This is a genomic window from Nevskia sp. (assembly GCF_021732705.1).
In the GTDB taxonomy this organism is placed as follows: domain Bacteria; phylum Pseudomonadota; class Gammaproteobacteria; order Nevskiales; family Nevskiaceae; genus Nevskia.
In genome coordinates, this window is record NZ_JAKFUM010000026.1 from 1 (window position 1) to 54,043 (window position 54,043).

General features: G+C 67.3%; 48 protein-coding genes. 21 read left to right on the top strand and 27 right to left on the bottom strand.

Features of this window, described 5'->3' with window-relative positions:
- Positions 1–296: 296 nt before the first annotated feature.
- The 10 genes from mnmA to gspG all read right to left on the bottom strand — a co-directional run bounded on the left by mnmA (position 297) and on the right by gspG (position 7,746).
- Positions 297–1,388, bottom strand: coding sequence for a tRNA 2-thiouridine(34) synthase MnmA (gene mnmA, locus QZ951_RS19945; protein ID WP_293003829.1), 1,092 nt, complete (start codon positions 1,386–1,388; stop codon positions 297–299).
- Positions 1,389–1,395: 7 nt separating this feature from the next.
- The gene (locus QZ951_RS19950; protein ID WP_293003831.1) at positions 1,396–1,902 is read right to left on the bottom strand and encodes an NUDIX hydrolase; all 507 of its coding nucleotides are present in this window, start codon (positions 1,900–1,902) and stop codon (positions 1,396–1,398) included.
- Complete coding sequence (gspN, locus tag QZ951_RS19955) at positions 1,902–2,654, bottom strand: type II secretion system protein N (RefSeq protein WP_293003833.1); 753 nt, start codon at positions 2,652–2,654, stop codon at positions 1,902–1,904. The genes QZ951_RS19950 and gspN overlap by 1 nt, the downstream gene beginning before the upstream one ends.
- Complete coding sequence (locus tag QZ951_RS19960; protein WP_293003835.1) at positions 2,651–3,211, bottom strand: type II secretion system protein M; 561 nt, start codon at positions 3,209–3,211, stop codon at positions 2,651–2,653. The genes gspN and QZ951_RS19960 overlap by 4 nt, the downstream gene beginning before the upstream one ends.
- The gene (gspL, locus tag QZ951_RS19965) at positions 3,211–4,440 is read right to left on the bottom strand and encodes a type II secretion system protein GspL (protein WP_293003837.1); all 1,230 of its coding nucleotides are present in this window, start codon (positions 4,438–4,440) and stop codon (positions 3,211–3,213) included. The genes QZ951_RS19960 and gspL overlap by 1 nt, the downstream gene beginning before the upstream one ends.
- 67 nt (positions 4,441–4,507) lie before the next feature.
- Positions 4,508–5,488: a type II secretion system minor pseudopilin GspK gene (gene gspK / locus QZ951_RS19970; RefSeq protein ID WP_293003839.1), complete on the bottom strand. Its 981-nt coding sequence runs from the start codon at positions 5,486–5,488 to the stop codon at positions 4,508–4,510.
- Complete coding sequence (gene gspJ / locus QZ951_RS19975) at positions 5,488–6,309, bottom strand: type II secretion system minor pseudopilin GspJ (RefSeq protein WP_293003841.1); 822 nt, start codon at positions 6,307–6,309, stop codon at positions 5,488–5,490. The genes gspK and gspJ overlap by 1 nt, the downstream gene beginning before the upstream one ends.
- Positions 6,306–6,707, bottom strand: a complete 402-nt coding sequence (gene gspI / locus QZ951_RS19980) for a type II secretion system minor pseudopilin GspI (RefSeq protein WP_293003843.1) — start codon at positions 6,705–6,707, stop codon at positions 6,306–6,308. The genes gspJ and gspI overlap by 4 nt, the downstream gene beginning before the upstream one ends.
- Positions 6,704–7,273, bottom strand: a complete 570-nt coding sequence (gene gspH, locus QZ951_RS19985; protein ID WP_293003845.1) for a type II secretion system minor pseudopilin GspH — start codon at positions 7,271–7,273, stop codon at positions 6,704–6,706. The genes gspI and gspH overlap by 4 nt, the downstream gene beginning before the upstream one ends.
- A gap of 80 nt (positions 7,274–7,353) precedes the next feature.
- Positions 7,354–7,746, bottom strand: coding sequence for a type II secretion system major pseudopilin GspG (gspG, locus tag QZ951_RS19990; RefSeq protein ID WP_293003847.1), 393 nt, complete (start codon positions 7,744–7,746; stop codon positions 7,354–7,356).
- On the opposite strand from gspG, the gene rrtA reads away from it, so the two are divergent.
- The 11 genes from rrtA to QZ951_RS20045 all read left to right on the top strand — a co-directional run bounded on the left by rrtA (position 7,727) and on the right by QZ951_RS20045 (position 17,291).
- Positions 7,727–8,479, top strand: coding sequence for a rhombosortase (gene rrtA / locus QZ951_RS19995; protein WP_293003849.1), 753 nt, complete (start codon positions 7,727–7,729; stop codon positions 8,477–8,479). The two genes, gspG and rrtA, sit on opposite strands and share 20 nt — an antisense overlap.
- A 95-nt stretch (positions 8,480–8,574) precedes the next feature.
- Positions 8,575–9,537 carry an ACP S-malonyltransferase gene (fabD, locus tag QZ951_RS20000; RefSeq protein ID WP_293003851.1) on the top strand — a complete coding sequence of 321 codons (963 nt, stop codon included), beginning with the start codon at positions 8,575–8,577 and terminating at the stop codon, positions 9,535–9,537.
- Entirely contained in the window at positions 9,534–10,292 is a 759-nt protein-coding gene (gene fabG, locus QZ951_RS20005) for a 3-oxoacyl-ACP reductase FabG (RefSeq protein ID WP_293003853.1), read from the top strand. The genes fabD and fabG overlap by 4 nt, the downstream gene beginning before the upstream one ends.
- A gap of 131 nt (positions 10,293–10,423) precedes the next feature.
- Positions 10,424–10,669, top strand: a complete 246-nt coding sequence (gene acpP / locus QZ951_RS20010) for an acyl carrier protein (protein ID WP_293003855.1) — start codon at positions 10,424–10,426, stop codon at positions 10,667–10,669.
- Between the two features lie 49 nt (positions 10,670–10,718).
- The gene (gene fabF / locus QZ951_RS20015; protein WP_293003857.1) at positions 10,719–11,960 is read left to right on the top strand and encodes a beta-ketoacyl-ACP synthase II; all 1,242 of its coding nucleotides are present in this window, start codon (positions 10,719–10,721) and stop codon (positions 11,958–11,960) included.
- A gap of 65 nt (positions 11,961–12,025) precedes the next feature.
- Complete coding sequence (locus tag QZ951_RS20020; RefSeq protein ID WP_366943999.1) at positions 12,026–13,336, top strand: aminodeoxychorismate synthase component I; 1,311 nt, start codon at positions 12,026–12,028, stop codon at positions 13,334–13,336.
- Positions 13,333–14,163, top strand: a complete 831-nt coding sequence (gene pabC, locus QZ951_RS20025) for an aminodeoxychorismate lyase (protein ID WP_293003861.1) — start codon at positions 13,333–13,335, stop codon at positions 14,161–14,163. Before QZ951_RS20020 ends, pabC begins: the two co-directional genes overlap by 4 nt.
- The gene (gene mltG, locus QZ951_RS20030) at positions 14,160–15,287 is read left to right on the top strand and encodes an endolytic transglycosylase MltG (RefSeq protein ID WP_293003863.1); all 1,128 of its coding nucleotides are present in this window, start codon (positions 14,160–14,162) and stop codon (positions 15,285–15,287) included. Before pabC ends, mltG begins: the two co-directional genes overlap by 4 nt.
- On the top strand, positions 15,284–15,922 hold the full coding sequence (gene tmk / locus QZ951_RS20035; protein ID WP_293003865.1) for a dTMP kinase: 639 nt from the start codon (positions 15,284–15,286) through the stop codon (positions 15,920–15,922). Before mltG ends, tmk begins: the two co-directional genes overlap by 4 nt.
- Entirely contained in the window at positions 15,919–16,932 is a 1,014-nt protein-coding gene (locus QZ951_RS20040) for a DNA polymerase III subunit delta' (protein WP_293003867.1), read from the top strand. The genes tmk and QZ951_RS20040 overlap by 4 nt, the downstream gene beginning before the upstream one ends.
- A complete protein-coding gene (locus tag QZ951_RS20045; protein ID WP_293003869.1) occupies positions 16,929–17,291 on the top strand; it encodes a PilZ domain-containing protein in 363 nt (120 codons plus the stop codon). The genes QZ951_RS20040 and QZ951_RS20045 overlap by 4 nt, the downstream gene beginning before the upstream one ends.
- Positions 17,292–17,463: 172 nt before the next feature.
- Here QZ951_RS20045 and tal read toward each other — a convergent pair whose 3' ends face one another.
- Positions 17,464–18,537, bottom strand: a complete 1,074-nt coding sequence (gene tal, locus QZ951_RS20050) for a transaldolase (RefSeq protein WP_293003871.1) — start codon at positions 18,535–18,537, stop codon at positions 17,464–17,466.
- Positions 18,538–18,637: 100 nt separating this feature from the next.
- On the bottom strand, positions 18,638–19,342 hold the full coding sequence (locus QZ951_RS20055) for a TetR/AcrR family transcriptional regulator (protein ID WP_293003873.1): 705 nt from the start codon (positions 19,340–19,342) through the stop codon (positions 18,638–18,640).
- 103 nt (positions 19,343–19,445) lie between these two features.
- Between QZ951_RS20055 and QZ951_RS20060 the strand changes: the two genes are divergently transcribed.
- Positions 19,446–20,552: a CaiB/BaiF CoA-transferase family protein gene (locus tag QZ951_RS20060; protein ID WP_293003875.1), complete on the top strand. Its 1,107-nt coding sequence runs from the start codon at positions 19,446–19,448 to the stop codon at positions 20,550–20,552.
- Between the two features lie 52 nt (positions 20,553–20,604).
- Here QZ951_RS20060 and QZ951_RS20065 read toward each other — a convergent pair whose 3' ends face one another.
- From QZ951_RS20065 to QZ951_RS20125, 13 genes are all read right to left on the bottom strand, one after another.
- Positions 20,605–22,188 carry a fatty acyl-CoA synthetase gene (locus QZ951_RS20065; RefSeq protein ID WP_293003877.1) on the bottom strand — a complete coding sequence of 528 codons (1,584 nt, stop codon included), beginning with the start codon at positions 22,186–22,188 and terminating at the stop codon, positions 20,605–20,607.
- Between the two features lie 136 nt (positions 22,189–22,324).
- Complete coding sequence (locus QZ951_RS20070) at positions 22,325–23,584, bottom strand: M20/M25/M40 family metallo-hydrolase (protein WP_293003879.1); 1,260 nt, start codon at positions 23,582–23,584, stop codon at positions 22,325–22,327.
- Entirely contained in the window at positions 23,581–25,317 is a 1,737-nt protein-coding gene (locus QZ951_RS20075; protein WP_293003881.1) for an allantoate amidohydrolase, read from the bottom strand. The genes QZ951_RS20070 and QZ951_RS20075 overlap by 4 nt, the downstream gene beginning before the upstream one ends.
- Complete coding sequence (gene puuE, locus QZ951_RS20080) at positions 25,314–26,255, bottom strand: allantoinase PuuE (protein ID WP_293003883.1); 942 nt, start codon at positions 26,253–26,255, stop codon at positions 25,314–25,316. Before puuE ends, QZ951_RS20075 begins: the two co-directional genes overlap by 4 nt.
- On the bottom strand, positions 26,252–27,568 hold the full coding sequence (guaD, locus tag QZ951_RS20085; RefSeq protein ID WP_293003885.1) for a guanine deaminase: 1,317 nt from the start codon (positions 27,566–27,568) through the stop codon (positions 26,252–26,254). The genes puuE and guaD overlap by 4 nt, the downstream gene beginning before the upstream one ends.
- Entirely contained in the window at positions 27,565–28,761 is a 1,197-nt protein-coding gene (locus QZ951_RS20090; RefSeq protein ID WP_293003887.1) for a urate hydroxylase PuuD, read from the bottom strand. The genes guaD and QZ951_RS20090 overlap by 4 nt, the downstream gene beginning before the upstream one ends.
- A gap of 3 nt (positions 28,762–28,764) precedes the next feature.
- Complete coding sequence (xdhC, locus tag QZ951_RS20095) at positions 28,765–29,889, bottom strand: xanthine dehydrogenase accessory protein XdhC (RefSeq protein WP_293003889.1); 1,125 nt, start codon at positions 29,887–29,889, stop codon at positions 28,765–28,767.
- A complete protein-coding gene (gene xdhB / locus QZ951_RS20100) occupies positions 29,886–32,207 on the bottom strand; it encodes a xanthine dehydrogenase molybdopterin binding subunit (RefSeq protein ID WP_293003892.1) in 2,322 nt (773 codons plus the stop codon). Before xdhB ends, xdhC begins: the two co-directional genes overlap by 4 nt.
- A complete protein-coding gene (gene xdhA, locus QZ951_RS20105) occupies positions 32,204–33,676 on the bottom strand; it encodes a xanthine dehydrogenase small subunit (protein WP_293003894.1) in 1,473 nt (490 codons plus the stop codon). The genes xdhB and xdhA overlap by 4 nt, the downstream gene beginning before the upstream one ends.
- A 6-nt stretch (positions 33,677–33,682) precedes the next feature.
- Complete coding sequence (gene uraH, locus QZ951_RS20110; protein ID WP_293003896.1) at positions 33,683–34,033, bottom strand: hydroxyisourate hydrolase; 351 nt, start codon at positions 34,031–34,033, stop codon at positions 33,683–33,685.
- A gap of 152 nt (positions 34,034–34,185) precedes the next feature.
- On the bottom strand, positions 34,186–36,120 hold the full coding sequence (locus QZ951_RS20115; protein ID WP_293003898.1) for a M4 family metallopeptidase: 1,935 nt from the start codon (positions 36,118–36,120) through the stop codon (positions 34,186–34,188).
- 631 nt (positions 36,121–36,751) lie between these two features.
- Positions 36,752–37,642 (bottom strand): alpha/beta fold hydrolase, encoded by an 891-nt coding sequence (locus tag QZ951_RS20120; RefSeq protein ID WP_293003900.1) that lies wholly within the window; start codon positions 37,640–37,642, stop codon positions 36,752–36,754.
- Positions 37,643–37,713: 71 nt separating this feature from the next.
- Complete coding sequence (locus QZ951_RS20125; RefSeq protein ID WP_293003902.1) at positions 37,714–39,045, bottom strand: MFS transporter; 1,332 nt, start codon at positions 39,043–39,045, stop codon at positions 37,714–37,716.
- 161 nt (positions 39,046–39,206) lie between these two features.
- On the opposite strand from QZ951_RS20125, the gene cyoA reads away from it, so the two are divergent.
- The 8 genes from cyoA (at position 39,207) to QZ951_RS20165 (ending at position 47,206) form a co-directional block, all read left to right on the top strand.
- The gene (gene cyoA / locus QZ951_RS20130) at positions 39,207–40,286 is read left to right on the top strand and encodes a ubiquinol oxidase subunit II (protein ID WP_293003904.1); all 1,080 of its coding nucleotides are present in this window, start codon (positions 39,207–39,209) and stop codon (positions 40,284–40,286) included.
- Positions 40,287–40,305: 19 nt separating this feature from the next.
- Positions 40,306–42,327: a cytochrome o ubiquinol oxidase subunit I gene (cyoB, locus tag QZ951_RS20135; RefSeq protein WP_293003906.1), complete on the top strand. Its 2,022-nt coding sequence runs from the start codon at positions 40,306–40,308 to the stop codon at positions 42,325–42,327.
- Positions 42,328–42,352: 25 nt separating this feature from the next.
- Positions 42,353–42,958, top strand: coding sequence for a cytochrome o ubiquinol oxidase subunit III (gene cyoC, locus QZ951_RS20140; RefSeq protein WP_366944000.1), 606 nt, complete (start codon positions 42,353–42,355; stop codon positions 42,956–42,958).
- Positions 42,955–43,386, top strand: a complete 432-nt coding sequence (gene cyoD / locus QZ951_RS20145; RefSeq protein ID WP_293003910.1) for a cytochrome o ubiquinol oxidase subunit IV — start codon at positions 42,955–42,957, stop codon at positions 43,384–43,386. The genes cyoC and cyoD overlap by 4 nt, the downstream gene beginning before the upstream one ends.
- Positions 43,383–44,117 (top strand): SURF1 family protein, encoded by a 735-nt coding sequence (locus QZ951_RS20150; RefSeq protein ID WP_293003912.1) that lies wholly within the window; start codon positions 43,383–43,385, stop codon positions 44,115–44,117. The genes cyoD and QZ951_RS20150 overlap by 4 nt, the downstream gene beginning before the upstream one ends.
- 44 nt (positions 44,118–44,161) lie before the next feature.
- Positions 44,162–45,496: an ATP-binding protein gene (locus tag QZ951_RS20155; protein ID WP_293003914.1), complete on the top strand. Its 1,335-nt coding sequence runs from the start codon at positions 44,162–44,164 to the stop codon at positions 45,494–45,496.
- A 22-nt stretch (positions 45,497–45,518) separates the two neighbouring features.
- A complete protein-coding gene (locus QZ951_RS20160; protein ID WP_293003916.1) occupies positions 45,519–46,064 on the top strand; it encodes a response regulator transcription factor in 546 nt (181 codons plus the stop codon).
- A gap of 170 nt (positions 46,065–46,234) precedes the next feature.
- Positions 46,235–47,206, top strand: coding sequence for a nitronate monooxygenase family protein (locus QZ951_RS20165; RefSeq protein WP_293003918.1), 972 nt, complete (start codon positions 46,235–46,237; stop codon positions 47,204–47,206).
- 243 nt (positions 47,207–47,449) lie between these two features.
- Here QZ951_RS20165 and QZ951_RS20170 read toward each other — a convergent pair whose 3' ends face one another.
- A complete protein-coding gene (locus QZ951_RS20170; protein ID WP_293003924.1) occupies positions 47,450–49,978 on the bottom strand; it encodes an alpha/beta hydrolase fold domain-containing protein in 2,529 nt (842 codons plus the stop codon).
- On the opposite strand from QZ951_RS20170, the gene QZ951_RS20175 reads away from it, so the two are divergent.
- The gene (locus QZ951_RS20175) at positions 49,865–51,232 is read left to right on the top strand and encodes an AraC family transcriptional regulator (RefSeq protein WP_293003920.1); all 1,368 of its coding nucleotides are present in this window, start codon (positions 49,865–49,867) and stop codon (positions 51,230–51,232) included. The genes QZ951_RS20170 and QZ951_RS20175 overlap by 114 nt on opposite strands.
- Positions 51,233–51,359: 127 nt before the next feature.
- Here the strand turns inward: QZ951_RS20175 and QZ951_RS20180 are convergent, their stop codons facing one another.
- Positions 51,360–53,714 carry a DUF349 domain-containing protein gene (locus QZ951_RS20180; protein WP_293003922.1) on the bottom strand — a complete coding sequence of 785 codons (2,355 nt, stop codon included), beginning with the start codon at positions 53,712–53,714 and terminating at the stop codon, positions 51,360–51,362.
- Between the last annotated feature and the right edge of the window lie 329 nt (positions 53,715–54,043).

Genomic DNA, 54,043 nt, shown 5'->3' on the forward strand with positions numbered 1-54,043 from the left:
ACGCGGTCAGGCCCCATTCCAGCCTCGACTACCTGACACCCAATGAGTTCAAGGCTTCACTGAAACATTCAACCCAACAGGGCGCCAGTCTCTAGGTTCCACTGGTCCGAAGGAAGCCAGCAGGTCAGATCGACAGCGATCTGGGTTACGGCGGCGTGCTGCTGATCCAGAGCACGACGATCGCCGGACTCGATCTCTGGAACGCGCTGCGACCGACGATCATCCGGCAGATCACCGGCAACTGACACTGGCGACATCGATGGCTGCCTGGCGGTTGATCCGCCGCGTGGCCGCAGTCAGCCGAGATCGGCGATCTCGCCGGAGCCCAGGCACTCGTCACCGTCGTACAGCACGAGGTACTGACCGGGTACGGCTGCGCGCTGCGCCTGCTCGAAGCGGAAGCGGACGCGGTCGCCATCGATGGCGGTGACCGCACAGACCTGCAGCGCCTGCCGGTGCCGGATCCGCGCCGTCAGCGTCGCGGGCATGGACGCCGGACGGCGAATCCAGTGGAAGGCGTCGGTCGCGATGTCCTGCGTCATCAGGCGCGGATGCGCGCTGTCCTGCGACACGACGAGCACGTTGCGCGAAGCATCCTTGGCGACGACGTACCACGGCGCTTCCCTGGCCCCGCGGCGGCCGCCGATCGCCAGTCCCTTGCGCTGCCCGAGGGTGTGGAAGGCAAGCCCCTGATGCTGGCCGACGACGGCGCCCGCATCGTCCTCGATCATGCCCGGCTGCGGCTTCAGATACTGGGCGAGGAATTCCCGGAACTCACGCTCGCCGATGAAGCAGATGCCGGTCGAGTCCTTGCGGGCATGGTTCGGCAGGCCGGCCTGCTGGGCCAGCGCCCGCACTTCGGGCTTGGTCAGGCCGCCGAGCGGGAACAGCACGCGCTCGAAGTGCTCGCGGGCCACCGCCGCGAGGAAATAGGTCTGGTCCTTGTTGTCGTCGACCGCGCGGCGCAGATGCGGACCATCGGCCTCGTGCGTGATCTGCGCGTAGTGCCCGGTCGCGACCCAGTCGGCCCCCAGACGCAGCGCGTGCTCGCGGAACGGCTGGAACTTGACCTCGCGATTGCACAGCAGATCCGGGTTCGGCGTCTTGCCGGCGGCATAGCCGGCGAGAAACAGATCGAACACGCGCTTGCGGTATTCGGCCGAAAAATCAACGCGATGCAGCGGAATCTGCAATTCCTCGGCGACTGCGCGGGCGGACTGGAAATCCTCGGCGGACGTGCAGTAGCCGGCTTCATCCTCGGTCCAATTGACCATGAACAGGCCCGATACCCGGTAGCCCTGTTCCTTCAGCAGCCACGCCGTGACGGCGGAATCCACGCCGCCGGACAGGCCGACGACGACGTGCTGCCCGGCGCCGGACGCGCTCACGCCGGGATCAGGGCTCGCGTAACGCCGCCGATGACGTCAGCGGCGACGGCGATGGCCGCGCGAGCGCCGGCGTCAGGTGTGCCAGCAACGTCAGCGGAAACCGCTGGCCGCGGCGCTGATCCTCGACGCAGCGCTGGACCATCGGGCTGCGATGGCGCTCGGCCGCGGCGCGCAGTTCGTCCGGGCTCAGCCAGACGGCGCGGGCGATGCCGTCATCGAGCGCGCGGTCCGGATGATGCCGCAGCGGTTCGGCCAGGAACGCGAAACGCAGGAAGCAGTAGTCGAGTTCCGGCGGCTGGTATTCGTAGATGCCGAGCAATGCCGTCGGCCGCACATCCCAGCCGGTTTCCTCAAACGTTTCGCGGATCGCGCCTTCGAGCAGCGTTTCACCGGCTTCCCAATGACCGCTCGGCTGGTTCAGCACCAGCCGGTCATTGACGATTTCCTCGACGAACAGGAACTTGCCGTCGCGCTCGACGACGCAGGCGACGGTGACATGCGGCGACCACGCCATCAGAGCTGCCCGCGGGTCTTGATCCGGAACCAGCCTTCAGGATCGGGTTCGCCCAGCGAACGGACGAGATTCTGCACCGTGACATCGGCGTTCGGCTGCGCCTTGACCTTGAGATCGACCTCGTAGGCCTTGTCGGCCAGCACGCGAAGCTCGCCGCCGACATCGAGCGGGCCTGACACCGGCGAGACGCGCGCGATGATGACGCCGGCTTCGGTCGTGATGGCGGCTTTCAGATCGCCGAGCGCAACCGGATTCGGCCCCAGCGCCCACTTCAGCGAGCCGATCTGCAGTTCGCCGGTGACGGTCTTCGGGAAATTGTCGACCAGCTTCAGGTTGTCGAGCGTGACGCCGACGCTGCCGTCGATCGGCACCAGCGCGTCTCCGGTCAGCGTCAGCAGGCTTTTCAGCGGACCGGCGGCGCGCATCGAATCCACCGCGACGCTGCCGCCGATCAGCCTGGCGACATTGCCCTCGAAGCTCAGGCCATCGGCATCGCCGGTGACATGCGCGCCGATCCGCGCCATCAGCAGCGCCAGCGGCTTCAGGCTCCAGGTCAGCTGGCGGACGACCGGGCGGCCGTTGACCGTCACCGCACTGGCCGCGCCGTTGAACAGCGTGCCGGTCAGGCCGACCGGCTGCAGCGCGCTGGCCGGGTTGGCAAAGCGTGCGTGCAGCGGGCCGATCGGCGCGCCGATGATCGCGAACAGCAGGAAGCAGCCGACGCCAGTCAGCACCAGGGTGCGGGTCTTCATTGCGCGCGAACCACGGCCAGACGGGCGTTGACCAGACCCGGCGTGGGCTGCTTCTCGATGTCGGCGACATCGATCCGCACGCCGTAACGCGTCTGCAATTCCTGCATCCAGCGCAGCAGCACTTCGAACTCGACGTCCTCGAGCCAGACGCGCGCCTGGTTGTCGCCGTCCGGCTGCAGGCGCGTCGGCGGCTTCTTCAAGGTGCCGCTCTTCGAGGCCTGGTCGACGGCCGTCAGCAGCGACACATCGCTGCTGATGATGGCCGCCGTCTGCGGCGCACTGAAGCGGAGATCGACTTCGGCCTGCGCGAGGCTGTTGGCGATGGCGCGGGCGGAGGCCAGCTCTTCCGCAAGCCGAACGCGGCTGCGGGCAAACGGCTGCCAGATTGCCGAATACGCGACGAAGGCCGCGATCAGCACGCCGGCGACCGACACCAGGGTCTGCTCGCGCGGCTGCAGCGCGTCGTAGCGGGCGCGCAGCGGCGCGAGGCGCGGGCCGAGCTGGGTCGCGATGGCGGTGGACAGGCGCGCGCCCAGTCCGGCAAAAGGGTTGGCCATCACGCCGCTCCCGGAGTCAGTTTCAGGCGGATCTGCACGCCGCTTTCATTGGAATCGGCCGATTCGACATCGAGCTTCGCTTCGCGATGGCCGTTGAACCATGCGCGCAGCCGTTCGAGTACCTGCAGGTCGGTACCGGACAGGTCCAGGAACAGCGCACCGTCGCGGAACTGGATGTTCTTCAGCGTCAGCCCGGGGTTTTCGGTCAGCCCGCTGGAGGCCGACTGCATCAGCTCGAACAGGCCGTCGCGACTGCCGCTGCCGCGCAGCGCGCGCACCTGCTGCTCGACCTGCGCTTCGAGGTTGATGATCTTGGTCTCGCGCGGGAACAGGCGGCGGAAGGTCAGTTCGTTCGCTTCCTGCAGCGCCGCGACCTCGCGCTTCAGGCGTGCCGATTCGACGATGTTGATGCCGATGCCGAGCACCAGCGCCGCAGCCGCGAGCTGCGCCGCGAGTTTCCACGGTCGCCAGTAGCGGTTGATGTCGTCGCGCTGCGAGTAGGCGCCCTGCAGCAGGTCGATCGACTGCGCCGGCTTCCAGAAGCGGATCAGCGCTTCGAGCGGATGATCGAAACCGGGCACCAGTTCCAGGGGCCGCTTCAGTACGGTGTAGTCGCGGCTATCGTTGCGGGCCACCAGCACGCGCAACGAGGCCGGCGTGCCGTTCTCGGCGAGTTCGAGCAGCCATTCGAAGTCATCCGGCACGCAGCTGAAGCCGGCATAGGCGCCGCTGCGAACGATCATCTGGCCGTCTTCCGGCAGCACGCTCCACGGGCCTTCCAGCTCCCACGGCAGCGCCAGCGTTTCCGGCACCAGCGCCGCCACGCGCACGTTGGCAGCGGCGAACGGCGCAAGCCAGTCCTCGATGTGGCTGCGAGCGACCACGGCGATCGGGAACACACCGGATGCGAGTCGGCTGCCGATGGCGAAGTGCAGCGTGTCGACGTCCTCCGCGAACTGGTCTTCCAGCACGAACGGCGCGGCCTGCAGCACCTTGGCCGGCTGCTTGGCCGGCACCGACACCGTGGTCAACCGGACATCGGCACCGGGCACGAAGACGACGACCTTGCGGCCGGCACCGAGCGCGACCACTTCCGACAGCGGCAGCTCGCGCACGATCGCGCTGGCGCGGGTCAGGCTGCTGGCAATCGGTTCGGCGGAGACCAGTGCGTGGGCGGTCGGCGCGTCCGGGGCGGTGTCGCGCAGGCGTATGTAGAGAGTGTCGCGCAAGGGAAACCGGCGAAAGTGAGGAGGCGACCGGAACGGTCAGGGTGCATCGAAAACGTTGGAAAATCAGTCAGTCGGCATCGGTGGAGTGGGCGATCACCACTGGATCGCCGCCGCCGCTCGGCCGAATGTAAACACTGTACAGCGCGACCCGGCCGCTGCCAATGAACACCTCGGCCTGCAATTCGAAGTAGCGCGAGACCACGCTGATCTGGGTCTCCGGCTTCATGTCCTTGTCCGGCCCGAGGAAGCTGTTCGGCCCGCCATTGAGCACTTCCTCGGCCGTCTTGGCTGGCGCCTTGACCCGCGCTTCGACGAACTTCGACAGGTTGCCCTTGTCCACCGTCCGCGACAGCGCGAACAGTACCGCCGCCGGCGCGGTGTTGACATTGATCCGCGTTCCGATCGTCGGCAGCGCCGTGACCACCGGCTTCAGTGCCGCGTACAGCTCCTTGGTCACGCCGCGCACCTGCAGCAGCTCGGACACGCTCTGCATCGGCCGGTTGGCGGCGCGATACGGCGGATCGAGGCCCTGATACTCGTTGTCTTCCGCTCCGTTCAGGTCCAGCCGTTCGTTGTCGGCATCGACCCAGTCGCGAATCGCGCTGCCGAGGCCGGAGACCTTCGCGGCGTCCGGTCCGCCGACGGCATCGAGCAGCAGCTGGAACTGCAGCTGGTAGATGCGCAGCATCGCCGGGTCATTGGTGGCGAAGTTGTTCAGGTTGAAGCGGCCTTCGAGGTCTTCGACACGTCCACGCAGCGTGCCGTTGTCGATCGGCAGGAAATCGACCGGGCGCGCCCAGATGTCGCCGAGCGTGTCGATGTCGTTGTTCTTCAAGTCCTGCTTCAGGATGCCCTTGGTCCACGATTCGACGCCATTGGCGTACCACAGCGCCGCTTCCGACTCGGCCAGATTGCCGGCGCGACGGACCGCGATGTTCGAGCTTTCGAACATCGCCACGGCGGCGATCGTCGCCAGCGCCACGACGAACATCGCGGTGATCAGGGCCACGCCACGGGCGCGGGCGGGGCGGGAGTTCGGGTTTCGCATCATTGCTCCGGCGCGTCCGGAACCGGATCGGGCTTGTTCCCGGGATTGTCCGGGCCATTCGGTGGCGGTGGGGGATTGGTCGGGTCGCCGACCGGTGCCGTCGGCGGCGGTGCCTTGCTCAGTTCCGGCGCGCGGCTGACGCCCTCGGCGCCGACCCGGAACAGCATCCGCAGCTCGCCCCAGTCCGCCGTGGTGATCTCGATCTCGACCGCGGTCGGCGGCGGCTGCTTCGGGCCGGGCGGGACGGTGAAGCCGGACGATGGCGGCCAGTTGTCTGACTTCACGCCGGATGGGTCGTAGAACTGCCACTTCAGCGACTGCACCTTGTCGAGCAGGGTGACGTCGACCGACTTGGTCTGCGGGGCGCGGTCCAGCACGTACCAGCTGCGCCGGACCAGCTTCATCTGCTTGTCGAGACGGCCGCGCGGCGCCTCGGCCGTCTCGTCCTCCTCCAGCAGATAGCTGACGCGTTCCAGCGTCGGCCGCGGCAGCGACAGCAGGTTCTGCCAGCCGCCGCGGGTGAATTCGACGCGCTGGGTGTAGCTGTCATAGCCGAACGCCGGCTGATCATCGCCGTTGCCATCGCGCACGATGCGACCGCTGGCGTTCTGGAAATCGGTGCGCAGGCGCAAGTAGGCGCGGTCGTAGTCTTCGGTGCGCTGCAAGCCCTGCTCGATGCGCTGGCGGGTTTTCAGCACGCCGTTCAGGCCACCGTACGCCATCGCCGCGAAAATGCCGAAGATGCCGATGACGACGATCAGCTCCAGCAGGGTGAAACCGCGCTGCGCGTGTCGGCGGCCGGCGAGGGCGGTGCGGCTCACGGTTCGGACTTCCGGCCGACGTTCGACAGGAAACCGGTCAGCGAGGCGTAAGCGACGGCCTTCTTGTCGTCCTTCTTCTCGACCCGGATCTCGACCCGGCGCAAGCTCGGGTCCTGCGTTTCCTTGACCTCGGTGCGCCAGGTCCAGACCACGCCGCCGAGTTCGACATCGTCGTTGGCCCGGCCGAGCGACGGCCAGGTGCCGCCGAGATCGAGTTCGGTCATCCGGTTGCGCGCCACCAGCAGCGCCAGCGTCTTGCTGCGCAAGCTGGCGGCGTTGTTGGCGTAGTTCGCACCGTTGCCGATGATCGCGCCGAGGGCGATCGCCAGCACGCCGACGGCAACAAGCATCTCCATCAGCGTGAAACCGCGTTGCTGCCCGTTCCTGCCGTGGATCATCGCGTCACCGCTCGTTCTTCCTGCTTGCGGTCGCGCTTGATGCGGCCAAGAGTGTCCCCTTCGATCCGGAAATACGACGGATAGTTCGGCGCCTTGATGTCGAGCGTGAACGCCGTCAGCTGACCGCCCGGCAGCAGCAGGACCTGCGGCTTGACCGCCTTGGCCCGGGCTTCGTCATCGCCGGCGCGCACTTCGGCGCTGTCGAGCTTCACCGGCGGAATCAGCCGGCCTTCCATCCGCAGCTCGGCGTAGAACGGTTCGAGCAGCGCCCGAGGACGCAGGATGCCGCTGGTCGCGTAGTCGACCCAGCGGTTGTTGTTGTCGGTGACCAGAAAGCGGTAGCCGGTGTCGGTGAACTGCAGCCCGATTGCCACACCTTTCAGGTCGGCCTCGTCCTCGGCCAGCCGCAGCAGCTGTTCCAGCCGCTTGGACTCGGCTTCAAGGCGGTCGTCGAGCGCCCGGTTGCCGATCGACAGGCTGGCAAAGGTCACGATGATGCCGATGATCAGGATGACCACCAGCAGTTCCAGCAGGGTGAAGCCGCGAGAACGTTCCCCGGCGTGCAACCTGCACCGGCGTGAACGGCCTGCCATCGCGCTTCGGCCGCCGGCCGCGCTGGCGGGCAGCGCCCGCGCAGCGCGATCGATCATTTCGCCGGAGCCCAGTTGCCGATGTCGCCGGCGGCGCCGTCGCCACCCGGCTTGTTGTCGGAGCCGAGGCTGAACACGTCGATCTCGCCCTTGATGCCCGGGCTCAGATACTGGTACGGGTTCTGCCACGGATCGTTCGGCACCGACTTCAGGTAGCCGCCCGGCTTCCAGTTGCGGGCCGGCGGCTCGCCCTGCGGCGGCGCCACCAGCGCTTCGAGGCCCTGCTGGGTGCTCGGGTAGTTGAAGTTGTCGAGCTTGTAGAGGTTCAGCGCGGTTTCGATCGCGGCGATGTCCTGCTTCGCCTTGACGATGCGGGCGCGATCCGGCTGGTCGAAGATGTTGGGCGCGACGATCGCGGCGAGAATGCCGATGATCACGACGACGACCATGATTTCGATCAGCGTGAAACCGCCGGCACGACGTGCGGAACTGCGGGAAAGAGTCTGGTTTTTCATGATGCGCAAGGTGAATTCGAACGCCGATGATGACGCAGTGACAATGACAACAACAATAACAGAGGGTGCCCCGTCGGCTCCCGCAGTCTGGCTGCCTCCGGCCGTGCTGACATTGATATCGACCCTGCTCGCACTCGGCGGCGATCCGGTGGAGCGGCTGCTGCGCTACGACCGCGCCGCCGTGCTCGCTGGCGAATGGTGGCGGCTGCTGACCGGCAACTTCGTCCACCTCGGCGGCTGGCACCTGTTCCTGAACGGCCTGAGCTTCGTGCTGCTCGTGTTCCTGTGCCCGGAGCGGGTGTCGGCGCGCGAGTGGCTGCTGCGGACCGTGGTGATCGGCACCGGAATGAGTCTCGGCCTGCACTTTTTCGTGCCGTCGCTGGCGACCTATGTCGGCCTGTCAGGACTGGTCTACGGCCTGTTCGCGCTGGCGTTCGTCCGCCAGACGATAGGTGGGGATCGCCTTGCGGCGGCTTGTCTGGCCTTCCTCGCGGCGCGTATCGTGTGGGAATTGGTGATCGGCGCGCCAGCTTCCGAAGAGGCCTTGATCGGCGGCGGCGTCGTTGCGGAATCGCACCTTTATGGTGCGCTCGCCGCGGTGCTCTACGGCGCGGCGCGGGGCGCATTCCGGCGTCCGTCGGCGGCAGGCTCGGGCGCCGCGGCCTAGATCACCTGCGCGACGCGATGGGTCCGGATGCCGGTGACGGCACTCGAGAATGCCAAGAACAATTCGAAGAAAAGACAGACCACACGAGTGCTTGAATGAAATATGCCTTGCTGTTCCCGGGCCAGGGCTCCCAGGAAGTCGGGATGCTGTCGGCGCTGGCCGCCGACCATGCCGTGATCGATGACACGCTGCGCGAAGCATCCGAGGTTCTGGGAAGCGATCTGTTCGGTCTGATCCGCAACGGACCCGCCGACGAACTGAACCGCACCCAGCGCACCCAGCCGGCGCTGCTCGCCGCCAGTGTCGCCGTCGCGCGGCTGTGGCTGGCGCAGGGTCTGCCGGCACCGACCGCGCTCGCCGGTCACAGCCTCGGCGAGTATTCGGCGCTGGTCGTGGCGGGCGCGCTCGACTTCGCCGACGCACTGAAGCTGGTCGAACTGCGCGGTGAACTGATGCAGAACGCCGTGCCGATCGGCATCGGTGCAATGGCCGCGGTGATCGGCGTCGAGGACGAGATCGTCGAAAAGACCTGCGCCGCCTACACCGGCGACGGCGTGCTCGAACCGGCGAACTACAACGCGCCGGGACAGGTGGTGGTTGCCGGCAACAAGGTCGCGATCGACTGGCTGATGGCGAACTACAAGAGCCACGGCATCCGCAAGGTGCTGCCGATTCCGGTGTCGGTGCCGTCGCACTGCTCGATGATGCGCGGCGCGGCCGAGCAGCTCGGCGAACGGCTGCGCGGCGTCGCCATCGGGAAGCCGTCGATTCCGGTGCTGCACAATCTCGATGGCGTGTCCCGCAGCGAGCCGGATGCCATCCGCAACGCCCTGATCGAACAGCTGTTTCGCCCGGTCCGCTGGTCGCAGACGGTGCGCGCGCTGGATCAGTCCGGCATCCGCGGACTGTTCGAGTGCGGCCCGGGCAAGGTGCTAGCCGGCATCAACAAGCGCATCGTCGAAGTCGGACCCGACGCCGCGCAGTCGATTTCGCTGGGCGACCCGGAAGGCCTTGCGCTGGCCCGGGCGCTCTTCCAAACCCAGACGGAGCAGGCATGACATCTCCCATCCCCTCGCGCTTCAATGACGGCGCCGTGGCGCTGGTCACCGGCGCCACCCGCGGCATCGGCCGCGCGATCGCCGACCGGCTGGCCCGCGAAGGCGTGAAGGTCATCGGCACCGCGACCTCCGCGACCGGTGCCGAACAGATCAACGACGCACTGGCGCCGCACGGCGGTGCCGGCCGCGTGCTCGATGTCCGCGATCCGGCGGCGATCGACGCCCTCGTCGGCGAAGTCGCGAAGGCCTTCGGACCGATCGGCATCCTCGTCAACAACGCCGGCGTCACCCGCGATGGCCTGCTGATGCGGATGAAGGACGCCGACTGGTCCGACGTCATCGAAACCGACCTGTCGAGCGTGTTCCGTCTGTCCCGCGCCGTGGTGCCGGGCATGATGAAGGCGAGGGCGGGGCGGATCATCTCGGTCGGCTCGGTCGTCGGCACGATGGGCAACGGCGGCCAGACCAATTACGCCGCGGCCAAGGCCGGCCTGATCGGCTTCTCGAAGTCGCTGGCGCGCGAGATCGGCTCGCGCGGGATCACCGTCAATGTCGTCGCGCCCGGCTTCATCGAAACCGACATGACCAAGGGTCTGAAGGACGAGCAGCGCGCCGCACTGATCGATCAGGCCTCGATCAAGCGCCTTGGTGCCGTCGATGACATCGCCGCTGCCGTGGCCTTCCTGGCCTCTGCCGATGCCGCCTACGTGACCGGCGAGACGCTGCACGTCAACGGCGGCATGTACATGATCTGACTGGGTTTTCGAGCGTCGGACCATGACCCTGCAAGGTCTGGTCCGAGGCCTTTGTGCGCTGGCTGGCAGCAGGCGGCGCGAATCTCTTACACTAGCCGCGTTTTTCGCCCCATAACTCCGAGGGAGTCCCGATGAGCAGTCTTGAAGAAAAAGTCAAAAAGATCATTGCCGAACAGTTGTCGGTCGCCGAGAACCAGATCACCCCGACGGCGTCGTTCGTTGAAGATCTCGGCGCCGACTCGCTCGACACCGTTGAACTCGTGATGGCTCTCGAAGAAGAATTCGAAATCGACATCCCGGATGAAGAAGCCGAGAAGATCGTGACCTTCACCGACGTGCTGAACTACATCAAGGCACACACCAATCAGGCCTCGTAAAGCGCCCTGATTCGCGGCAAAACCCTCCATCACTTCTGCTTCCGGGCTCATGACGCAACGTCGCGTGGTCGTTACCGGCCTCGGTATTGTCTCGCCGGTCGGGTCGGACCTGAAAACCGCCTGGTCCAACATCCTGTCCGGCTACAGCGGCATCAAGCCGATCACTGCCTATGACTGCTCGACCTACCCGACGCGTTTCGCCGGGCTGGTCGAAGGCTTTGATGCGGTCAGCTGGATGGGCCCGAAGGAAGTGCGCCGCAACGACCCGTTCATCCATTACGGTGTCGGCGCGGCCAAGATGGCAGTGATCGATTCCGGAATTGAAATCACCGATGCCAACCGCGAACGCATCGCGGTGACCATCGGCTCCGGCATCGGCGGCATCGGCACGATCGAGGAGCAGTGCATGCTGCTCAACGGTGCCGGTGGCGTGAAGAAGGTTTCCCCGTTCTTCGTGGCCGGCTCGATCATCAACATGGTGTCGGGCGCGGTTTCGATCGATCTGGGGGTCAACGGGCCGAGTTTCGGGCTCGTTTCAGCCTGCACCACCGCCGCTCACTCGATCGGCATGGCGCAGCGCATGATTGCCTATGGCGATGCCGACATCGCCATCGCCGGCGGTGCCGAAGCGGGCTCAGCCCCCGCTGGCGTCGCCGGTTTCTGTGCCTCGCGGGCACTCAGTACCCGCAACGACTCGCCGCAGACGGCGAGCCGCCCGTGGGATCGCGATCGTGACGGCTTCGTCCTCGGCGACGGTGCCGGTGTGCTGGTCCTCGAGGAGTACGAGCACGCGAAACGGCGTGGCGCCCGTATCTATGCCGAAATCATCGGTTTCGGCATGACCAGCGACGCCTTCCACATCACCCAGCCGGTGCCGGGTGCGCCGCAGGTGGCGCGCTGCATGGTCAACGCCATGCGCGATGCCAAGATCAACCCGTCGGACGTCGACCACGTCAACGCCCACGCGACATCGACCCCGCTGGGCGATGTCGCCGAAAGCGATGCCATCAAGTCGGCACTCGGCGAGCACGCGAAGAACGTCGCGATCAGCGGCACCAAGTCGATGACCGGGCACCTGCTCGGTGCGGCCGGCGGCATCGAAGCGATCTTTTCGGTGCTGGCGATCCGCGACAACGTCGCGCCGCCGACGATCAACCTCGAGAATCCGGACGAAGGCTGCGATCTCGACTACACGCCGGGCCAGCCGCGCCAGCGCAAGATCGACGTCGTGATCTCGAATTCGTTCGGCTTCGGCGGCACCAACGGCACTCTGGTGTTTCGCCGCATCTGACCGTTCCGTCGCCGGTCTCCGGCGGCGTGCCGGCAGCCCTGATGTCGAATCCGGTGTCGAATCCGATGTTGACGCGCGATCTGCCTGCCACGCTGGACCTGCTGGCACTGCATCGTCTCGATCCCGCGCGCTATCCGTTCCTGCTGCAGAGTGCCGCCGCGCATCCGCAGGCCGGGCGTTACGACATCCTGTTCGCGTTTCCGGGCGAGGTCGTCGATTCGCGCTCCGGCGACTTCTTCGCGGCGCTCGATCGCGCCGCCGCCGACACGGCCGTTGCGGACGACAGTGGCCTGCCATTCACCGGCGGCTGGTTCCTGCTGCTTGGCTACGAGGCGGCGCGGCAGGTCGAAACCCGACTGCTGCTGCCCGATTCGCCGTATCGACTGCCGGATGCGCTGGCCGTGCGCTGCACGGGCGCGGTCATCGTCGATCGCGTCGCCGGGCGCACGCTCGCGCTGGTCGAGGACGATGCGCAGGCCCTGGACCAGATCGAACGCGATGCGCGGGCAGCCATGCCGGACTCGGCAATCGACTTGAAGAAGCCCGTGCAAAGGGTTGAAGTCATTGAGGAAGCGGACGATCGATTCGTCGGCGGCGTCGAGCGCATCCTGCGCTACCTGCAGGCCGGTGACATCTTTCAGGCGAACCTGTCGCGGCGTTGGCAGGGGCGGTTCGACGGCACCGTCGACCCCGCCGCGCTCTATCAGCGCCTGCGTCGGACCAATCCGGCGCCCTTTGCCGGGCTCGCGCACTGGCGCGGCAGCACCGTGCTGAGTTCGTCGCCGGAGCGGCTGATCGAGATCGACGGCGGTCTCGCGCAGACCCGCCCGATTGCCGGCACCCATGCCCGACGCGACGGCGAGGACGTGCGCGACCGCGCCGCCCTGCGCGGCAGCCTGAAGGAACGCGCCGAGCACGTCATGCTGATCGACCTCGAACGCAATGACCTCGGCCGCGTCTGTGTGCCCGGCACGGTCGAGGTCAGCGAGCTGATGACGATCGAAAGCTACGCCCACGTTCACCATATCGTCTCCAACATCCGCGGCCGCCTGCGGACGGGCATCGGGCCGGGCGCCGCGCTGAAGGCGGTGTTTCCCGGCGGCACGATCACCGGCGCGCCGAAGGTGCGGGCGATGGAAATCATCGCCGAGCTCGAAGGCGAGGGCCGCGGGCCGTACACCGGCGCGATGGGCTATCTGTCGCGCAGCGGGCGGCTCGACACCAACATCCTGATCCGTACCCTCGTCTGCGAAGACGATCAGGTGTCGTTCCGCGCCGGGGCCGGCATCGTCGCGGATTCGAAGCCGCTGGCCGAACTCGCCGAAACTCGCGCCAAGGCGCGCGGCCTGCTGCTGGCGCTGGGAGCGACCCCATGAGCGCGCCGCGGGCCATCCGCTGGAACGGCGCGGCCGTCGATGCGATTCCGGCAACCAGCCGCGGGCTGCACTACGGCGACGGTGTTTTTCGCACGATGCTGCAGATTGTCGGCACGATCGTCGATGTTGACGCACAGATCGCGAAACTTCGGCATGACGCGACGGCGCTCGGTCTCGTGCCGCCGGCGCTCGACGCGCTGCGCAGCGAGCTTGCGTCGGTGGCCGATCTCGGCGATGCCACGGTCAAGCTGCTGCTGATCCGCGCCGGCAGCGGACGCGGCTATCGCCCGGAAACCGACGAGGCGGACCGTCTGCTGCTCGCCTACGAGCCACCGCGAGCCGCGACGACCACGCCGTTCGACGGGCTGCGGGTGATCCGCTCGCCGGTGACGATGGCCGCCCAGCCGCGTCTCGCCGGAATCAAGCACCTGAACCGGCTTGAGCAGGTGCTGGCCAGCCGCGACTGGCCGGACGGCACCGACGACGCCATCCTCGGCGACGACCGCGGCGTACCGGTCTGTGCGACGCGCGGCAACGTGTTCTGGGTGCAGGACGGCCGGCTGAACACGCCGGCGATCGATCGCTGCGGCGTGGCGGGCGTCATGCGGGACAAGGTGCTCGCGGCGGCCGAGGCGCTCGATCTGCCGTGCCGGATCGCGGCGCAGCCGTGGCCGCTGCTGATGGCGGCCGACGAAGCCTTCCTGTGCAACAGCCTGCGCGGCATCCAGCCCATCCAGCGGCTCGACGACCGCCTGTTCGGCGCACCCGGTCCGGTGACCCGACGCTTGATCCGCCATCTCGCGCATCCGACACTGCCTTCACGATGACGGCTGCCCCGAACCCAGGATCGAAAAGACGATCGACGCCACGCTTCGCCGCGCTGCGCCGCCTGCTGCGCGGAGCGATCGTGCTGGCGATCGCAGCCGGTGTGCTGGCCTGGGATCTCGATCGGCAGCTCGACCAGCCGCTGGCGCTACAGCAGGCTGCAACGTTCGAGATCGCCCCGGGCAGCGGCCTGAACCGGATCGTCACCGCCGCGCGCGAGCAGGGGCTGTTCGCCAGCGCCCGGCAATCCGCCTACCTCGCGATCTACGCCCGGTTCAGCGGCCAGGCCGGCCGGATCAAGGCCGGCGAATATCGGCTGGAACCGGGCCTGACGCCGCGGACCCTGCTGCAGCTGTGGGATTCCGGCAAGACCGTGCTGCACGAGCTGCGGCTGATCGAAGGCTGGCGCTTTGCCGATGCGCTGAAAACCGTTCGGCAATCGCCGGACCTGACGCAGACGCTCGATGCCGCGGCGACGCCGGCCGATGCCATGCGGGCGCTCGGCCGCGACGGTCAGGCGCCGGAAGGTCTGCTGTTTCCCGATACCTACCGCTTCCAGAAAGGCATGACGGATGTCGCCTTTCTGCGCAACGCGATCGCCGAGCAGGAGCGGGTGCTCGGCGAGGAGTGGGCGAAGCGCGCGCCGAACCTGCCGTACGACAGCCCGCAGCAGGCGCTGACGATGGCCTCGATCATCGAGAAGGAAACCGGCACGGCGGCCGAGCGCGCCGAGATCGCCGGCGTGTTCGTGCGCCGGCTACGGCTCGGCATGCGGCTGCAGACCGATCCGACCGTGATCTACGGCATCGGCGAGGCCTACGACGGCAACATCCGCAGTCGCGACCTGCTGGCCGACACGCCCTACAACACCTACACCCGCGATGGCCTGCCGCCGACGCCGATCTGTCTCGCCGGGCGCGAAGCGATCCGCGCCGCGCTGCAGCCGGCCGATGGCAATGCGCTGTACTTCGTGGCCCGCGGCGACGGCAGCCACCAGTTTTCCGCGACGCTCGACGAGCACAACGCGGCGGTGCAGCGGTTCCAGCTGCGATCCGGCCGATCGTCGACGGCAGCACCGGCGGCATCCGGCACAAGACCCGGCGCCGCCGCGCGGAGATTGCGATGACGGCAGGCGCGACGCCGCCGCGCGGCCGCTTCATCGTGCTCGAAGGCGGCGAAGGCGGCGGCAAGACCACGCAGTCGCTCGCGCTGCGCGACGCGCTGACGGCACGGGGCCGCAGCGTGGTGCTGACGCGCGAGCCCGGCGGCTCGCCACTGGCGGAGGCGATCCGCAACCTCGTGCTCGGCGACTGGCCGGAAGGGGTCGATGCCGTGACCGAGGTGCTGCTGATCTTCGCGGCGCGCGCCGCGCATCTGCATGCGACGATCAAGCCGGCGCTGGCGTCTGGCCGCGACGTGATCTGCGATCGCTTCGTCGATGCCAGCTACGCCTATCAGGGTGCCGGGCGGGGTCTCGGGGCTGCGCGCATCGCCGAGCTCGAAACCTTCGTGCTCGGCGATTTCCGGCCGGACCGCGTGCTGGTGCTCGACGTGCCGCCGGAGACTGGTGTCGCCCGTATCGCGGCGCGCGGTGGCAACAATCGCTTCGACGCCGAATCGCTCGAATTCATGCGCCGTGTGCGTCAGGCCTATCTCGACCGCGCCGCATTGGCGCCGGCGCGCTATGCCGTGGTCGATGCCGCACGTGCCCCTGACATCGTCACTGCCGATTTGCTGCGCCACCTCGCCGAACTGCCATGACCCGCCCGCCAAAACCGTTTCCGTGGCAGCGCGAGGTCTGGGCGCAACTGGTCGCGGCCCAGCGCGAGGATCGCCTCGGTCACGCGCTGTTGCTGGCCGGCCCGGCCGGGTCCGGCAAGAAGCATTTCGCGTACTGCGTGGCGTCGGCGCTGTGGTGCAGGCAGCCGGATGCCGACGGCGCCGGCTGTGGCGGCTGCCCGGATTGCCGGCAGGTGCAGTCGGAGGCGCATTCCGGCTACTTCCTGCTGCGGGTGGAGGAAGACAAGCGCGACATCTCGATCGAGGCGGTGCGCGAACTGAGCGAGAAGCTGACCTTCACCGCGCACGATGGCCGCGCCAAGGTCGCGGTGATCGATCCGGTCGATGCGCTGAACGTCAACGGCGTCAACGCGCTGCTGAAGACGATCGAGGAACCGTCGCCCGGCAGTCATCTGCTGCTGATCACCGAGCGACCGCAGGCGCTGACCGCGACCTTGCGCAGCCGCTGCCAGCGCATCCGGCTGGCCGCACCGCCGCCGGATCTGGCGCTGACCTGGCTCGGCACCGAGACCGGTGGCAGCGTGCCGGCGGATCATCTGGCGCTGGCGCTGGAGGTCGCGTTCGGTGCACCGTTGCGCGCCGCCGAACTGCTCGCCGACAAGGGCCTGGAGCTTCGCTTGGGCTGGCAGCGGGCGATGCTCGACCTCGCCGCCAGCAAGGCCGAACCGCTGGCCGTGGCCGACGCGATCGGCAAGGATGGGGCGATCGACTGGGTGCAGTGGCTGTTCGGATGGCTGACGATGCTGATGCGCGCGCGCGTCGCGCCATCGACGGCCGGCGATCCGGCCGTGGCCGTGCTGGCCGCGCGGCTGCCGGCGGAACTGCTCGATCGCTACATCGCCGAAGTGCAGACCGCGCTGTACGGCGTGCGCGGCGCCGCCGACAAGCGGCTGATCCTCGACGGTCTTCTGATCGGCTGGCTGGGCCTGCTTGCGCGGGCCGGACGCGCTCCGCAGAATGCCGCCGCATGAGCACACCTCCACCGCGCACCGGCAGTCCGTCCCCGGGCATTCTCACGCTCAGCATCAAGGACAAGAACGCGCTGTACGCGTCCTACATGCCGTTCATCAAGAACGGCGGCCTGTTCATCCCGACCAACAAGGAATACCGCCTCGGCGACGAGGTGTTCATCCTGCTGACCCTGATGGAAGACGCCGAGCGCATCCCGGTGGCCGGCAAGGTCGTCTGGCTGACGCCGCGCAACGCACAGGGCAAGCGGCAGCAGGGCATTGGGGTGCAGTTCAGCACGCAGGACAACGGCGACACCCAGCGCAAGATCGAGACCTATCTCGCAGGCGTCAGCCTGGAGCGTCCGACGCACACGATGTAGGCGTGAGGCGTACGCTTGTGAGGCGTGAGGTGTCAGGCGTGAGGCGGAACAGCACGCTGGCGTAACGGCCGCTCACAGCGCTTGACTTGATTCCGGCACGGCGCAGCCTTTTCGCCTCACGCCTCACGCCTCACGCCTCACGCCTCACGCCTCACGCCTCACGCCTGACGCCTCACGCCTCACGGGCCTTCGCAGCGATCACCGCGATCAGTTCCTGCCACGACTTCACGAACGACTGCGCGCCGTCGCGCTGCAGCTTCAGCGCCAATGCGCCGATGTCGACGCCGGCAGCCGTGATGGCGCCGAGCACGGCTTCGGCATCGCCACCGTCGGCCGCGAGCACCGCACCCGGCCGGCCGCGCTCGCCGTACGCGAGCAGGGTCTTCTCCGGAATCGTGTTGACGGTGTCGGGGGCGGCCAGCGCATCGACGTAATAGGTGTCCGGCAGCGATGCGTCCTTGGTGCTGGTGCTGGCGAACAGCAGGCGTTGCGGATGCGCGCCGGCGTTCGCCACGGCCTGCCAGCGCGGCGAGGCCAGCAGTTCGCGGTAGCGGCGATAGCAGCGCCGCATCATCGCCAGCCCGAGCTGGTTGTTCAGCGCGGCCGGCACCTGATCCTTCACCGCGCCATCCCAGCGGCTGACGAACACCGAGGCCACCGAGCAGATCGTCGGATCGAGGCCGAGCGCGAGGCGCCGCTCGATGCCGCGCAGCCAGGCTTCGGCCGCGGCGACGTACTGATCGTCGGAGAACAGCAGCGTGACGTTGACCGGCACACCGGCGGCGATGGCATCCTCGATCGCCCCGAGACCGGCCGGCGTGCCCGGAATCTTGATGTAGAGGTTCGGCTTGCCGGCCTGCGCGAACAGCGCGACGGCGGCACGCACGGTGGCGGCGGCTTCGTCGGCGAGCAGCGGCGAGACTTCGAGCGACACCCAGCCGTCGACACCGTTCGTGGCATCGAACACCGGCCGGAACAGATTCGCGGCGCGGCTCAGGTCCTCGATCGCCAGTTCGAAGAACAGGGTTTCCGCGTCCAGGCCGCGGGCAGCTTTCTCGCGGATCGCAGTGTCATAGGCGCTGCCGTTCTTGATCGCCTGCTCGAAGATCGTCGGGTTCGAGGTCAGGCCGGTGACGGCCAGCTCGTCGATGTAGCGGGCGAGGGTGCCGTCGGCGACCAGCGTGCGGGTGATGTTGTCGAGCCACAGGCTCTGGCCGAGGGCGTGCAGCGCTTTTGCGGGATTCATGCCGTGCGTGTCGAGTGGTGGGGCGTCGATCATTCTAGCGATGCCGCGCATCGATCCGGCAGGTCAGCCGCACGCAGGAACGGTTTTGCGGCCCGCGACGTCAGACCGCAGGACGGCGCCACGCTTCCGAGCGCGGCGGCGGCAGACGCACGCCCTTGCGCGCCCGCATCATCTGCGCGGCCTGACGCGCCCACAGATCGAGATGGCTGCGAATCCACGCGCGGTCGTTCATCAGATGGGCCTGCGTGGCCAGCCCGACGAGGAAGAAGCTGAGCTGCACGAACATCGCGTGCAGGTCGGCCTTGCTGGTGCGGGCCGGGTCGATCGGCTCGAAATAGTGCTCGACGGCCGGCGCATAGACCTGCTGGACCCGCTTCAGGCGCTCGCGCAGCGCGTCGGCCAGATCGTGATCGCGCAGGCTGGCGATCAGCAGTTCGGTGTAGGCGTTGAACAGCGGCGTGGAAAACACCTGATCCCATGCGGCCTCGACCAGCCGCGACAGGCGATCATCCTCGTCGCCGATCGACAGCAGCATCTCGCCGAGCTGCCGGTAGGTGCGGCGCAGCAGGTCTTCCGCCGCATCGAGCATCAGCGCCTGCTTGTTCGGGTAGTGATGCACCTGCGCGCCGCGCGAGACGCCGGCGCGGCGGACGATCGAACTCAGCGTGGACCCGGCGTAACCGTCTTCGGCCAGGCTCTGCAGCGTCGCTTCGAGCAGCCGCGTGCGCATCAGGTCGCTGCGTTCGGCCTGGGTGCGGCGGGGCCGGGCGGCCGAAGTCGGGGACGGTGGAGGAGAGTCGGTCATGGCTGCGGGCAGTAGGATACCGTCCAGACTGTATGTAAAATTGCTCACGCGTTCCACCCCCAGCCCGACCACCGTCCCGACTGCCGTTCCCACTCCCGATCCCATGACCCAGAACCCGTTGCTGCGCGGCGTCCGCGTGCTCGATCTTTCCCGCCTGCTGCCGGGCCCGTTCTGCACGCTGTATCTGGCGCAGCTCGGTGCCGAAGTGATCAAGATCGAGGACCCGAAAGGCGGCGACGGCGCCCGCGGGATGTCGCCTGACCTGTTCTCGCTGGTCAATCGCGGCAAGCAGTCGGTGACGATGGATCTGAAGCAGGCCGAGGATGTCGCCATCTTCAAGAAGATGGTCGCCACCGCCGATGTCGTCATCGAATCGTTCCGTCCGGGAGTCATGGACCGCTTGGGCGTCGGCTACGACGTGCTGAAGGCGATCAATCCGAAGCTGGTCTACGCCGCGCTGACCGGCTACGGCCAGACCGGCCCGTACCGCGACCGCCCGGGTCATGACATGAACTATCGCGGCTATTCGGGCGAGCTCGACCAGACCGCCGGCTTCGAGGGCGCCCCTGCCGTCGGCAATCTGCAGGTTGCCGATCTCGCCGGCGGGGCCCTGACCTGCGCCATCGGCATTCTTGCGGCCTTGTACGGCGCACGGGACAGCGGCGTCGGCAGCTTTGTCGACGTCGGCATGATGGACGGCACGCTGGCGCTGCAGGTGCTGTCGCTGAACAGCCTCCGCGTCTTCGGCCAGATGCCGCCGAAGGGCCGCGACATGCTCAGCGGCGGCCTGCCGAACTACGCGGTCTACGAATGCGCGGACGGCAAGCATCTGGCCGTCGGCTCGCTCGAGATGAAGTTCTTCCACGAAGTGCTGACCCGCGTCGACCGCGACGATCTGAAGAAGCTCCCGGCCGTGCCCGGCAAGCACGGCGAGCCGCTGCGCGCCGAACTGGTCGCGCTGTTCAAGTCGCGCCCGCGCGACGAGTGGGAAGCGCTGCTGGCGAACGAGGACACCTGCGTCAGCGCGATCCTGTCGCCGGCGGAAGTGCTGAAGAACGAGCAGGTGCTGGCCCGCGGCATGATCGTCGACGACAACGGCAAGCCGGCGTTCAACCTGCCGATCTTCTTCGACAACGCCAGCGCCGTGAACGGCAAGACGCCGAAGCTCGGCGCCGACAACGACGCAGTGCTGGGGCCGCTGCGCGGCTGAGCGGTTCGCCGCATCCGGGACCGCCGCGACGGCGGTCCCGGTCTCCCGGCGCTCAGCCCGGCAGCGCGAACGGCGTCGCCGATCCGCTGTACTTCAAGCGCAATTCGCGCTTCAGCAGCTTGCCGGCGGTGTTCTTCGGCAGGGTCGGCACGAAGATCACCTGCTTCGGCACCTTGTACGGCGCCAGCACCGCCCTGGCGTGGGCGATCAGCGCATCGCCGCTGGCCTCGGCGCCGTCGCGCAGCACGACGAACGCCGCCACCGCTTCGATCCACTTCGGATCGGGCAGGGCGACGACGGCCACTTCCGACACGGCGGCATGGGTCAGCAGTGCCTCCTCGACTTCGCGGCTGGCCACCAGAACGCCGCCAGTGTTGATCACGTCCTTTACGCGATCGGCGATGAACAGGTAGCCCTCGGTGTCGAAGTAGCCGAGGTCGCCGGAGTGGAACCAGCCGCCGGCGAAGGCTTCGGCGGTCTGCGCGGCCTTGTCCCAGTAGCCGAGCGTCAGCTGAGGACTGCAGTGAACGATCTCGCCGAGCGTGCCCGGCGGGCAGTCGTTGCCGGCGTCGTCGACGACGCGGGTCTCGACATTGAACACCGGCCGGCCGGCCGATGCCGGACGCGCCTCGTGCTCGTGCGGCCGCAGCACGGTCGCCATTGGCGCGATCTCGGTCTGGCCGTAGCAGTTGTACGGCTCGGCGTTCGGCAGGCGCGCGCGCAGTTCCTGCAGCACCGGCACCGGCATGATCGAGGCGCCGTAATAGATCTTGCGCAGCGAGGACAAATCGCGTGTCGCGAAGTCCGGATGGCGCAGCAGGCTGATCCAGACCGTCGGCGGCGCGAAGAACGAGGTGATTTTTTCAGCCTCGATCAGTTCCAGCACGCGCGCCGGCACTGGCGATTCGATCAGCATCTGCCAGGCACCCACCAGCAGGTGCGGCATCGTGAACACGTGCATCTGGGCGGTGTGATACAGCGGCAGCGCGGCCAGCGCACGGTCGGACTCGCGGCATTCCAGGTCCTGGATGCAGGTCTGGTACTCGGCGAGGACGCCGGCATGGCCGAGCATCGCGCCCTTCGGCGCGGCCGTGGTGCCCGACGTGTACAGGAACTGCGCGACGGACCGATCGTCGACCTCGAACTCGGCGTCCGGCAGCGGACCGTGCTGCGCGATGCTCAGCAGGTCCTCGCCCGGCGCGCCCTTCAGCAGCCGCGTGGTCGGCTGCGGGTCGCCGAGCACTGCGAGGTTGGCCGCAAGATCCGGATCGCTCAGCACCAGCGAAGCACCCGACTGCTTGACCAGATAAATCAGCTCGTCGCCGGTCAGCGCGTAGTTGATCGGGACATGGATCGCCCCGAGCCGCAGGCAGCCGAGAAACGCGATCAGGTAGGCGTCGGAATTCTTGCCGTAGGCCAGCACGCGGTCGCCGGCCCTGATCCCGAGCGATGCGTAGAACTGCGCGACCCGGTTCGCGGCCTGATCCAGCGCTTCGAAGCTCCAGCCGCGATCCGCGTAGCGCAGCGCTTCCCGCTGGCGATGGCGGCGAGCGGAGCGGCGCAGCGCATCGCCGATGGTGTTGCGGCGCGCGCGGACGATCTCGGCTGAGAGGTTCAGGTTCCCGGTCAGGCTCATGTGTGCTTTCTCGCAGGTGATGTTGGCGACGGAACATGGCCGTCGCGCTGTTGATGTCTCGCATTCAAGGCTAATGAACCCCAGGTGCAGGCGGCGTCAATCGAACCGTCGTTCGCTCGTGACGACTAACCGCACGTCATGCCGCAAGCAACTCCGCCAGCATCGCCGCCACCGTCGTGGTCGCCCGCTTCAGATCGTTCAGCCGCAGGCACTCGTCGGCACCGTGGCCATTGGCTTCGGCCAGGGTCCGCGGGCCAGCGCCGTACAGCACGGTGGGAATGCCGGCGGCGGTGTAATGCCGCGCGTCGGTGTACAGCGGTACCCCGTGTTCGATGATCGACGTTCCGAAGTACGCCGCACCATGCTTTTGAAGGGCCGCGGTCAGCGTTTCGGCGCCCGGCAGCTTGACCAGCGGCTTCGCCAGCATCAGCCGCCGGATGTCGACGGTGATGCCCGGATAGCGCGCCGCGCTGTCGGCGATCAGCGTCCGCAGCGCGGCTTCGGCGACCTCGGCCGATTCCTCCGGAATGATTCGCCGGTCAAGCCGGAAGCTGACCTTGTCCGGCACGACATTGGTGTTGATGCCGCCGCTGATCAGGCCGATGTTCAGGGTGGGGCTGTCGATGCCATGCGTCGCCGAATGCTGGGTGGCCAGCGCTGCGCGAGAGGCGTAGAGCGCCGCCAGCACGCCGGTCGCCGCTTCCAGCGCATCGCGGCTGGACTTCGGCATCGCCGCGTGGCCCTGCTGGCCCTGCACCGTCACTTCCAGATGCAGGCAGCCGTTGTGCGCCGTGGTCACGGCATACGAGAAGCCGGCGGACAGGGCGTAGTCCGGCCGGCTGAGGCCATGCCGCAGCAGCCAGGCCGGGCCGATCTCGCCGCCCACTTCCTCGTCGTAGGTGAAATGCAGTTCGACGCGGCCGCGCAAGGCCAGCGCGCCCGCCGCCACCAGCCGCTGCAGCGCCCGCAGTGCGAAGGTATAGGTCGCGAAATCGGACTTGCTGACGGCGACCCCGCGGCCGTACATCACCGGCCCATGCTGCGGATCGTCGCGGACCACTGCGCCGTACGGATCGACCGACCAGCCAAGCCCCGGCGGCACCACGTCGCCATGCGCGTTCAGCGCGATGCAGGGCCCGCCATCGCCGAAGGCATGGCGCACGATCAGGTTTGAGGCCGAAATCATCTGCACTGCCGCCAGGTCGTCAGCCGGCACCGGATGCACTTCGACGGGATGCCCGAGCGCGGTCAGCAGTTCGGCCGCTCGGGCCCCGTGGGCGGCGCAATCGCCGGGCGGATTGTCGGTCGGCACCTTGACCAGTTCGGCGAGGAAGGCGGTGGCGGCGGCGAATTCGGATTCGACTTCGCGCAGGATGGCGCGCTGCAGGTCGTTCATGTCGGTTCGAGATGGGTGAGGAAATCGGCGAAGACTTGGGCGGCGATGTCGGCATCGCCCGCGCTCAAGGTTTCGTCCGGATGGTGACTGATGCCGCCGTTGCCGCAGCGCACGAACAGCATCGCGCTCGGCGTTAGGTTCGCCATCATCATGCAATCGTGCCCGGCGCCGCTCGGCAGGCGGCGGCTGGCCGTGATGCCGGTGACCCGCCGGATCGAAGAGTCCAGCGCGTCCTGCAGCGCCGGCGCGCAGGGGGTGGCATCGGCCCGCACGATCGGCACGACCGTCGCGGTGACGCCGCGGCGCGACGCGATCGTGTCGATCGCCCGCAGCACGTCGGCCGCCGCGGCATCGCGAACGGCGTCATCCGGTGCCCGCAGGTCGATCGACAGCTCGCAGCGCCCGGGAATCACGTTGACCGCGCCGCCGGGCACTTCGAGCAGGCCGACCGTGCCGACCAGCCCCGGCACCGCGCCGCAGCGCTGCTCGACCATCAGCACGATCTCGGCAGCGGCGGCGGCGGCATCGCGGCGCAGATGCATCGGCACCGTGCCGGCATGGCCGGCCAGCCCGGTGATCGATGCCCGATAGCGCAGGCTGCCGTTGATCGCGGTGACGACACCGACCGCGTGGCCTTCGTCGAGCAGCACAGGACCCTGCTCGATGTGGACCTCGACGAAGCCGAGCAGCGAGGCCGGATCGCGTGCGATGCCGGCGATCGCCGCCGGATCATGGCCCGCCGCGTTCAGCGCGTCGCGCATCGTCATACCGGCCCCGTCGATGCGGGCGAGCACGGCGGGATCGAAGCGCCCGGCGATGGCGCCGGAACCGAGGAAGGTCGACTTGAAGCGCACGCCTTCCTCTTCGCAGAAGCCGACGATCTCCAGATCGAACGGCAACGGCACACCGGCCTGCCGCAGCCGCCGCGCCACGACGATCGGCAGCACGATGCCGAGCCGGCCATCGAAATGACCGCCATTGATCACCGTGTCGTAGTGCGAGCCGGTGATCAGCGTTCGGGCATCCGGCTCCGCGCGGCGCCAGCGCCCGACGACGTTGCCGATGGCATCGATCTGCGCGTCCAGCCCGGCTTCGAGCATCCAGTCGCGCAGCAGCGCGGCGGTCGCTTGATGCACCGGCGTCAGGTAGGTGCAGGTCAGGCCATCGGCCTGCTCGCTGAGCGTGGCCAGCCGCGCGCACATCGCGAGGATTTCATCGCCGAACGGCTCGGAGACGCGATCGGCGAGCCGGAAGCCGGCGATGCGGCCGATCTCGTGCAGCGCGCGCGCCTGTTCGGTGGCGCGGTCGTTCGCGAGGCGTGCGGCGAGGCTCGCGATGATCGAGGCTCGCGTGTGGCCCTTCACCGCAAGAATGAACGGGAAGCCGAACCGCGCCCGGTACTCGGCGTTCAGGCGATGCAGGCTCGCGTATTCATCGGGCGAGCATTGCGACAGGCCAGCCCCGGCCTGCTCGCGGGTGGATGCCGCCGTCAGCGCACCGGCGATCGCCGCCTTGCCGGCCAGCTCCGGGTGGGCACGGATCAAGTCGAGTTGCCGTGCTTCCGGAGCGGCCAGCATCGCCGCGTTCAGGGCATCGAGCAGCGCCAGTTTCGATGCGAACGGTGCGGCGGCGAACGCGGCGTCGGCCACCCATGGCGAGTGCTCGTACAGGCCGTCGAGTGCGGCAACGAAGCCGGCGCGGTCCAGTCGGTTCAGCTCGGCCAGCGTGATCATGCGAGCGTCGGCGCCGGAAACCGCGCGCGCCAGTGATCGGCGATGTCGATGCGGCGCGTGATCCAGACGTGATCGTGTGCCTGCACGTGGTCGAGGAAGCGCTCCAGTGCCGCGATGCGCGCCGGGCGCCCGACGATGCGGCTGTGCAGGCCGATCGACAGCATCTTCGGCGCGTTCAGGCCGGCCGGATCGCCTTCGGCATACAGCGTGTCGAAGGCGTCGCGCAGGTAGTCGAAGAACTGCGTGCCCGAGTTGAAGCCCTGCGTTGCGGCGAAGCGCATGTCGTTGCTGTCGAGCGTGTACGGCACGACCAGATGCGGCTTGACGCCATCGGCGGTGGACACGCGCGTCCAGTACGGCAGGTCGTCGGCGTAGGAATCGGCGTCGTAGGCGAAGCCGCCGTGTTCGACCACCAGACGCCGCGTGTTCGGGCTGTCGCGCCCGGTGTACCAGCCGAGCGGCGCGGCGCCGGTCAGCTCCCGGATGATCGCGACCGCTTCGGCGAGATGCGCGCGCTCGGTGGCTTCGTCGACCTGCTGATAGCTGATCCAGCGCAGCCCGTGGCAGGCGATCTCGTGGCCCAGTTCCTTGAACGCCGCGACCGCTTCCGGATGACGTTCGAGCGCCATCGCCACCGCGAACACGGTCAGCGGCAGGCGGCGCTTCTCGAACGCCCGCAGCACGCGCCAGAGGCCGGCGCGCGCGCCGTATTCGTAGATCGATTCCATGCTCATGTGGCGCATCGGAAACGCCTGTGCGCCGATGATTTCCGACAGGAACGTTTCGGACGCCGCATCGCCATGCAGCACGCAGTTCTCGCCGCCTTCCTCGTGATTCAGCACGAACTGCAGCGCGATCCTCGCGCCGTTCGGCCACTGCGGATGCGGCGGCGTGCGGCCGTAGCCGATCAGGTCACGCGGGTAGGGGAAGTCGGTCATCGCGGGCTGCATGGTTTCATCGCTCGGCCGAGAATAAACGTCTGCCGGATCGCGCGGTCATCGCCCAGGGTCAGCAGTGCCATCAGCGTTTCCGGCAGGGTGCTGGCCAGACGGCAGCGGCGTTCGAGCAATGGCGTGGCGGCGAGATCGAGCACGATGAAATCCGCTTCGTGCCCCGGCTGGAACGAACCGATGCGGTGATCGAGCCCGAGAATCTTCGCGCCGCCCAGCGTCGCCAGATAGAACGCTCGCAGCGCGCTCAGCCGCTGCCCCTGCAGTTGCGCGACCTTGTAGGCCTCGTCCATCGTCCGCAGCAGGCTGAAGCTGGTGCCGCCGCCGACATCGCTGGCCAGCCCGTAACGCATGCCGCAGGCATCGGTCGCGGCGAGATCGAACAGGCCGCTGCCGAGGAAGAAGTTCGAGGTCGGCGAGAATGCGGCGGCGGCACCACTCGCGGCCATCCGTCGGCGGTCCGCGTCGTCCAGATAGATGCAGTGGGCGTAGATCGCGCGATCTCTAAGCAGGCCGACGCGGTCGTAGACATCGAGATAGCTGCGCGCGTCGGGGAACAGTTCGCGCGCCCACGTGATCTCGTCGCGGTTCTCGGCAACGTGGCTGTGGATGAAGACATCCGGAAACTCGCGGGCCAGACGGCCTGCGCTGGCAAGCTGTTCCGGTGTCGAAGTCGGTGCGAAGCGCGGCGTGATCGCGTAATGCAGGCGATCGCTGCCGTGCCAGCGCTCGATCAGTGCTCGGCTGTCTCGCTCGCCGGATTCGCAGGTGTCGCGCAGGAAGTCCGGGCAGTGACGATCCATCAGCACCTTGCCGGCGATCATCCGCAGTCGGCGCGCGCGTGCGGCCTCGAAGAAGACATCGACCGAGGCCTTGTGCACCGTCCCGAAAACGAGTGCCGTGGTTGTGCCATTGCGCAGCAGTTCGTCGAGAAAGAACTCGGCGACTTCCGCGGCGTGCGCGGCATCGGCAAAACGGCGCTCGGCCGGGAATACGTAGTCGTTAAGCCAGTCGAGCAACTGCCGGCCGCTCGAGGCGATGACATCGGTCTGCGGGTAGTGCAGATGCGTGTCGACGAAGCCCGGCAGCAGCAGCGCATCCGGATGCGCGGTGACGGTCACGTCCGGACCGAGTGTCGGCAGCAGATCGCCGGCAGGGCCGCAGGCGGCGACGCAGCCGTCTTCGATCAGCAGCAGACCGTCGAGCCAGTATTCGTATGCGCGGGCGTCGGTCCCATCGCCCGGATCGCGGAGGAAATGCAGGATCGCACCGCGATGCGCGGAAACCGTAGGTTTGCTCATGGCGTGCTGGCCCAGCGCAGCAGTTCGGCGCGTTCGTCCGGGGTCATCGCGGTCAGGTTGCCCGGGGGCATGGCGCCGCTCTGCAGTTGCGCGGCGATCAGGCTGCGCTTTGCGTGCGCGCGTTCGGGGGTATCGAACATCGCGCCGTTCGGCGCGGCGGCAAGACCGGCGAAGCGGGGCTGCGCGGCATGGCAGGTGGTGCAGCGGGCCGCCAAGATGGCTTGCGCTCGTTCAGCCGTCACTGGCGCGGCCGCAGTCGATGCCGCGGTCATTGGCTGCAACATGGCGGCTGTCGCGACGATCGCGGCAAGCCCGATGATCAATGCCACGGGTGAGGTCTTGCCGTCACGCTCGCGCGCCCGGTGGCGCAGCACGAACCAGTGCCGGATCGCCGCGCCGCCGACACACAGCAGGATCAGCGCGATCCAGTTCGACGGTCCGCCGTAGGTGGTCGCGTAATGGTTGCTGATCATCGTGAACAGCACCGGCAGCGTGAAATAGGTGTTGTGCACCGAGCGCTGCTTGCCGTGCTTGCCGTGGATCGGGTCCGGCAATTGGCCGGCGCGGATCGCGGCCACCATCTTGCGCTGCCCCGGAATGATCACGAAGAAGACGTTCGCCACCATCATCGTGCCGAGCATCGCGCCGAAGTGCAGGAAGGCACCCCGGCCGCTGAAGGTCTGGCACAGCGCCCACGCGGCAAGCCCGAGCAAGCCGGCGATGCTGAGGCCGAGTGCGCGCTCGCTGCGCGCCAGCGGCGAGCGGCACAGCGCGTGATAGATCAGCCAGCCGCCGACAAGAAAGCCGAGCCCGACGGCGACGCCGCCGAAGCCACCCGGCGCCAGCCGGGTCGGATCGAGCAGGCTGACTTCTGGCGATCGGTAGTAGACGAGGCACAGCAGCAGGAAGCCGGTCAGCCAGGTGCTGTAGGCCTCCCAGTAGAACCAGTGCAGCGTGTCGGGGACGCGCCGGGGTCCGGCCGGTCCGTACTTCTGCGGGTTGTAGAAGCCGCCGCCATGCACCGCCCACAGCTCGCCGCCGACGCCCTTGGCCTTCAGCGCGTCGTCGCTCGGTGCGTCGAGATGATTGTCGAGCCAGACGAAGTAAAAGCTGGCGCCGATCCACGCGATGCCGACGACGACATGCGTCCAGCGCGCCAGCAAGCTGAAGAAATCGATCCAGTACGCGGCCATGATTCAGGGCAGGGATGAGGTCTCGACGCGAGACTGGCCGCAGCTTGCGCAGCCATGCGCCACATCGATCCGGCAATCGTCGAGCGCGCGGTCGTGGACGATGCCGGCAGGCTTCACGTCGAGACCTTGCAGCAACTGCGCGGCGACACCAACCGCGATCGCCGCCGGCAGCTTGCTGGCGATGCCGGCGATGCCCACCGGGCAGACCAGCGGCGCCAGCCGTTCGCGGCTCAAGCCGTCCTTCAGCAGACGCGAGCGGAAGCGCGCCGCCTTGCTCGCCGACCCGATGACGCCGACGAACGCTGCATCGCCCCGCGCGAGGATCGCCCGACACAGCGCGTAGTCGATCCGGTGGTCATGGGTCATCACGAGATAGCGGCAGCCGGGCGGGGCGCTGGCCACGCACGCTGCCGGCTGCGCCGCCACGATGGTGCCGACGGATTCCGCCAGCGCAGCCGGAAACAGGTCGGGCCGCGAATCGATCCAGGTGATCCGGAACGGCAGCGCGGCCATGATCGGCACCAGCGCCTGACCGACATGGCCGGCTCCGAACAGCCACAGCGGCGCGAGTGCCGGACTCAGGCGTTCGATGAAGGTGCAGTCAGCGTCACCGTCGTGCGCGATCAACTGCGGACGCGTGGCAGATGGATCGAAGTGCCAGCGCCGCGCGATGCGTCCAGCGTCCAGTCGCGATTCCAGCACCGCGGCTTCGGCTGCGCGCAGTTGCCGCACGGCGTCGTCGAGGAACGTGCGATCCGCCTGCGTGTAGCGCTCGCTCCACAGCTCCACCACGCCGCCGCAGCACTGGCCGAGCTCGCGGCCCAGCAGGTGCCGGGTCAGCCTGCCGTCGGTCCGGGGGCTGTCGAGCAGGACACGAGCGTCGGCCATTGCCTGCCATTCGAGACTGCCGCCGCCGATCGTGCCGACGATCCGATCGTGCGTGACCAGCATCGAAGCGCCGGCCTCTCGCGGTGCCGAGCCGCGAACCCGGGCGATGACGACGCGGACCACGGCCTCGTGCTCGCGCAGCAGGTCGAGCGCCGCGCGCGGCCAGTTCATCAGTGTCGATGGCGCCGTCGATGTCACCGGCGTCGCGCGTGCCGACACGGATTGCAGCACGGCGCTCATGTCGAGCCCTCGCCGCGGACCGCCATCACGGCCTTCAGCACGGCTTCCGGCGTCGCCGGCGATGGCAGGTTCGGCAGCACGCTGCCATCGCCGCAGGCGGCGACGGCATCCCGAATCGCGTGCAGCACCGAGATCGCCAGCATCAATGGCGGCTCGCCGACCGCCTTCGAGCGATGAATCGTGTCCTCGCGGTTCGGCTCCTGCGCCAGCAGCGCCACGCGCGTGTCCTGCGCCCAGTCGCGCGCGGTCGGAATCTTGTAGGTCGATGGCGCGTGGGTCTTCAGCTCGCCGTTCGCGTTCCACCACAGTTCCTCGGTGGTCAGCCAGCCGACGCCCTGCAGGAAGCCGCCCTCGATCTGGCCGCGATCCAGCGCCGGATTCAGCGAGCGACCGACGTCGTGCAGGATGTCGGCGCGCAGCAGTCGTGTTTCGCCGGTCAAGGTGTCGATCGCGACTTCAGCAACCGCTGCGCCATACGCGAAGTAGAAGAACGGCCGGCCACTGAACGTGGTGCGATCCCAGTGGATCTTCGGCGTGCGGTAGAAACCGGTCGCCGACAGCTGCACGCGGGCGAGATAGGCCTGCTTCGCGAGATCGGCGAAGCGGATGCGCTCCGCGCCGATCTGCACCCAGCCTTGATCGAAGCGGATGTCGCTGCGGGTCACGCGATACGTGGTGCAGGCGAAGTTCAGCAGGCGTTCGCGGATGGTGCGGGCCGCCGCCTGCGCGGCCTTGCCGTTCAGATCGGAGCCACTCGAAGCAGCCGTCGCGGAGGTATTCGGCACGGTGCCGGTATCGGTCGCCGTCACCCGGATGGCCGACACCGGCAGGCCCAGTTCCTCGGCGACGATCTGCACGATCTTCGTGTGCAGGCCCTGGCCCATCTCCGTGCCGCCGTGATTGATCCGCACGCTGCCGTCCTTGTAGACATGCAGCAGCGCGCCCGCCTGGTTGTAGAACGTGGCGTTGAACGAGATGCCGAACTTCACCGGTGTCAGCGCCAGCCCGCGCTTGACCACCGGATTCGCCGCGTTCCACTCGGCGATTGCGCGGCGACGGCGGCGATAGTCGCTGCTCGCTTCGAGCTGATCGGTGATCGTGTGCAGCACGTTGTCTTCGACCGTCATGCCGTACGGCGTGACGTTGCGCGTGTGCAGGCCGTAGTAGTTCGCGCGGCGCACGGCGAGGGCATCGCGGCCGAGCGTGCGGGCGATGTCCTCGATGATCTGCTCGATCACCATCATGCCCTGCGGTCCGCCGAAGCCGCGAAATGCAGTGTTCGACACCGTATGCGTCTTGCAGCGATGCGACACGATTTCGACGTGTTCGAGGTAGTAGGCGTTGTCGATGTGGCAGACCGCGCGGTCGTTGACCGGGCCGCTGAGGTCGGCCGAATAGCCGCAGCGCGAGGCCAGCATCACGGTCAGCGCGGTGATTCGGCCCTCGGCATCGAAGCCGACATCGTAGTCGGCGAGAAAGTCGTGGCGCTTGCCAGTCATCAGCATGTCGGCGGCACGATCGAGCCGCAGCTTGACCGGTCGCCCGGTCTTGTTCGCGAGCACGGCCGCCGCCGCCGCGATCAAGGCGGCCTGGCTTTCCTTGCCGCCGAAGCCGCCGCCCATGCGCCGGCATTGCACGGTGACATCCTGCAGCGCGCGGCCGAGCGCATGCGCGACCACGTGCTGCACTTCGGTCGGATGCTGGGTCGAGCTGTGCACCAGCATCACGCCATCTTCCTGCGGGATCGCGATCGCGATGTGCCCTTCGAGATACAGATGGTCCTGACCGCCGATGACCACGGTGCCGCTCAGGCGATGCGCGGCCGACCCCAGCTGTTGATGTGGGCTGCCGCGCACCAGCGTCTGCGTCGGCATGACGTGACTATCTGCAGCCAGCGCGCTGCGAATGTCGAGGATCGCCGGCAGGCGTTCGAACTCGAACTGCGCGCGTTGCGCCGCCTTCCGCGCGGCGAGGTGCGAGCTGGCCGCGACCGCGAACATCGGCTGGCCCGCGTACTGCACGAGGCCATCGGCGAAGATTGGATCGTCCGGAATGATGCCGCCGTAGTTGTTGTCGCCCGGAATGTCGGCTGCCGTGGCGACGGCAACGACTCCGGGAGCCGACAGCACCTGCGTCAGGTCTGCCGACCGCACATGGCCATGCGCGATCGGGCTCAGGCCGAACACCGCATGCAGCGCGTTGGCGGGCAGCGGCAGGTCGTCGCAGTAGACAGCGCGGCCGCTGACATGCAGGTGCGCGCTTTCGTGGCGCAGATCGTCGCCGACACGCGCCGTGACAACCGGTTTCGACAGGCTCATCGCGGCTGCAACGCGCTGACGCGCAGCGACGCCGCGCTGGCGGAATCGTGTTCCCGCGCAAAGCGTCGCAGCAGATTGCCGGCGGCGATCAGCCGGTAATCGCGCGTTGCGCGCAGATCGCTCAGTGGCTGGAAATCCTGTCGCAGCGCCTCGGCCGCGTCATCGAAGACGGCGTGTGACCACGGCTGGCCGATCAGGGCCGCCTCGGCCTGCGGCGCGCGTGCCGGGATTGCCGCCATGCCGCCGAACGCGAGGCGGGCATCGACGATCACGCCGTCGATGACGGTCACCGCGAAGCCGGCGCAGACCGCCGAGATGTCCTGATCGACCCGCTTCGACAGCTTGTACGACGCCAGTCGCAGACCCGGTCGCGCGTGCGGAACGGTGACCGACACGATGAACTCGCCGGCGGCCAGATCCTTGCGCTGATAGCCGAGATAGAACGCATCGAGCGGCACCGAGCGGCTGCTCGGCCCGCAGCGCAGGTTCATGCGCGCGCCGAGCGCGATCAGCGCCGGCATCGAATCACCGATCGGCGAACCGTTGCCGAGATTGCCGCACAAGGTTGCGCTGTTGTTGACCAGGGGCGACGCGAAGCGACGGGCCAGATCGTCCAGCGCCGGGTGCGCCGCGACGAGCACGGGCCAGGCGTCGCTGAAGGTCACGGCAGCACCGACGGTGATGCCGGCGTCGTCCTGCCGGATCGCCTGCAGTTCGGCGACGTTGCCGAGATAGATCAGCGACGGCAATTCGCGCAGTTGCTGGGTGATCCACAAGCCGATGTCGGTGCCGCCGGCCAGCAGCGTGGCGTCGGGCTGTGCGGCACGGGCTTCGGCGAGTTCATCGAGCGTGCGCGGGGCCGTGAAGCCGGGCACGGCGAGCGCGGTGCTGCGCTGGATCGACTGCAGCGCCGCCACGCGCGCTGCGGACTGCGCATCGCGTCGCGACCAGCGCGTGGTTTCGGTCGATGGCGGCACCGCCAGCGCGGCATCGATGATCGGCCGATAGCCCGTGCAGCGGCAGAGATTGCCGGACAGCGCGTCGACGACCTGGTCGCGCGTCGGGGCCGGATTCTCAAGGTTCAGCGCAAACAGGCTCATGACGAATCCCGGCGTGCAGAAGCCGCACTGTGAGGCATGGCAGTCGACCATCGCCTGCTGCACCGGGTGCAGCGGCTGATCCGCTGCGGCCAGGCTTTCGACCGTGACCAGCTCCAGCCCGTCGATCGTCGGCAATAGCCGGATGCAGCTGTTGATCGCGCGGTGGCGGATGCCGCCATCGCGCAGCTCGCCGATGACGACCGTGCAGGCGCCGCAGTCGCCTTCGTTGCAGCCTTCCTTGGTGCCGCAGCGGCCGCGGTGTTCGCGCAGCCATTCGAGCACGGTCGTGGTCGGCGGCAGGTCGGCGACGCGCACGACTTCGCCGTCGAGCAGGAACTGGAGCGTGCGGGAATCGGCAGCGGCAGACATGGCCGCTCAGCTGCCTCGGTACGTGGAATAGCTCCACGGCGAAATCAGCAACGGCACGTGATAGTTCGCGGCAGGATCGGCGATGCCGAAGCGGATCGGGACCTGGTCGAGAAACGGCGGTTCGGGCAGGGACTGGCCCTGGGCGCGGAAGTACGCGCCGGCCTCGAACACGAGTTCATAGATGCCGGCGATCAGCGTCTGGTCCGCCAGCAGCGGCTGATCGACCCGGCCATCGGCATTGGTCATGAATTCAAGCAGTTGCGTGCGGGAATCGGCGATGCGGAAGAGCGCGGCGCGCAAACCTGCGGCTGGTCTTCCGGCGGCGGTGTCGAGTACGTGAGTGGTCAGCTTGGCCATGTCCGAGTGTGCCGCGTTTTGCGTTCGAGAGGCATCGATTTGCGTCGTGCAGAGTGCGCAAACAGCGTGCCGCAAAACGAAAACGGCGAGCGACCCACCGTGCAGTGGATCGCCCGCCGTTCAGAGCGGACTACTTCGGGGAACGCTGGCCCTTAGTAGGTCGCGCGCAGGCTGGCGCCCGAGTACGCGGCGTAGCCATTCAGCAGGATGTAGTACGTGCCGGCCACCGGCGCGTTGAACGTGCAGGTCTCGGCATTGCCGGTCCGGAACGGACGGCAGTCGTAGGTGGCGGTGGTCGGACGCGCGCCGCGACGCACGTACAGATCCAGATCGCCGGTGCCGCCGCTGGTCACGACGCTCAGGGTGGTGCGGCCGGCCGGCACGGTGATCGTGTAGAACCGCTGGCTGCCAGTTGCGCCGCTGATGCCGGTGACCGTGACGCCGTTGGTCAGCGCAACGTCACCCGTGCCACCGCCGCCCGAACCCGGCGTCGGCACTGCGACATTGACGGCCTGCCAGGCATTGGCAACCGAGGTCTGGATCGCCGTCGAGTAGCCGAACTGCTGCGCCGCCAGCACCGTCGCGTTGCCGGCCTGCAGGAACGTCGAGCTCGGCGTCAGGATGTTGACCTGGGCCTGGTAGAAGATGCGGATCGCGGTGGCGAGACCGACGCCGGTGACATTCACCGTCGTGCGACCACGCGGATGCGTGCCGCCCTGCGACAGCAAGTAGAACGCCAGGTTGGCGATGCCCGAGCTGAGATGGACATCGACGTTGCCGGACGTGCTGGTGTAGTAGTCCAGCGAGGCGCCATCACGGGCCGGATCGTTCATGAAGCGCAAGCCTGGCGGCAGGATGTCTTCGCCGACAGCCCAGGTTCCCGACGAAATCGGCAGCGAGCCGTTGCTGCCGCCGTCGACATAGGACTCGACGAACGCGCCGAAGATGTCGGAGTAGGCTTCGTTCAGGCCGCCGGACTGGCCGCTGTAGATCAGGCCGGACTCGTTCTCGGTGACCGCGTGCGTCAGCTCGTGGCCGGTGACATCGACGCTACGCGCCAGCGGCAGGCAGCCCTGAGCCGAGTTGCCGTCGCCGAACACCATCTGCGTGCCGTTCCAGAAGGCATTGCAGTAGTTGTTGCTGTAGTGGACCGAGCTGGTCAGCGTGGCGCCCGCATTGTTGTACGAATCACGGTTCCAGAACGCGCGATAGGCGTTGTAGGTGGCGCCGGTGTTGTCGTACGCGGCGTTGACGTCGGTATCGGTCGTCGCGGCCTGGCCTTCGCTGCGGCGCAGGGTGCCGGGCAGGGTGGTGCCGTTGTTCGACGAATGGACGCGACGGTTCAGCACGTGGTGGATCTGCGGGTGCACGCCGACGACGTTGCCGGTGGCGGCGTCGATGAACACCTTGTCACGGACCGGGTCCTGACCGCGGGTGCCGGTGAACTCGGACTCGTAGGCCTTGAACAGCTGGCCTTCCGGCGACACGAAATAGACCAGACGCGCCGGGCCGCTCTTCAGGCCGACCAGGTTCGGTTCGGCGCCGGCAAACGACAGCGCAGCCGCTTCGCCGATGTCCTTGCCGCCAGCGAGGCTGGAGACGCCGCCGCGGGCGTTGCCGTTGATGGCGTTGATCGTGCCCTTGCTGTCGAGGTGGACGATCAGATCGCCGCCGACGACATCGACGCCGCGGTAGGTCTGGCGATACTTGACGTGCTTGTTGCCCGCCTCGTCGACATTGACCTTGAGCAGCTTGAGATCCGACGGCGCCAGACGGAACGCGGCGAGCGCCGGAACGAGCTGGGCGCGCAGCGCCGAATCGGTGGCGGCAGCGTCCTTGCCGGCAATCGCGTCGACACGGCCGAGATCGCCGCGCAGGAACGTCGGCAGGCCATCGCTGGCCACGTCGAGCACTTCAGCGCCGCGCAGCGCCGACAGCGCGGCCGCGATGTCAACCGGCGTCTTTCCCTTCAATGCATCGGTAGCAACGACCGATTTCGGCGCGGCGGCGGTGGCGGTCAGCGCAACCGACGCTGCCAGACCGGTCGCCAGCGACCCCAGAACAGCTTTTCCAATGAGCTTTTTCAACGGATTTCCCCCTGATTGATTTCATCAACGACGGGTCGGCGCAGATTGCGCCGGGAGCCCGCACCTCGGTGATTCCGCGACCGGCATGCCCGCACGACACGGCACGGCCCGGAATCATTCGTCACGAAAAGCAAAGGAAGACTCGACCTACGCAAAGCGGGAGCGTTGCGGCGCTCCTGTCGTTACGGAAGCTTCATCTTTGTGAGTGTCATGTCACTGCAACAAGCGGTCCAAACTAGTCCGAAAGCAAGCAGGACTGAATTCAGTCTTGATCGATGACAATCCGGACGCCCAAACTGAACAAGTGGGACCCACTTTTCATGACCTGAATCAAGTTCTTGAGCACTTTCAGCGGGAAAGGGTCAGGGCCTGCAGCGTGTCGGAATCGTCCCTGCGCGAATCAAAACGGGGCGCCCCCGCACAGTCGTGATGCACGACCGAAATTTGGCGCGAATCCGGCATTTTCTGATCATAGTTTCGACAAGTTCCGGACATTCGCCTGTCCGGACCGGACGGGCCGCCGCGCTCGATCCGGAAGCATTCGCGGCTGGCCCGACAGGCCACCGAGCCTGCGGAATGCCGGGCAAGCGGTCGGCGGGCGGGGTCGGCGTTCGCTGTTGCCGGGCGCCGGCTAGGGCCCGTCGAGATGGCCCAGGATCGCGGTCTTCAGCGGCCCGAACCGCGTCCACGGAATGAAGTGATTGGTTACCGGCAGTTCGATCACGTTCACGGCTGGCGCCGACGACAGCACCTGCCGGGCAAACCGACCGGTGGCCAGCGGCACTTCGGCATCGTCGGTTCCGAGCAGCAGGCTGACGCGCTGACCGACCTTCGGCCACAGCGGCTGCATCTCGCGCAGTTCCTCCGCAAGCCGCAGGTACTCGCGGTTGAAGACGACGATCTCGCGCGGCAGCAGCCAAGTCACCGGTGCCAGATCGGCGAGGTACTGGAACCACGATTCCTGCTGCAGGTTCGGGTCCAGCGGCGCGGCGGTCATGACCAGATCGGTGATCCGGTCGGGATACGCCATCGCCATCCGCGCGATCAGCGCGCCGGCCAGGGCGTGGCCGACCAGCACCACGCGCTGGCCGGGCTGCGCGCGGTCCAGCAGCGGCGCCAGCATGCGGGCTTGCGCGGCAAAGCCAAGCACGGCGTCGCCGCTGCCCGAGTCGCCGAAGCCCGGTCGGTCCATCGCGATCAGGTCGGCCTTCGCCTGCAGGTCCGGGTCGTTCAGGTAGGGCACCCAGGTGCGCCACAAGCCGGGCGAGCCGTGAACGAAGATCACGAGCGGCCGGGCCGTCTCCGGCTGGGCAAGCTCGACATAGCGGATGCTGCGGCCATCGACCGTGTATTGCCGCAGGGCATCCGGGCGGGCTGCGAGCAGCCGCGCGGCGCCGTCGATCGACGGCTGCTCCGCATCGCGGATTTCCTTCGGCATGAAGGTCATGACGTCGGCCCGGGCGGGCAGCGTCAAGAACGCCAGCGCGGCAAGCGCGGACAGGCAGCGAAGCAGGGCAGTCATCGGGTCACGGCTCCGGCCGATCGGGACAGGATCGTTCGATCATGCCCTGCGGCACCGTGGGCGGCGAGGGCTCAGTCGTCGCGCATTTCGAGACTGCGGTTGATGCCGAGCGCCATCAAGGTGCCGACCGCGCCCGACAGCAGATAGACGCCGACATAACCGACGCCGAAGCGGCTGGCGATGAACAGCGCGGCCAGCGGCGCGAACGCGGCGCCGACCAGCCAGGCGAGGTCGGACGTGATGATGGCGCCGCTGTAACGGTAGCGGCTCGGGAACGTCGAATTGATCGCGCCGGCGGCCTGCGCGTGGGTGAAGCCGAGCAGCACGAAGCCGCCGAGCACGAACAGCAGTGCGCCGATCAGGCTGCCGTTGACGAACACCGGCAGCAGCCCGACGAGGCTGAACAACGCGATCATGCCCGCCCCGAGCGCCAGGGTGGCGCGGCGGCCGATGCGGTCGGCGATCTGCCCCGACAGCAGCATGCCGACGATGCACAGCAGCGCGCCGAACATCTGCACGCTCAGACATTCGACGACACTGACTTTTTCGGTGGTCAGCAGCGTGACCCACGACAGCGGGAACACGGTGACCACGTGGAACAGCGCGAAGCTGGCGAGCGGCGCGAACGCGCCGAGCACGATGCTGGCGCGCTGGGTGCGCAGCAGTTCACCGGTCGGCGACGGTTCGAGCGCACGGGTCTGCAGCAGCGCGGTGAACTCCGGCGTCACGACGAGGCGCAGGCGGGCGAACAGCGCAACGACATTGATCGCGAACGCCACCGCGAACGGATAGCGCCAGCCCCAGTCGAGAAAATCGGCCGGCGTCAGCGACGACACCAGAAACGCGAACAGGCCGGCGGCGATGAAGAAGCCGATCGGCCCGCCGAGCTGCGGCAGCATCGCGTACCAGCCGCGGCGATTCTCGGGCGCGTTCAATGCCAGCAGCGATGGCAGGCCATCCCAGCTGCCGGCGATGCCAAAGCCCTGCGCCATCCGCATCAGCGCCAGCAGCACGATCGACCACTCGCCCAGTGTCTTGTAGCTGGGCAGGAACGCGATGCCGGCGGTCGCCGTGCCGAGCACGAACAGCGCAATCGTTAGCTTCGCGCCGCGGCCGTAACGCTCGTGAATCACGCGGAACAGCGACGAGCCGAATGGGCGCGCGATGAACGCGAGCGAAAAGATCGCGAACGAATAGAACGTCGCGGTCTTGGCATCGACAAACGGGAAGAACACCGCCGGGAACACCAGCACCGAGGCGATGCCGAAGACGAAAAAGTCGAACATCTCCGACAGTCGGCCGATGACGACACCGATGGCGATCTCGCCGGGCGACACGGCATCGTGGGCCGACGCCGTCGGCGACGGCAGATCGGAGCTGGAAGAGGCGGTCGTCAGGGCCATCGGACGCAATCCGGGTGCGGGCCGGGGATTTCCGGCGACGAAACTGTCGCACGAGCGGCGGCGCGCGCCCATTGGACAATTGGTCCAATCGCGCGCTCGGGGACGGCAGCCCAGACTTCGCCTCGCACCTTGAACCTGCGACGTCCATGTCTGCCCGAACGATGCGCCTTGCTTCCACCGCCAGCCTGATCCTGATGGCCAGCCTGCTGTCCGGCTGCAATCTGGTCACGCTCAATGCTTCCGGCGACGTCGCCCGCCAGCAGGGCGATCTGATCGTCGTGTCCACCGTGCTGATGCTGCTGATCGTGGTGCCGGTGATGATCCTGACCGGCTGGTTCGCCTGGCATTATCGCGCGTCGAACAAGCGCGCCACCTACGCGCCCGACTGGCATCACTCCACGCAATTGGAGCTGGTGATCTGGTCGGCGCCGCTGCTGATCATCATCGCGCTCGGCGCGGTGACCTGGATCAGCACCCACACGCTCGACCCGTTCCGCAAGCTCGATCGGCTCGACGCCGCGCGTAGCGTGCCGGCGGACGTCAAGCCGCTCAAGGTGCAGGTCGTCGCGCTCGACTGGAAGTGGCTGTTCATCTACCCGGACTACGGCATCGCCACGGTCAACGAGATGGCCGCGCCGGTCGATGTGCCGATCGAGTTCCAGCTGACCGCGTCGACCGTGATGAACACGTTCTATGTGCCGACCTTGGCCGGGATGATCTACACGATGCCGGCGATGGAAACCCGCCTGCATGCGGTGATCAACAAGGCCGGCGATTACGAGGGCCTGTCCGCGCACTACAGCGGTGCCGGCTTCTCCGACATGCGCTTCCGCTTCAAGGGAATGGACGGCGCGGCCTTCGACCAGTGGGTCGCGCAGGTTCGCGAAGCCCCGGCCGAGCTGAACCGCGACGAATATCTGAAGCTCGAACGCCCAAGCGCGAAGGAAGCCGCCCGTCATTACGGCAGGGTCGTCGAAGGCCTGTATGACGCGGCGCTGAACCTATGCGTCGACACGACCAAGATGTGCATGCGCGACATGATGGCGATCGACGCGCGTGGTGGCCTCGGGCTCGCCAACGTCTACAACGTCGCCCGCCTGAGCCACGACGCCGAACGCCGCCGCGGGCAGGACGTTGCTCGGCCGGACAGCTACGTGACGTCGTTGTGCACCGTGCCACCGGACGCCTACATGAGCCCGGTCGATCCGCCGTCCTACGGCCGCGTGCGCCTCGCACCCTGATTCCCAGCCGAAAACTCCCATGACGCCTGCCTCTGCCGAACCTCGTTCCGAGCTGGCGACCCTGCTGTTCGGTCGCCTGAGTCTGGATTCGATTCCTTATCAAGAGCCGATCATCGTGGTGACCTTCCTGGTCGCCGCACTGGCCGGCATCTCGGTGCTGACCTGGATCACTCGCGCCCGCGCCTGGGGCTGGTTGTGGCGCGACTGGTTCTGCTCGATCGATCACAAGAAGATCGGCGTGATGTACATGGTGCTCGGCTTCGTGATGCTGCTGCGGGGCTTTGCCGACGCGATCATGATGCGCGCCCAGCAGGCGATGGCCTTCGGCGATTCAGCTGGCTATCTGCCGCCGCATCACTACGACCAGATCTTCACGGCCCACGGCGTGATCATGATCTTCTTCGTCGCGATGCCGTTCGTGACGGGGCTGATGAACTACATCGTGCCGCTGCAGATCGGCGCACGCGATGTCGCCTTCCCGTTCCTGAACAACTTCAGCTTCTGGATGACCACGGCGGGTGCGGCGCTGGTGATGGCCTCGCTGTTCATCGGCGAGTTCGCGACCACCGGCTGGCTGGCGTTTCCGCCGCTGTCCGGCGCTGACTACAGCCCCGGTGTCGGGGTCGATTACTACATCTGGGCGCTGCAGATCGCCGGCGTCGGCACCTTGTTGTCCGGCGTCAACCTGATCGTGACGATCGTGAAGATGCGGGCGCCGGGCATGAGCCTGATGAAGATGCCGGTGTTCACTTGGACCGCGCTGTGCACCAACGTGCTGATCGTCGCCGCGTTCCCGGTGCTGACGGCGGTGCTGCTGCTGCTCGGGCTGGATCGCACGGTGGGCACCAACTTCTTCACCAACGACTTCGGCGGCAACCCGATGATGTACGTGAACATGATCTGGATCTGGGGCCACCCCGAGGTCTACATCCTGATCCTGCCGCTGTTCGGCGTGTTCTCCGAAGTGGTGTCGACCTTCGCCGGCAAGCGCCTGTTCGGCTACACCTCGATGGTCTACGCAACCGTCGTCATCACCATCCTGTCGTACCTCGTGTGGCTGCATCACTTCTTCACGATGGGCTCGGGTGCCAGTGTCAACAGCTTCTTCGGCATCACCACGATGATCATCTCGATCCCGACCGGGGCCAAGCTGTTCAACTGGCTGTTCACGATGTATCGCGGCCGCATCCGCTTCGAACTGCCGATGCTGTGGATGATGGGCTTCATGTTCACCTTCGTCGTCGGCGGCATGACCGGCGTGCTGCTCGCGGTGCCGCCGGCCGACTTCGTGCTGCACAACTCGCTGTTCCTGATCGCGCACTTCCACAACGTGATCATCGGCGGCGTGGTGTTCGGCGTGTTTGCCGCGATCAGCTACTGGTACCCGAAGGTGTTCGGCTACAAGCTCGACGTGTTCTGGGGCAAGGCCAGTTTCTGGTGCTGGCAGATCGGCTTCCTGTTCGCCTTCATGCCGCTGTACGTGCTCGGCCTGATGGGCGTGACCCGCCGGGTCAGCCACTTCGAGGACACGAGCCTGCAGCCGTTCTTCATCGTGGCCGCCTTCGGTGCGGTGCTGATCGGCTGCGGCATCCTCGCGTCGCTGATCCAGTTCTATGTCAGCTACCAGCGCCGCGAGCAGCTGCGCGACGTCAGCGGCGATCCCTGGGATGGCCGCACGCTGGAATGGGCCACCGCGTCACCGCCGCCGGACTACAACTTCGCGTTCACACCGCGGGTGCATGACATCGACGCCTGGTGGGACATGAAGCGCGGCGGCTACGTGCGTCCGACTTCGGGTTTCATCGCCATCCACATGCCGCGTGGCACCTCGGCCGGCATCATCCTCGCCGGCATCAGCGCCGTGCTCGGCTTCGCGCTGATCTGGCACATCTGGTGGCTGGCGGTGAGCGGTTTCGCGGGCCTCGTCGGCTTCGCGATCTTCCACACCTTCAACCTGAACCGCGATTTCCACATCCCGGCCGATGAAGTCACCCGAGTCGAGGACGCCCGCACTCGCGCCCTTGCCGCGACCGGAGCCTGAGACCATGAGCGCACACACGTCGACGATGGCGGTGGAAGGCGCGGACCGCTGGCTGGTCCGCGAGGAACTGCACGCCCAGCCGGGCACGATGCTCGGCTTCTGGCTGTACCTGATGAGCGACTGCCTGATCTTCGCCTGCCTGTTCGCGATGTATGGCGTCGTCGGTGGCAACTACGCGGCGGGGCCGAGCCCGAAGGATCTGTTCGAGCTGCCGCTGGTTGCGGTCAACACCGCGATGCTGCTTTTCAGCTCGATCACCTATGGCTTCGCGATGATCGAGATGCAGCGCCGCCGCGTGAACGCGACGATCGGCTGGCTGGCGGTCACCGGCCTGTTCGGCCTGGTCTTCCTCGGCATCGAGCTCTACGAGTTCCACCACCTGATCCACGAAGGCGCCGGCCCGCAGCGCAGCGCTTTCCTGTCAGCCTTCTTCACCTTGGTCGGCACCCACGGCCTGCATGTCAGCTTCGGCATCGTCTGGCTGGTGACCCTGATCGTGCAGCTGAAGCGCTGGGGCCTGACGGACAGCACGCGCCGTCGTCTGGCCTGCCTGTCGATGTTCTGGCACTTCCTCGATCTGATCTGGATCGGCGTCTTCACCTATGTGTACCTGATGGGAGTGCTGCGATGAGCGCCGCTGACCTGCAAAAGGCTTCGGCCACCGACGACTTCATTCATGGCCACGACGGGCCGCATGGCCACGACGATGCGCACGATGACGGCATTCCGCATGCGAGCTTCAAGGACTACCTGATCGGCTTCGCGCTGTCGGTGCTGCTGACCGCCGTGCCGTTCTGGCTGGTGATGAACGACGTGCTGCCGTCGAAGCTCGCGACGACGGCGATCATCGTGGTGTTCGCCGTCGCCCAGATGCTGGTGCACATCGTCTACTTCCTGCATCTCGACACCCGTTCGCAGGGTGGCTGGAACATGCTGGCGGCAATCTTCACCGTGGTGCTGGTGGTGATCACCATCGCTGGCTCGCTGTGGGTCATGTTCCACATGAACGAGAACATGACGCCGATGAGCCCGCAAGAGATGCGCATCTCGCCGGGATGAAATCCCGCCTGAATGCCCGCCGGTTCGCCCTGCTCGCAGTGCTGGCAGCCGCGGTCGTCGGGTTGGTGCTGCTCGGCAACTGGCAGTTGGCGCGGCGCGAATGGAAGCTGGCGTTGATCGAGCGCGTGACACGGCACTTGGCGGCGGCCCCGGTTGCCGCGCCTGGTCCCGCGCAATGGTCGGCGATCGGTCGGGAAGACGCCTATCGCCGGCTAAGCGTCGAAGGCGTGTTTCATCACGAACTGGAAACCTGCACGAAAGCGGTCACTGAGCGCGGCGCCGGTTGCTGGGTACTGACGCCGTTGCAAGCCACCGATGGCCACTGGCTGCTGGTCAATCGCGGCTTCGTCGACGACGCGCATCGCGATCCTGCGACGCGCGCAGCAGGGCAGGTGGACGGCGCGGTCACCATCACCGGCCTGCTTAGGCTCAGCGAACCCGGCGGCGGCTTTCTGCGCGCCAACGATCCGGCCGGCAACCGCTGGTACTCGCGCGACGTCGCGGCCATCGCCATGGCGCGTGGACTGCCATCCGATCGGACCGCGCCGTATTTCCTCGATGCTGATATCGCCTCGTCCGTCCCCGATGGCCCGGTCGGTGGGCTCACGGTGATCAAGTTCGCCAACAGTCATCTGGCCTATGCGCTGACCTGGTACGGGCTGGCGCTGATGGTGCTGGCCGGAATCGGGCTGCTGCTGCGGCCGGAGCCGCCGCAAGCGAGTCAGGTCTGAGGCGGACCTTCAGCGCATGCCGCCGCGCTGCTAGCATGCGGCCCATGTCGTCTTCCCAGCCGCCCGCTCGCAGCAAGTCGCTGCTCGACTCGCTAGGCGAAACCGCGAACCAGCAGAACGCCATGCTGCTGGTGCAGCTGCGCTGGCTGGCGGTGTTCGGTCAGGCCTTCACCATCGTGCTCGGCACCGTGCTGTTCGACCTGCGGCTGCCGATGGCGCCGATGTTTCTGGTGGTCGGCGGGCTGGTGCTGCTGAACATGGTCAGCATGCTGCGGCCGAGGCGCAATGGCGAGGTCACCAATGCCGAGCAGATGACCGGTCTCGTGCTCGACATGACAGCGCTCAGTGCCTTGCTGTTCCTCAGTGGCGGCGCCACCAATCCTTTCGCGTTCCTGTACGTGCTGCAGGTGATGCTCGGTGCCGTGCTGCTCGAAGCCTGGTCGACCTGGGTGCTGGCCTCGTATGCCTGCCTGAGCTTCGCGCTGCTGGTTCCGTTTCACCGGCCGCTGATGATCAATGGCCGCGAGAACGATCTCGGCCATCTGCTACAGCTGCACGTCACCGGCACGCTGATCTGCTTCGTGCTGGTGGTGGTGCTGCTCGTGCTGTTTACCGGACGGATCATCGCCAATCTCCGCCGGCGCGACCTGCGGCTGGCCGATCTGCGTCAGCAGGCCGTCGAGCATGACCATATCGTCCGCATGGGCCTGCTGGCCTCCGGCGCTGCCCATGAACTCGGAACGCCGATGGCGACGATGTCGGTCATTCTCGGGGACTGGCGAAGAATGGCTGCGTTCCGGGACGACGCCGACCTGCGCGCGGAACTCGACGAGATGGAAACCGCGCTGCAGCGCTGCAAGCGCATCGTCGGCGGCATCCTGATGTCGGCCGGCGAGGCGCGTGGCGAAGCGCCGTCGCTGACCACGGTGGCCGATGCCGTGACGGCGCTCGTGGCGCGCTGGGGCCCGGTCGCGCCCGGCATTCCGCTTGCCGTCACCATCGAGGAGCCGCTCGACGAAGTCGCGTTCCGGCGGACGCCGATCGTCTCCGATACCTCGCTGCGCCAGATGGTGTTCAACGTGCTGGACAACGCCCGCGAGGCATCGCCGCAATGGGTCGGGCTGTCGGTGCGCTGTCATGACGGCGAAATCCGGCTGACGGTGCGCGACCGCGGGCCCGGCTTCAGCGCCGAGATGCTGCAGAATCTCGGCAAGCCGTATCAATCGAGCAAGGATCGCCCGGGCAGCGGACTCGGCCTGTTCCTCGTGATGAACGTGATGCGCAAGCTCGGTGGTGATCTGCAGGCCGAGAACGCCGTCGACGGCGGCGCCGTGGTGAGCCTGCGTCTGCCGATGGCGGCGCTGACCGTCAACCCTTGAGAAGCGCGAGATGGAATCGCCAATGGAAACCAACGGCAGGGTCCTCCTGCTGGTCGAGGACGATGAAGCGTTCGCGCGCACGCTGCGCCGCTCGTTCGAACGCCGTGGTTACGTCGTGCACTCGGCCGCCAGTCTGGAGGCCGTGCGCCAGCAGCTGGCCGGCATCGCGCCGACCCATGCCGTGGTCGACCTGAAGCTCGGCGCGGAGTCTGGTCTGGCCGTCGTTCGCCATCTGCACGAGCACGATCCGGAACTGCTGATCGTGGTGTTGACCGGCTTCGCGAGCATCGCCACGGCGGTCGAGGCGATCAAGCTCGGCGCCAGCAACTACCTCGTGAAGCCGTCGAACACCGACGACATAGAAGCCGCCTTCACCGGCGAGACGACCGCCGAAGCGGCCGAGACGCCGCTGAGCACGCGACCGACGTCGATCAAGACCCTGGAAATGGAGCGCATCCACGAGATGCTGGCCGAAACCAATTTCAACATTTCGGAAACCGCTCGCCGTCTCGGCATGCATCGCCGAACGCTGGCTCGGAAGCTGGCCAAGCGCTGGGTCCCGCAGTAGGTCGCCGCGGGCACCGTCAGAACCGGTATTGGCGTCGATCCAGACTTTGGTCGGGCAAGGCGCATCGCCAAGTCGAGTCTGATCGATGTCCGCCGTGGCGCGCGTTCGGAGCGACAGCACGCTGGACGGCCACGATCGAAACAACTGCGCCACGCTCACGAGGAATGCCGATGAAGACCCGCGTCACCGAACTGCTGGGCACGAAGTACCCGATCATTCAGGGCGGAATGATGTGGGTTGGCAGGGCCGAACTGGCCGCCGCCGTTTCCAATGCCGGCGGCTTCGGCATCCTGACCGCGCTGACGCAGCCAACGCCGGAAGATCTGGCCAAGGAAATCGCGCGCTGCCGAATGATGACCGACCAGCCGTTCGGCGTGAACCTGACGATCCTGCCGTCGGCCAAGCCGCCGCCGTACGAGGCCTATCTCGATGCCGCGCTCGACAACGGCATCAAGGTGCTGGAAACCGCCGGCAACAATCCCAAGGAGTTCATCGCCAAGGCCAAGGCGCGCGGCGTGAAGATCATCCACAAGTGCACGGCGATCCGTCATGCCTTGAGCGCCGAGCGCAATGGCGTCGACGCGGTGTCGATCGATGGCTACGAGTGCGCCGGGCATCCGGGCGAGGACGGCATCGGCTGTCTGATCCTGTTCGCGATCGCCGTGAAGAAGCTGCAGATTCCGCTGATCGCCTCCGGCGGCATCGCCGATGGCCGGACGATGGCGGCCGCGTTCGCGCTGGGCGTGGAAGGCGTGAACATGGGCACGCGCTTCTGCGTGACGCAGGAGGCGCCGATCCACGACAACATCAAGCAGCTGCTGGTGAAGTCGAGCGAGCGCGATACCAACCTGATCTTCCGCACGCTGCACAACACCGGTCGCGTGCTGAAGACGGTGGTGTCCGACGAAGTCGTCGCGATCGAGAACCGTCCGGGCGGCTGCGAGTTCAAGGACATCCAGCATCTGGTGTCCGGCGCCAAGGGTCGGGTGGCGCTGGAAACCGGCGACGTGTCCGCCGGGCTGATCTGGGCCGGGCAGTCGGTCGGCCTGATCGACGACATTCCGACCTGTGCCGAACTGATCGACACCATGGTTCGCGAATGCCGGGAGCAGCTGGCCACGGCGCAGCAGCGCGTCAGCTGATCCGGGACGGGCAGGGTGTCGCCACGCGACGCCCTGCCATGCGGAGTCAACCCGTCAGGCGCTCGCCCGTGCGCGTGCGCAACCGCGTCGGTGCAGCGCACCGTTTCGAATGGAGCCCGTGTTGCGCGCGTCGGCGGTCTGCACAGGCTCAGCCTGCGCGGAATCCGCCGCATCGACCGCGCATCCGCAGCCTGACGATTCGCCGAAGCGCGCCGAATCGTCAGGCGGCGGCCCGTCTGGCGATCAGGCCACGGTTTCGGCTTCGGGTGCCGTGCGCGGCTGCTTGAGCGACTGCAGGAACGCGCCGACCTGCTGCGTGATCTCGTCGGCGCGCGGGACGTAGCGCGACATGTAGGACACCGCGTGAACCAGTCCTTCCAGCCGATGGATGCGCGCGGGTACGCCGGCGGCCTGCAGCGCGCGGCCGTAGTCTTCGCCTTCGTCGCAGGTTGGATCGCACTCGGCGGTGAGGATCAGCGCGGGCGCGAGGCCGGCCAGCGAGCGTGCCCGTGCCGGCGAGGCCAGCGGCGACGCCGCCTTGGCCATGTCGCCGAGATACGCACCCCACATGCCGATGGCGGCAACGGTCTTGAGCACCGGCCCGTTCGCGTACTCGACTCTCGATCGTGTGTTGGCCTCGGCATCGATGGTCGGATAGACCAGCACCTGGCCGGCCAGCGCAGGGCCGCCCTCGTCGCGGGCGCGCTGTGCGGCGACGGCGGCAAGCAAGCCGCCCGCGCTCTCGCCCATGATGACGAGCTGCGCCGGGTCGCCGCCGTGTCTGGCGATATTCGCGGCGGTCCACTGCAACGCCGCGAAGCTGTCGTCGGTGGCCGCCGGGAACGGCGCTTCGGGCGCCAGCCGGTAGCTCGGCGCGACGACGATGGCCTGCAGGTCTTCGGCGGGGTTGCCGCAGACGCCGGCACACATGTCGATGCTGCCGGCAATGAAGCCGCCGCCGTGCACGTACATGATCACCGGCAGCGGGCCTTTGGCATGCCGGGGCTTGTACAGATACACCCGCCGCGTATCCGCGGGCCCGGCAAATGTGGTCTCGATCCGCTCGACCGACGCCGGCACCGGCTTCTGCAGGTCAATGAAGCTCTCGACCAGCGCTCGCGCCTCGTCGACCGAGCATTCGTCGAGTGACTTGGTCTCCTCCATCAGCATGGCACCGACCACGCTTGCGACGCCAGCATCGATGCGGATCATCGGCGGCACACGCTGTGCCGGCGCACCGTCGATGCTGAAGCCGGCGTAGCCGTGGTCGACCATGTCGCGACACATTTCGCGATACAGCGGTGCGGAGCCGGCGAACATGAACACGCTGCGCGGCTTGCCGGGAATGTTCGCGCCCATGTACCAGGAGTTGGCGCGCGGAAAGAGCGTCATGTTCAGCGTGTCGCTGACCATCTTGAACCACGCCGCCTCTGCTGCAGCGTCCGCCTCGAAGGTCTTCGCGCCGCTGGCCAGCACATGGCGGATCGCGTCGACCGCGATGTCGACGTGATCCTCGATCGCCAGCGGGTTGTTGTAGAGAATGACGGCGCTGGTCGGGCCGGTGATCGTGAACAGGTTCGGGAACCCGGCGCTGGCGATGCCGAGATAGGTGCGCGGCCCGTGCGCCCAACGATCCTGCAGGCGCACGCCGTTGCGTCCGACGATGCCGAGCGCGAACAGGGCCCCGGTCACGGCATCGAAGCCGGTGGCCAGCGCGATGGCGTCGAACGGATGCTCCTGGCCGCCGACACGAATGCCGGTCTCGGTCACTTCCTCCAGTGGGGTCGCGCGCAGGTCGATCAGGCTGACGTTGTCGCGATTGAAGGTTTCGTAGTAGCCCTCTTCGACAGTCGGCCGCTTGGTCGCGTACGGGTGATCGGTGGGACACAGGATTTCGGCCAGTGCCGGGGCCTTGACCTTGGCGCGAATCTTTTGTCGGACGAACTCCGCCACGGTCGCGTTGGCGCGCTCGTCGGTCAGCAGGTCGGCATAGCTCGACGTCAGCAGGTTGAAGCCGCCCTTTTCCCAGAGCTCGTCGTAGCGCGCGCGCCGTTCCTCGGGACTGGCCGCCAGTGCGCTCGGCGCCGGGTTGGCGTACGGCACGCCGAGGAAGCGCTGCCGCGACTTGTGGCGCAGCTGCTGCGCGTTCTGCGCGTTCCACCGCTGCTGTTCGGGCGTCAGCTGCCGGTTCTGCATCGCCACCGCATAGTTCGGCGTGCGCTGGAACACCGTGACGTGCGCCGCCTGCTTCGCGATCTGCGGAATGAGCTGGATGCCGCTCGAACCGGTGCCGATGATGGCAACGCGCTTGCCGCTGAAATCCACGCCCTCGTGCGGCCAGCTGCCGGTGAAATACACCGGCCCCGTGTAACGCTCGAAGCCCGGAAACTCGGCCTGCGACTTGGGCACCGTGACGTTGCCGGTGCCGGCGATGACGAAGCGCGCGGAGACGGTCTCGCCGCTGTCGGTGGTGACCGTCCAGCGCGCATCGGCCTCGTTCCAGACGGTCGACACCACGCGACGCCCGAAGCGGAACGAGCGGGGCAGGTCGAGCTTGTCCGCGACGAATTCGAGATAGCGGAGGATCTCGGGCTGGGCGGCGTAGCGCTCGCTCCAGGTCCATTCGCGCTGGATCTCGTCGGAGAACGAGTAGGCGTAGTGCACCGACTCGATGTCGCAGCGCGCGCCGGGATAGCGGTTCCACCACCAGGTGCCGCCGACGCCGCCGGCCGCGTCGATGCCGACGACATTCAGCCCCAGGTCGTCCCGCAGCCGGTGTACGGCGTACAGACCGGCGAAGCCAGCCCCGATGACGATGGCGTCGAACTGCTGCTCCATGATGATCTCCTCGTTCGCGATGACCCGTCATGTACACGCGGGCTTGGCCAAGAATGGACCGCGTCGCCGTGCAGGACTTGGCAGAATCCGCAAATAATCTGGCAGTTTCCGCAAGCAACGGAGAGGCTGATCATGGCGGGTCCGATGATAGGCAGCATCATCCTGAGCGGTGCCGCCGAGAAGATCCGGCAATGCGGACGCAAGCCCGGTTCGATCGCCCGGAAAGCCGGGATCCCGCCGGCGGCGCTGTCGGATCCGGGTCTGCTGGTCAGCGGTCGCGACGTGATGACGTTCTTCGAGCTGGCAGCCCGGACCTGCCGCTGCCGCACGTTCGGCCTCGAAATGTCAGTGACGGCGCACCTGGGCGCCGTGATCGGACCGTTGTGGCTGCTGCTGCGCCACGCGCAGACGGTCGAGCAGATGTGCATCGATCTGGCAAAGCACTTCGATCTCTACAGCAGCGCCGCCGTGATGGCCTATCGGCCGACGAAAGCTGGCGGGCTGCTGCATTGGTCGGTGGCCACCGGGCATGGCGAGAGCGAGGTCCAGATGTCGGAGTACGCCGTCGCCACGATCCTCGGGGAGATTCGCCTGCATGCGCCGCTCGGATGGACGCCACCCGCCGTGCATTTCCGCCACGAAGCGCCGGTGGACCTGCGGCTGCACCGTCGAATCTTCGGACCGAACCTCCATTTCAACAGCGAACACAACTCGATCGAGCTGGATGCGGCCGTCCTGCGCCGGCCGCATTCGGCCGCAGCGCCGCAGGTTCGATCGCTCGTGCAGAAGGTGCTGCGCAACGAAGAGGGTCTGCCTGCGGCGCCGATCGAGCTGCAGGTGGAAGGTCTGATTCGGGCACTGCTGCCGTATGGCGCCTGTTCCGCAGACGATGTGAGTCAGGCGCTCGGCATTTCGACCCGCACGCTGCAACTGCATCTGCAACTGGCAGGGAAAAGCTTCCGCCTGATCAAGGACGCGGTCCGTGCGGATCTCGCCAGCAAGTATCTGCAGCATTCCGGCCTGAATGTCACGCAGATGGCCGCCCGGCTCGGCTACGGCGACCCGACGTCGCTGAGCCGATCGTTCCGTCGCTGGCATGGCGATTCGGTACGCGGACAGCAGCAGGCGCTGAAGCTGAAGGCGAAGCGTTTGGCGACGCCGACGCGCCCCGTTCGCGATCAGGCCTGACCGGGGCGGTCATGGCACGGAAGGGTCTAGTACCGCGCCCGGGATCAGCGACAGAAACGCGCTGAACAGCCTGCAAGTCGCATCGCGTGGCGTGCTGGCCGTCAGCGCCAGCAGTGCCTTCGCGTGCTCACGCAGCCTTGGCGTGACCCCGTTCGCGACAGCGCAGGAATCTCTGCAGCAATGGATCGTGGACCGAGGCTTCTACCGGGCCGACATCCACCCACTCGATGGCCAGCGCATCCAGTTGCGCGTCATCCGTGCGGGCGCCCTGGCCCATGCGCTGCACCAGACGCTGCAACTGGTACTCGCGCCGCAACGCCTGATCCTCGGGCGGCGTCGGGACATCGGTCAGGATCTCGGCTCGAATGCAGAGCATTCTCAGCGCTGTTTCGTTTGCCGCCAGATCATCCGAATCGGTGCGAGCGAGATTGCGCCGCAGCGCTTCGAGGCCGTTGCGGGGCCAACGCCGGGCGGCCGTGATGAACGCTTCGGCGGCCTGCTTCAGCGATTCCACCTGCTGCGGGTCCTGATTGCAGGCGACAGCCAGCCGGTAGGCGCGAACCTGGTTCGCGGCGGCAAAGAGATCGTGCCAGCTGCGTTCGGCGTCGCGTGCGCGCTGGCGGGCCAACGCGGCTTCGCAACGCTCGACACCGCGGTCGAAGCGCTTGCGCAGCGCCTGGGTGTCCGCGCGGGGAAATTCGCCAAGTGCTTCGAAGGCTGACCGCAGTTCGGCGAGTTGACCCTGATGCTCGGCAGATTCCTGATGCGCGAGCGCGGCAAACGCCTCGAGCTTCTCGCACACGGCAATCGCCTGTGCCTTGTTGTTCTCGAGGCTGGCGGTGAAGGCGTCGAATTCCTGCTGGCGCTTCTGGAAAACGGCATCGCTGTGCTGACGGAACGCGGTCCACAGGCGCTGATCCGCCTCGCGCGGCACCGGACCCACGAGTCGCCACTTCTGCTGCAGGTCCTTCACCGTCTCGATGGCCTTGCGGCCGTCGTCGCTGGCGATCAGGGCTTGCGCGCGCGCGATCAGTGACTCTTTCAGCTTGATGTCGCGCGCGTACTCGGCATCGAGCCGTCCCTGCAACGACGCGGTCACTGCGGAGAATTTGTCCTGCTGCAGCTTGCCGGCCTCGCGTTCCACCGGAGTGTGCTGGCGCCATTCCTCCTTGGCGTCACGCAGCAGCTTGATGATCGCGCGCCAGTCGATCCGGTCGCCCGGCTGGCTCCAGTCCTGTTCAAGCTCGAACGTCGTCAGCCTGGCGAGGATGGCATCGCGATGCCGCAGATTGTCTTCGCGGATGCGGGCTTGCGCGGCAAAGTACTCGCTGCACGGCAGGTAGGCCTTCTGGGCGGCATCATTGAAGCGCTGCCAATCGGCTTCGAGGTTCTCGTCGGTCCCGTCCGCCACACCCTTGCCAAGCGTGCGCCACTCATCGCGCAGGCTCTTGATCTTGTCGGCGAGCGCCAGCGGCTCGAAATCCGCGCCGACGAGCAACTCCATTTCCGTGATCAGCTCGGCGCGCTTCGGTGCCACCGAGAAGCGTTTCCAGTCCTGAAACTCCAATAGCCGTTGGTCGAGCTGCTGAATCTGGGCGGCGAGGGCAGGCGGCAACGACGGCGCCCCCGCCAGCTTGTCGTCGATGGCTTTCCGTACGCCCGCGGCGCGGGCCGTGCTGCCTTCGCTCAGGGCGTCGCCCGCCTTGCGGACCAACCCGGCGATCTGACGCAGCGCCTGCTGCTCGGCCTGTTGCTTCTCGCGCAGTGCGCGCTGCTGCGCTTCGAGCGCTTGCTCGCTTTCCGCCGCCGCGGCAGCCGATTCCAGCATCTGCTGGTCCCGCAGGCGTGCTGCCTCTGCCGCCGCCTCCGCGGCAGCCTGATTGCGCGCTGCCAGAGCCTCTGCCTCGCGGACATGATCGGCGATCGTAGTCCGTGACTGGTCGACCCATTGCTGGACTCGGGCCCGCAACTCGGGATCGGCCTGATCGGCCACCGCATTCCAGCGACGCTCGAACTGCTCCAGCGACGAGCCGTACAGGACGTCGTGCGGGCGTTGGCTGTGCCGCTCCAGCGCCGCTGCGCTCGCCGCAATCTCGGCTTGCAACTGTTCGCGCTGGCGGCTCTGCTCCAGCAGTTGCTCGCGCTTCGTCGTCAGTATCTTGTAGACGCCCTTGTCGTTGCCGCCGCGCGTGTCGCGGACGAGCTGCCGCAGCACCTCCGCATCGTCGATGGCATGCGCAGCGGATTGACGGGTCTTGGTCGACGTACCTTCAACGACGAGCCGAGCGAGGACCTGAAAGTCTCGAGCATCGATCGCCGCCTGCAAGCTGCGCTCCTCGGCAGCGCTGGCAATCGCACGCGCCGCTGCGTCGGGCTTCGGCGCGACCGGATCAGGCTTCGGGCCCGACGCCGATGGACGCGAGGCCACGGGAGCAGCCGACGGCGACGGCGTTTTGCGAAACAGTCGCGACAGGAACGACATGATTGACCTGCACCGCTAAGGGATTGACGGAGCGGGCATTCTACCTGCGCTCCAGCACGGTTTACGGAGACATCCGAAGCTGGCCGCGCCTGATTTCATCCGACTTGTTCCGAGTGCTCGAATGCTGGAGCGTCGAGACGTGTACCTGTCGCGTCGTCGGTGGTGACCGAATCGATGGCAGGACAGATCAGCCGCACGGCTGGGGGTCATCTGGTTGAAGAAGGAAAAAGTGGCGGTTTGGGATTCCTTCAAAATCAATAGCTTACAAGTGTTTTTTGTATAATTGTCTTTATTAACAATGACTTATGGTAGGCCTCAAAATAGACCTT

Coding starts and splice junctions, on each gene's coding strand:
- QZ951_RS19950 (WP_293003831.1), bottom strand. CDS start 1,902: ATGGCGTGGTCGCCGCATGTCACCGTCGCCTGCGTCGTCGAGCGCGAC.
- gspN (WP_293003833.1), bottom strand. CDS start 2,654: ATGAAGACCCGCACCCTGGTGCTGACTGGCGTCGGCTGCTTCCTGCTG.
- QZ951_RS19960 (WP_293003835.1), bottom strand. CDS start 3,211: ATGGCCAACCCTTTTGCCGGACTGGGCGCGCGCCTGTCCACCGCCATC.
- gspK (WP_293003839.1), bottom strand. CDS start 5,488: ATGCGAAACCCGAACTCCCGCCCCGCCCGCGCCCGTGGCGTGGCCCTG.
- gspI (WP_293003843.1), bottom strand. CDS start 6,707: ATGATCCACGGCAGGAACGGGCAGCAACGCGGTTTCACGCTGATGGAG.
- rrtA (WP_293003849.1), top strand. CDS start 7,727: ATGATCACGACGACGACCATGATTTCGATCAGCGTGAAACCGCCGGCA.
- gspG (WP_293003847.1), bottom strand. CDS start 7,746: ATGGTCGTCGTCGTGATCATCGGCATTCTCGCCGCGATCGTCGCGCCC.
- fabD (WP_293003851.1), top strand. CDS start 8,575: ATGAAATATGCCTTGCTGTTCCCGGGCCAGGGCTCCCAGGAAGTCGGG.
- fabG (WP_293003853.1), top strand. CDS start 9,534: ATGACATCTCCCATCCCCTCGCGCTTCAATGACGGCGCCGTGGCGCTG.
- acpP (WP_293003855.1), top strand. CDS start 10,424: ATGAGCAGTCTTGAAGAAAAAGTCAAAAAGATCATTGCCGAACAGTTG.
- fabF (WP_293003857.1), top strand. CDS start 10,719: ATGACGCAACGTCGCGTGGTCGTTACCGGCCTCGGTATTGTCTCGCCG.
- QZ951_RS20020 (WP_366943999.1), top strand. CDS start 12,026: ATGTTGACGCGCGATCTGCCTGCCACGCTGGACCTGCTGGCACTGCAT.
- pabC (WP_293003861.1), top strand. CDS start 13,333: ATGAGCGCGCCGCGGGCCATCCGCTGGAACGGCGCGGCCGTCGATGCG.
- mltG (WP_293003863.1), top strand. CDS start 14,160: ATGACGGCTGCCCCGAACCCAGGATCGAAAAGACGATCGACGCCACGC.
- tmk (WP_293003865.1), top strand. CDS start 15,284: ATGACGGCAGGCGCGACGCCGCCGCGCGGCCGCTTCATCGTGCTCGAA.
- QZ951_RS20040 (WP_293003867.1), top strand. CDS start 15,919: ATGACCCGCCCGCCAAAACCGTTTCCGTGGCAGCGCGAGGTCTGGGCG.
- QZ951_RS20045 (WP_293003869.1), top strand. CDS start 16,929: ATGAGCACACCTCCACCGCGCACCGGCAGTCCGTCCCCGGGCATTCTC.
- tal (WP_293003871.1), bottom strand. CDS start 18,537: ATGAATCCCGCAAAAGCGCTGCACGCCCTCGGCCAGAGCCTGTGGCTC.
- QZ951_RS20055 (WP_293003873.1), bottom strand. CDS start 19,342: ATGACCGACTCTCCTCCACCGTCCCCGACTTCGGCCGCCCGGCCCCGC.
- QZ951_RS20060 (WP_293003875.1), top strand. CDS start 19,446: ATGACCCAGAACCCGTTGCTGCGCGGCGTCCGCGTGCTCGATCTTTCC.
- QZ951_RS20065 (WP_293003877.1), bottom strand. CDS start 22,188: ATGAGCCTGACCGGGAACCTGAACCTCTCAGCCGAGATCGTCCGCGCG.
- QZ951_RS20070 (WP_293003879.1), bottom strand. CDS start 23,584: ATGAACGACCTGCAGCGCGCCATCCTGCGCGAAGTCGAATCCGAATTC.
- QZ951_RS20075 (WP_293003881.1), bottom strand. CDS start 25,317: ATGATCACGCTGGCCGAGCTGAACCGACTGGACCGCGCCGGCTTCGTT.
- puuE (WP_293003883.1), bottom strand. CDS start 26,255: ATGACCGACTTCCCCTACCCGCGTGACCTGATCGGCTACGGCCGCACG.
- guaD (WP_293003885.1), bottom strand. CDS start 27,568: ATGAGCAAACCTACGGTTTCCGCGCATCGCGGTGCGATCCTGCATTTC.
- QZ951_RS20090 (WP_293003887.1), bottom strand. CDS start 28,761: ATGGCCGCGTACTGGATCGATTTCTTCAGCTTGCTGGCGCGCTGGACG.
- xdhC (WP_293003889.1), bottom strand. CDS start 29,889: ATGAGCGCCGTGCTGCAATCCGTGTCGGCACGCGCGACGCCGGTGACA.
- xdhB (WP_293003892.1), bottom strand. CDS start 32,207: ATGAGCCTGTCGAAACCGGTTGTCACGGCGCGTGTCGGCGACGATCTG.
- xdhA (WP_293003894.1), bottom strand. CDS start 33,676: ATGTCTGCCGCTGCCGATTCCCGCACGCTCCAGTTCCTGCTCGACGGC.
- uraH (WP_293003896.1), bottom strand. CDS start 34,033: ATGGCCAAGCTGACCACTCACGTACTCGACACCGCCGCCGGAAGACCA.
- QZ951_RS20120 (WP_293003900.1), bottom strand. CDS start 37,642: ATGACTGCCCTGCTTCGCTGCCTGTCCGCGCTTGCCGCGCTGGCGTTC.
- QZ951_RS20125 (WP_293003902.1), bottom strand. CDS start 39,045: ATGGCCCTGACGACCGCCTCTTCCAGCTCCGATCTGCCGTCGCCGACG.
- cyoA (WP_293003904.1), top strand. CDS start 39,207: ATGCGCCTTGCTTCCACCGCCAGCCTGATCCTGATGGCCAGCCTGCTG.
- cyoB (WP_293003906.1), top strand. CDS start 40,306: ATGACGCCTGCCTCTGCCGAACCTCGTTCCGAGCTGGCGACCCTGCTG.
- cyoC (WP_366944000.1), top strand. CDS start 42,353: ATGGCGGTGGAAGGCGCGGACCGCTGGCTGGTCCGCGAGGAACTGCAC.
- cyoD (WP_293003910.1), top strand. CDS start 42,955: ATGAGCGCCGCTGACCTGCAAAAGGCTTCGGCCACCGACGACTTCATT.
- QZ951_RS20150 (WP_293003912.1), top strand. CDS start 43,383: ATGAAATCCCGCCTGAATGCCCGCCGGTTCGCCCTGCTCGCAGTGCTG.
- QZ951_RS20155 (WP_293003914.1), top strand. CDS start 44,162: ATGTCGTCTTCCCAGCCGCCCGCTCGCAGCAAGTCGCTGCTCGACTCG.
- QZ951_RS20160 (WP_293003916.1), top strand. CDS start 45,519: ATGGAAACCAACGGCAGGGTCCTCCTGCTGGTCGAGGACGATGAAGCG.
- QZ951_RS20165 (WP_293003918.1), top strand. CDS start 46,235: ATGAAGACCCGCGTCACCGAACTGCTGGGCACGAAGTACCCGATCATT.
- QZ951_RS20180 (WP_293003922.1), bottom strand. CDS start 53,714: ATGTCGTTCCTGTCGCGACTGTTTCGCAAAACGCCGTCGCCGTCGGCT.